General features: G+C 32.9%; 55 protein-coding genes and 1 riboswitch (2 of these 56 cut by a window edge). Of the genes, 49 read left to right on the plus strand and 6 right to left on the minus strand.

Annotation, left to right across the window (positions count from 1 at the left end; genetic code table 11):
• From Q0856_RS14070 to Q0856_RS14135, 14 genes are all read left to right on the plus strand, one after another.
• Positions 1–1,411: the 3' portion of a CocE/NonD family hydrolase gene (locus Q0856_RS14070; RefSeq protein ID WP_298506047.1), read on the plus strand. It extends 515 nt beyond the left edge of the window; 1,411 of the gene's 1,926 nt are visible here — the last part of the coding sequence; the start codon falls outside the window, past its left edge; its stop codon occupies positions 1,409–1,411.
• Between the two features lie 108 nt (positions 1,412–1,519).
• Positions 1,520–1,639, plus strand: a riboswitch (SAM riboswitch).
• A gap of 130 nt (positions 1,640–1,769) precedes the next feature.
• Entirely contained in the window at positions 1,770–3,047 is a 1,278-nt protein-coding gene (locus tag Q0856_RS14075; protein ID WP_298506049.1) for an O-acetylhomoserine aminocarboxypropyltransferase/cysteine synthase family protein, read from the plus strand.
• 27 nt (positions 3,048–3,074) lie between these two features.
• Complete coding sequence (gene thrA, locus Q0856_RS14080; RefSeq protein WP_298506051.1) at positions 3,075–6,461, plus strand: bifunctional aspartate kinase/homoserine dehydrogenase I; 3,387 nt, start codon at positions 3,075–3,077, stop codon at positions 6,459–6,461.
• Between the two features lie 4 nt (positions 6,462–6,465).
• Positions 6,466–7,626 carry an aminotransferase class I/II-fold pyridoxal phosphate-dependent enzyme gene (locus Q0856_RS14085; protein ID WP_298506054.1) on the plus strand — a complete coding sequence of 387 codons (1,161 nt, stop codon included), beginning with the start codon at positions 6,466–6,468 and terminating at the stop codon, positions 7,624–7,626.
• Between the two features lie 67 nt (positions 7,627–7,693).
• On the plus strand, positions 7,694–8,104 hold the full coding sequence (locus tag Q0856_RS14090) for an Rrf2 family transcriptional regulator (RefSeq protein WP_298479413.1): 411 nt from the start codon (positions 7,694–7,696) through the stop codon (positions 8,102–8,104).
• A gap of 220 nt (positions 8,105–8,324) precedes the next feature.
• The gene (locus Q0856_RS14095; RefSeq protein ID WP_298479411.1) at positions 8,325–8,588 is read left to right on the plus strand and encodes a DUF2061 domain-containing protein; all 264 of its coding nucleotides are present in this window, start codon (positions 8,325–8,327) and stop codon (positions 8,586–8,588) included.
• Positions 8,589–8,602: 14 nt separating this feature from the next.
• On the plus strand, positions 8,603–9,226 hold the full coding sequence (locus tag Q0856_RS14100) for a phosphoadenosine phosphosulfate reductase family protein (RefSeq protein WP_298479408.1): 624 nt from the start codon (positions 8,603–8,605) through the stop codon (positions 9,224–9,226).
• Between the two features lie 11 nt (positions 9,227–9,237).
• Complete coding sequence (gene cysD / locus Q0856_RS14105) at positions 9,238–10,137, plus strand: sulfate adenylyltransferase subunit CysD (protein WP_298479405.1); 900 nt, start codon at positions 9,238–9,240, stop codon at positions 10,135–10,137.
• A 115-nt stretch (positions 10,138–10,252) separates the two neighbouring features.
• Positions 10,253–11,500, plus strand: a complete 1,248-nt coding sequence (locus Q0856_RS14110; protein WP_298479402.1) for a GTP-binding protein — start codon at positions 10,253–10,255, stop codon at positions 11,498–11,500.
• 144 nt (positions 11,501–11,644) lie between these two features.
• A complete protein-coding gene (locus Q0856_RS14115; protein ID WP_298479399.1) occupies positions 11,645–13,735 on the plus strand; it encodes a nitrite reductase in 2,091 nt (696 codons plus the stop codon).
• Between the two features lie 8 nt (positions 13,736–13,743).
• A complete protein-coding gene (gene cobA, locus Q0856_RS14120) occupies positions 13,744–14,532 on the plus strand; it encodes a uroporphyrinogen-III C-methyltransferase (RefSeq protein WP_298506057.1) in 789 nt (262 codons plus the stop codon).
• A 6-nt stretch (positions 14,533–14,538) separates the two neighbouring features.
• Complete coding sequence (locus Q0856_RS14125; RefSeq protein WP_298479393.1) at positions 14,539–15,600, plus strand: NAD(P)/FAD-dependent oxidoreductase; 1,062 nt, start codon at positions 14,539–14,541, stop codon at positions 15,598–15,600.
• Positions 15,601–15,745: 145 nt separating this feature from the next.
• A complete protein-coding gene (locus tag Q0856_RS14130) occupies positions 15,746–16,114 on the plus strand; it encodes a DUF805 domain-containing protein (protein WP_298506061.1) in 369 nt (122 codons plus the stop codon).
• A gap of 88 nt (positions 16,115–16,202) precedes the next feature.
• On the plus strand, positions 16,203–16,598 hold the full coding sequence (locus Q0856_RS14135) for a DUF805 domain-containing protein (protein WP_298506064.1): 396 nt from the start codon (positions 16,203–16,205) through the stop codon (positions 16,596–16,598).
• A gap of 174 nt (positions 16,599–16,772) precedes the next feature.
• Here Q0856_RS14135 and Q0856_RS14140 read toward each other — a convergent pair whose 3' ends face one another.
• Entirely contained in the window at positions 16,773–17,531 is a 759-nt protein-coding gene (locus tag Q0856_RS14140) for an RDD family protein (RefSeq protein ID WP_298506068.1), read from the minus strand.
• Positions 17,532–17,553: 22 nt separating this feature from the next.
• Here Q0856_RS14140 and Q0856_RS14145 point away from each other — a divergent pair, with 22 nt between their 5' ends.
• The 19 genes from Q0856_RS14145 to Q0856_RS14235 all read left to right on the plus strand — a co-directional run bounded on the left by Q0856_RS14145 (position 17,554) and on the right by Q0856_RS14235 (position 37,149).
• Positions 17,554–18,531, plus strand: coding sequence for a stage II sporulation protein M (locus Q0856_RS14145; protein ID WP_298479379.1), 978 nt, complete (start codon positions 17,554–17,556; stop codon positions 18,529–18,531).
• Positions 18,532–18,556: 25 nt separating this feature from the next.
• A complete protein-coding gene (locus Q0856_RS14150; protein WP_298506071.1) occupies positions 18,557–19,243 on the plus strand; it encodes a hypothetical protein in 687 nt (228 codons plus the stop codon).
• The gene (locus Q0856_RS14155) at positions 19,236–20,420 is read left to right on the plus strand and encodes a hypothetical protein (protein ID WP_298479373.1); all 1,185 of its coding nucleotides are present in this window, start codon (positions 19,236–19,238) and stop codon (positions 20,418–20,420) included. Before Q0856_RS14150 ends, Q0856_RS14155 begins: the two co-directional genes overlap by 8 nt.
• Positions 20,421–20,450: 30 nt before the next feature.
• On the plus strand, positions 20,451–21,428 hold the full coding sequence (locus tag Q0856_RS14160; protein WP_298479370.1) for a MoxR family ATPase: 978 nt from the start codon (positions 20,451–20,453) through the stop codon (positions 21,426–21,428).
• Between the two features lie 9 nt (positions 21,429–21,437).
• Positions 21,438–22,811: a DUF58 domain-containing protein gene (locus tag Q0856_RS14165; RefSeq protein WP_298506074.1), complete on the plus strand. Its 1,374-nt coding sequence runs from the start codon at positions 21,438–21,440 to the stop codon at positions 22,809–22,811.
• Positions 22,812–22,943: 132 nt separating this feature from the next.
• A complete protein-coding gene (locus tag Q0856_RS14170; RefSeq protein ID WP_298479365.1) occupies positions 22,944–23,939 on the plus strand; it encodes a homocysteine S-methyltransferase family protein in 996 nt (331 codons plus the stop codon).
• A 10-nt stretch (positions 23,940–23,949) separates the two neighbouring features.
• The gene (locus Q0856_RS14175) at positions 23,950–24,231 is read left to right on the plus strand and encodes an antibiotic biosynthesis monooxygenase (RefSeq protein WP_298479362.1); all 282 of its coding nucleotides are present in this window, start codon (positions 23,950–23,952) and stop codon (positions 24,229–24,231) included.
• Positions 24,228–26,918 (plus strand): methionine synthase, encoded by a 2,691-nt coding sequence (gene metH / locus Q0856_RS14180; protein ID WP_298506077.1) that lies wholly within the window; start codon positions 24,228–24,230, stop codon positions 26,916–26,918. The genes Q0856_RS14175 and metH overlap by 4 nt, the downstream gene beginning before the upstream one ends.
• Positions 26,911–27,156 carry a hypothetical protein gene (locus Q0856_RS14185; protein ID WP_298479356.1) on the plus strand — a complete coding sequence of 82 codons (246 nt, stop codon included), beginning with the start codon at positions 26,911–26,913 and terminating at the stop codon, positions 27,154–27,156. Before metH ends, Q0856_RS14185 begins: the two co-directional genes overlap by 8 nt.
• Positions 27,157–27,181: 25 nt before the next feature.
• Positions 27,182–27,658 carry a DinB family protein gene (locus tag Q0856_RS14190; protein ID WP_298506080.1) on the plus strand — a complete coding sequence of 159 codons (477 nt, stop codon included), beginning with the start codon at positions 27,182–27,184 and terminating at the stop codon, positions 27,656–27,658.
• A 21-nt stretch (positions 27,659–27,679) separates the two neighbouring features.
• Positions 27,680–28,633 carry a methylenetetrahydrofolate reductase [NAD(P)H] gene (gene metF / locus Q0856_RS14195; RefSeq protein WP_298479349.1) on the plus strand — a complete coding sequence of 318 codons (954 nt, stop codon included), beginning with the start codon at positions 27,680–27,682 and terminating at the stop codon, positions 28,631–28,633.
• Between the two features lie 66 nt (positions 28,634–28,699).
• The gene (locus tag Q0856_RS14200) at positions 28,700–29,800 is read left to right on the plus strand and encodes an acyloxyacyl hydrolase (protein WP_298506083.1); all 1,101 of its coding nucleotides are present in this window, start codon (positions 28,700–28,702) and stop codon (positions 29,798–29,800) included.
• A gap of 9 nt (positions 29,801–29,809) precedes the next feature.
• The gene (locus Q0856_RS14205; protein WP_298506086.1) at positions 29,810–30,565 is read left to right on the plus strand and encodes a head GIN domain-containing protein; all 756 of its coding nucleotides are present in this window, start codon (positions 29,810–29,812) and stop codon (positions 30,563–30,565) included.
• A gap of 17 nt (positions 30,566–30,582) precedes the next feature.
• On the plus strand, positions 30,583–31,665 hold the full coding sequence (locus Q0856_RS14210) for a serine hydrolase domain-containing protein (RefSeq protein WP_298506087.1): 1,083 nt from the start codon (positions 30,583–30,585) through the stop codon (positions 31,663–31,665).
• A 73-nt stretch (positions 31,666–31,738) separates the two neighbouring features.
• Entirely contained in the window at positions 31,739–32,854 is a 1,116-nt protein-coding gene (locus Q0856_RS14215; protein ID WP_298506090.1) for a hypothetical protein, read from the plus strand.
• Between the two features lie 373 nt (positions 32,855–33,227).
• Positions 33,228–34,055: a prephenate dehydratase gene (locus Q0856_RS14220; protein WP_298506093.1), complete on the plus strand. Its 828-nt coding sequence runs from the start codon at positions 33,228–33,230 to the stop codon at positions 34,053–34,055.
• Positions 34,052–35,197 carry an aminotransferase class I/II-fold pyridoxal phosphate-dependent enzyme gene (locus tag Q0856_RS14225; protein ID WP_298506096.1) on the plus strand — a complete coding sequence of 382 codons (1,146 nt, stop codon included), beginning with the start codon at positions 34,052–34,054 and terminating at the stop codon, positions 35,195–35,197. Before Q0856_RS14220 ends, Q0856_RS14225 begins: the two co-directional genes overlap by 4 nt.
• A gap of 3 nt (positions 35,198–35,200) precedes the next feature.
• Positions 35,201–36,064, plus strand: coding sequence for a prephenate dehydrogenase (locus tag Q0856_RS14230; protein WP_298479328.1), 864 nt, complete (start codon positions 35,201–35,203; stop codon positions 36,062–36,064).
• Between the two features lie 2 nt (positions 36,065–36,066).
• Complete coding sequence (locus tag Q0856_RS14235) at positions 36,067–37,149, plus strand: bifunctional 3-deoxy-7-phosphoheptulonate synthase/chorismate mutase type II (protein ID WP_298506099.1); 1,083 nt, start codon at positions 36,067–36,069, stop codon at positions 37,147–37,149.
• Positions 37,150–37,202: 53 nt separating this feature from the next.
• Here Q0856_RS14235 and Q0856_RS14240 read toward each other — a convergent pair whose 3' ends face one another.
• The gene (locus Q0856_RS14240) at positions 37,203–37,622 is read right to left on the minus strand and encodes a hypothetical protein (protein ID WP_298479667.1); all 420 of its coding nucleotides are present in this window, start codon (positions 37,620–37,622) and stop codon (positions 37,203–37,205) included.
• A gap of 235 nt (positions 37,623–37,857) precedes the next feature.
• On the opposite strand from Q0856_RS14240, the gene Q0856_RS14245 reads away from it, so the two are divergent.
• From Q0856_RS14245 to Q0856_RS14305, 13 genes are all read left to right on the plus strand, one after another.
• A complete protein-coding gene (locus Q0856_RS14245; protein WP_298479322.1) occupies positions 37,858–38,187 on the plus strand; it encodes a hypothetical protein in 330 nt (109 codons plus the stop codon).
• A 221-nt stretch (positions 38,188–38,408) separates the two neighbouring features.
• Positions 38,409–39,362 (plus strand): ribosome small subunit-dependent GTPase A, encoded by a 954-nt coding sequence (gene rsgA / locus Q0856_RS14250; RefSeq protein WP_298506102.1) that lies wholly within the window; start codon positions 38,409–38,411, stop codon positions 39,360–39,362.
• The gene (gene dtd, locus Q0856_RS14255) at positions 39,359–39,811 is read left to right on the plus strand and encodes a D-aminoacyl-tRNA deacylase (protein ID WP_298506105.1); all 453 of its coding nucleotides are present in this window, start codon (positions 39,359–39,361) and stop codon (positions 39,809–39,811) included. Before rsgA ends, dtd begins: the two co-directional genes overlap by 4 nt.
• Positions 39,812–39,890: 79 nt before the next feature.
• Positions 39,891–41,795, plus strand: a complete 1,905-nt coding sequence (locus Q0856_RS14260; protein WP_298506108.1) for a DUF3857 domain-containing protein — start codon at positions 39,891–39,893, stop codon at positions 41,793–41,795.
• 33 nt (positions 41,796–41,828) lie between these two features.
• Positions 41,829–43,841: a DUF3857 domain-containing protein gene (locus Q0856_RS14265; RefSeq protein WP_298506111.1), complete on the plus strand. Its 2,013-nt coding sequence runs from the start codon at positions 41,829–41,831 to the stop codon at positions 43,839–43,841.
• A gap of 5 nt (positions 43,842–43,846) precedes the next feature.
• Positions 43,847–44,173 carry a nucleotide pyrophosphohydrolase gene (locus Q0856_RS14270; protein WP_298479307.1) on the plus strand — a complete coding sequence of 109 codons (327 nt, stop codon included), beginning with the start codon at positions 43,847–43,849 and terminating at the stop codon, positions 44,171–44,173.
• A 37-nt stretch (positions 44,174–44,210) separates the two neighbouring features.
• Positions 44,211–45,440, plus strand: a complete 1,230-nt coding sequence (locus tag Q0856_RS14275) for a 3-phosphoshikimate 1-carboxyvinyltransferase (RefSeq protein WP_298506114.1) — start codon at positions 44,211–44,213, stop codon at positions 45,438–45,440.
• 88 nt (positions 45,441–45,528) lie between these two features.
• Entirely contained in the window at positions 45,529–46,578 is a 1,050-nt protein-coding gene (gene queA, locus Q0856_RS14280; protein ID WP_298479301.1) for a tRNA preQ1(34) S-adenosylmethionine ribosyltransferase-isomerase QueA, read from the plus strand.
• Between the two features lie 78 nt (positions 46,579–46,656).
• Positions 46,657–47,694 (plus strand): 23S rRNA (adenine(2503)-C(2))-methyltransferase RlmN, encoded by a 1,038-nt coding sequence (rlmN, locus tag Q0856_RS14285; protein WP_298479298.1) that lies wholly within the window; start codon positions 46,657–46,659, stop codon positions 47,692–47,694.
• 144 nt (positions 47,695–47,838) lie between these two features.
• On the plus strand, positions 47,839–48,816 hold the full coding sequence (locus Q0856_RS14290; RefSeq protein ID WP_298479295.1) for a polyprenyl synthetase family protein: 978 nt from the start codon (positions 47,839–47,841) through the stop codon (positions 48,814–48,816).
• Positions 48,817–48,932: 116 nt separating this feature from the next.
• Positions 48,933–49,496 (plus strand): RNA polymerase sigma factor, encoded by a 564-nt coding sequence (locus Q0856_RS14295; protein ID WP_298506117.1) that lies wholly within the window; start codon positions 48,933–48,935, stop codon positions 49,494–49,496.
• Positions 49,483–50,226, plus strand: a complete 744-nt coding sequence (locus Q0856_RS14300) for a hypothetical protein (protein WP_298506120.1) — start codon at positions 49,483–49,485, stop codon at positions 50,224–50,226. The genes Q0856_RS14295 and Q0856_RS14300 overlap by 14 nt, the downstream gene beginning before the upstream one ends.
• Before the next feature lie 87 nt (positions 50,227–50,313).
• Positions 50,314–51,393 carry a hypothetical protein gene (locus Q0856_RS14305; protein ID WP_298506123.1) on the plus strand — a complete coding sequence of 360 codons (1,080 nt, stop codon included), beginning with the start codon at positions 50,314–50,316 and terminating at the stop codon, positions 51,391–51,393.
• Between the two features lie 130 nt (positions 51,394–51,523).
• Here Q0856_RS14305 and Q0856_RS14310 read toward each other — a convergent pair whose 3' ends face one another.
• Complete coding sequence (locus Q0856_RS14310; protein ID WP_298506126.1) at positions 51,524–52,096, minus strand: SIMPL domain-containing protein; 573 nt, start codon at positions 52,094–52,096, stop codon at positions 51,524–51,526.
• A gap of 60 nt (positions 52,097–52,156) precedes the next feature.
• Positions 52,157–52,582, minus strand: a complete 426-nt coding sequence (locus Q0856_RS14315) for a hypothetical protein (protein WP_298479280.1) — start codon at positions 52,580–52,582, stop codon at positions 52,157–52,159.
• Positions 52,583–52,788: 206 nt separating this feature from the next.
• Here Q0856_RS14315 and dnaG point away from each other — a divergent pair, with 206 nt between their 5' ends.
• Complete coding sequence (gene dnaG / locus Q0856_RS14320) at positions 52,789–54,768, plus strand: DNA primase (RefSeq protein ID WP_298506129.1); 1,980 nt, start codon at positions 52,789–52,791, stop codon at positions 54,766–54,768.
• Between the two features lie 52 nt (positions 54,769–54,820).
• Here dnaG and Q0856_RS14325 read toward each other — a convergent pair whose 3' ends face one another.
• Positions 54,821–55,450 carry a response regulator transcription factor gene (locus Q0856_RS14325; protein ID WP_298479274.1) on the minus strand — a complete coding sequence of 210 codons (630 nt, stop codon included), beginning with the start codon at positions 55,448–55,450 and terminating at the stop codon, positions 54,821–54,823.
• A 173-nt stretch (positions 55,451–55,623) separates the two neighbouring features.
• Positions 55,624–56,412 carry an NAD(+) synthase gene (gene nadE, locus Q0856_RS14330; RefSeq protein WP_298479271.1) on the minus strand — a complete coding sequence of 263 codons (789 nt, stop codon included), beginning with the start codon at positions 56,410–56,412 and terminating at the stop codon, positions 55,624–55,626.
• Positions 56,413–56,503: 91 nt separating this feature from the next.
• Between nadE and gldB the strand changes: the two genes are divergently transcribed.
• Together gldB and gldC are read left to right on the plus strand one after the other, a co-directional pair.
• The gene (gldB, locus tag Q0856_RS14335; protein WP_298506132.1) at positions 56,504–57,460 is read left to right on the plus strand and encodes a gliding motility lipoprotein GldB; all 957 of its coding nucleotides are present in this window, start codon (positions 56,504–56,506) and stop codon (positions 57,458–57,460) included.
• Positions 57,460–57,671 carry the 5' portion of a gliding motility protein GldC gene (gene gldC, locus Q0856_RS14340; protein WP_298479265.1) on the plus strand. Its footprint extends 130 nt past the window's final position, so only the first 212 of its 342 coding nucleotides appear in the window; its start codon is at positions 57,460–57,462; its stop codon lies off the right edge, out of view. The genes gldB and gldC overlap by 1 nt, the downstream gene beginning before the upstream one ends.

Below are 57,671 nucleotides of genomic sequence, written 5' to 3' on the forward strand. Positions count from 1 at the left end.
TGTTGATGCGCACCCGGCTTTAAAAGCAGCTTCTCCTCAGGCTTGCATAGGAGACTTCTTTTTTGACGATTTTCACCATAACGGAGCGTATATGTTAAGTTATTTTAGGGCTACATCTCTTTTTGGAACCAAAAGACCTAATGGAGATCAGCCTATTGATACGGCATGGTATTCTTTGCCAAAATTACCATCGGAAGATCAATATCAATTTTTTCTGGATGCAGGTCCTTTAAAGAATTTAAATTCTTTTTTTCAGTATGAAACGGAAGATACTCCTAGAATAGGAACAAAAAATATGGTCGATGATTTCTTTTGGAATGAATTAAAAGAACATCCTAATTATGATGAACTATGGCAAAGTAGAGGGTTAATTCAACACTTAAGGAACGTGAAATCTAGTGTGGCAACCATGATAGTTGGTGGTTGGTTTGATGCCGAAGATTTATACGGGCCTTTAGAGACTTATAAAAACATAGAGAAATATAATAAAGATAATTATAATACGATTGTTTTTGGTCCTTGGGATCATGGAGCATGGTCTAAAAGAAGAGGAAAAAATATAGTAGGAAATTATTATTTTGGGGATTCAATCTCAGAGTTTTTTCAAGAAAAAATAGAGACCAAATTTTTTAATCACTTTTTAAAAGGCAAAGGGGATCATAATAGTGGATTGCCCGAAGCATATGTGTTCGATTCTGGGAGAAAAAGCTGGAAAACATATGATAGTTGGCCACCAAAAGAAATTATTAAACAAGAATTTTTTCTTTTAGATAATGAGGTTTTAGGTATAGAAAAAGGGAAGGAAACAAGAATTAGGTTTATAAGTAATGTTAAAAAGCCTGTACCATATTCTGAAGATATAAAATCGGTATTTACTCCAAGAAAGTACATGACAGATGATCAGCGTTTTGCTGCTCGTCGTTCCGATGTTTTAGTTTTTGAAACAGGGGTTATGGATAAAGATTTAACCCTTGCAGGGGATATATTGGCAAAACTTAAGGTGGCAACTACAGGGACAGCGGCAGATTGGATTGTAAAGGTTATAGATGTGCATCCTTCAGATACAGAGACACATGAAGACATGCAAAAACATTTAAAAATGAGTAATTATCATATGATGGTTCGTAGTGAAGTATTACGAGGTAGGTTTAGGAATAGTTTTTCTAATCCAGAACCTTTTATTCCAAACAAAAAAACAGAAGTAAATATTAAACTTCAAGATGTTTTTCATACAATCAAAAAGGGACATAAATTACAAATACAGGTACAGAGTACTTGGTTTCCGCTTATAGATTTAAATCCGCAGACCTATGTAGATAATATTTTTAAAGCAGAAAAGGATGACTTTAAAACGCAGACACATACCGTATTTACAGGCTCTAGTATAGAATTTTCTATATTAAAGCCATAATTGAGGTTTTAAAATTAGGGAGGTAATTTGTTATTTTATTAAAAAAAGTAGTGGAATTAAATTTTCCCGATATATATTTGTAGCTCAAAAGTTCAAACACGTATTGAATTGTTATCAAGAAAGGTGGAGGGATTAGACCCTTTGAAACCTTAGCAACCCTTTATTTTAGTAAAGAAGGTGCTAAATTCTACCAGAAATCAGAATATGATTTTATAAGGCAGATAACGAAATAAGCTATTTTATAGCGATTTTCCATTTTCTTTTTAACTCTTTGATTTTTCTTAAATGCAAAAAGTCTGCATTTTGTGAAGTTTGGATTTTTTAATCTAATTAGCAACTATTAAAAAATCAAAAAATCATGAGTGATCAAAAAATTTCGACAAACGCTTTACATGCTGGTCATGATACAACGCAAACTGCAGGAACCAGAGCTGTGCCAATTTACCAAACTTCTTCGTATGTATTTAATGATACGGATCATGCCGCAAATTTATTTGCATTAAAAGAACTAGGGTTTATTTATACCCGTTTAAATAACCCAACAAATCAAATTTTACAAGATAGGTTAGCTGCTGTTGAAGGTGGTGTTGGTGCTGTCGTTTTTGCATCAGGTACTTCTGCTATTTCTACAGGCTTACTAACGTTGTTAAAAGCTGGTGATCATATTGTAGCTTCTAGCAGTTTGTACGGTGGTACTTTTAATCTATTGAATGTAACTTTACCTAGATTAGGTATTACAACCACTTTTGTAGATGCATCGGATTCAGAAAATTTCGGGAAAGCAGTACAAGATAATACAAGAGCATTTTTCGTAGAATCTTTAGGAAATCCGAAATTAGATGTGCTAGATTTAAAAGCAATTTCTAAACAAGCAAAAGCCGCTCAAGTTCCATTTATTGTCGATAATACAGTAGCTACTCCGGCATTGTTAAATCCGATAGAGCATGGAGCTAACCTGGTAATTCATTCTTTAACTAAATATATCGGTGGGCAAGGAACTTCTTTAGGAGGAGCAATAATAGACGCTGGTACTTTTGATTGGACTAATGGTAAGTTTCCGGAGTTTACAGAACCTTCTGCCGGTTACCACGGATTAGTGTATAGCGAAGCATTAGGGGCTGCAGCATTTACTTTTAAACTAATTTTAGAAGGATTAAGAGATTTTGGAGGGGCATTAAGTCCGTATAACGCATTTCAGATTATTCAAGGGTTAGAAACGTTAAATGTTAGAATAAAGCAACATAGTGCTAATGCTTTAGAATTGGCAACTTGGTTAGAGGGTAGAGATGAGGTTGCATGGGTAAATTACCCTGGTTTAAAAAGTAGTACGTACAATGAATTAGCTAAAGAATACTTGCCCAAAGGACAAAGTGGATTAGTGACTTTTGGAATAAAAGGAGGGTTTGAAGCAGCCAAAAAAGTAACAGATGCTACTAAGGTCTTTTCGTTACTGGCTAATATTGGAGACACAAAATCTTTAATTATTCATCCAGCAAGTACTACACATCAACAGTTAACAGTAGAACAACAAGCGGATGCAGGAGTAGGACAAGATTTAATTCGTTTGTCTGTAGGTTTGGAAGATATATCCGATTTAAAAGCCGATCTAGAGCAAGCTTTTGCCGCTATAAGCTAAAGTATTAATTATATTAAAAAATATCAGATGTTACATCATCTTACTATTACTAATTATAAAACATATAGCGGTGTGTCTCAAGACATATCACTATCCTATCAATTATTTGGTCAACCATTGCATAAAGCGCCAATAGTATTAGTAAATCATGCCTTAACAGGTAATTCTAATGTTACAGGAAAAGATGGCTGGTGGTCCGCTATTGTTGGGGAAGGGAAGTGTATAGATACTAATAAATACACTATTCTAGCATTTAATGTTCCTGGTAATGGTTATGATGGTTTTGTAATAGAAAATTATAAAGATTTTATAGCAAGGGATGTTGCTAGAATATTTTTGGAAGGTCTAGAAGCTCTTGATGTCCATAAGCTATATGCTGTAATTGGAGGCTCTATGGGCGGTGGTATTGCTTGGGAAATGGCTGCGCTTAATCCCAGTTTAACGGAGCATTTAATTCCTGTAGCTTCGGATTGGAAATCTACAGATTGGCTTATTGGCAATTGTCAAATACAAGAGCAATTTTTGGTTAATTCTAAGCAGCCTGTTCATGATGCTCGTATGCATGCTATGTTGTGTTATAGAACGCCAGAGTCTTTTAATGAGCGCTTTAATAGGAGTACTAATGAAGAATTAAAGGTTTTTAATGTAGAAAGTTGGTTAACACATCATGGAGAAAAATTGAAAGAAAGATTTCAATTATCGGCCTATAAATTAATGAACCAACTTCTTAAAACTATTGATATAACTAAAGGACAGGAGAAAGCCTTTGCGGTTTTACAAAATAGCGAAACTAATATTCATATTATAGGAGTAGATTCTGATTTGTTTTTTACTGCTAAAGAAAATAGGGAAACTTTTAAGCAGATAGCGCAAGCTAATAATAATGTAACCTATGGAGAAATACAATCTTTACATGGGCATGATGCTTTTTTATTAGAGTTTGATCAAGTTCAAAAATTGCTACACGGAATTTTTAATTTGGAAGAGGAGACATCAAAGGTTAAAGTATTAAAGTTTGGAGGTAAATCTTTGAGTAACGGAGAAGGTTTGGGTTATGTTTTAAATATTGTTTCTAATAAGGTAAAAGAAGGAGAAAATATTGCGGTTGTACTCTCTGCTAGAGAAAAGGCAACAGATCAACTAGAGCTTATATTGGATAAAGCAGCAGCAGGAAAAAATTATGCAAAAGATTTTGAAGCTTTTGAAAAATATCAGACACATACTTATAAAAATGTAAATCTTTCTAAAGAATTTGCCGGTTTATTTCAGTTGTATGAGGGGGTTGCCTTGTTAGGGGATTATAGTGTAAAAATTAAGGATCAGGTATTGGCATATGGGGAGTTAATTTCGGCCAAGCTTATTACAAAATTACTTATAGGGAAAGGAGTGAAAGCTCAATTGATGGATTCTAGAGATTTAATCAAGACAGATGATAATTTTGGGGATGCCAGTGTGTTAGAAGCTATTTCTAAAGAAAATGTGGTACGGGAATTTGCTTTATTGCCTAAAGGAACAGTGCCCGTGTTTACAGGTTTTATAGCGTCTACTTTAGATGGGCAAACTACAACACTAGGAAGAAATGGCAGTAATTATTCCGCTGCTTTATTGGCTAATTTTTTAGATGCAGGAGAGCTTCAAAATTATACGCATGTAGATGGTATTTTTACGGCGAATCCAGATTTTGTGGATGATGCTAAACGAATTTCAGAACTTTCTTATAGTGAGGCTAATGAATTGGCAAATTTTGGGGCAACTATTTTACATGCAAAAACTATTATTCCGTTAATAGAGAAGAATATTCCTTTACGTATTTTAAATACCTTTAATAGTGGCAATGAAGGGACTCTAATAAGTGCTAAAACTAGTAAAGAAGGAATAAAATCTATCTCGGTAATAGAAAAAGTAGCTTTAATAAACTTAGAAGGAAGAGGTTTGTTAGGCAAGGTAGGAGTAGATGCTCGTATTTTTAAAGCTTTAGGAGATAGTAATATTAGTGTAAGTATTATTTCGCAAGGTTCTTCAGAGAGGGGAATAGGGCTAGTGGTAGATGCAGATATAGCTCAAAAAGCAAAGCAGGCATTAGACAGAGAGTTTACACATGATTATACCTCTAAGGATGTAAATAGAATTACAGTAGTTCGGGATGTTTCGGTTATATCTATAGTTGGGCAAGATTTAAGTTCGTTTCATAAACCATACAATTCTTTAATAAAGAATCAGATTATTCCATTGTTGTTTAATAATACAGTTACTGGTAAAAATGTGAGTTTGGTTGTAAAGAAAACAGATTTGCATAAGGCATTGAACGTAATGCATAGTCAGGTTTTTGGAATAAGTAAGAAAGTGAATATTGCTGTTTTTGGACATGGAAATGTCGGAGGTACATTGGTAGATCAAATATTAAAATCTGCTAAAAATATTGACAAAAGGAAAGGGCTAGATCTTAGAGTGTTTGCTGTCGCAAATTCTAAAAAAGTGCTTTTAAATAAAAAAGGAGTTTCTAAAAATTGGAAATCCTTAATCAATGAAAAAGGGGAAGCGTATACCATAGATACCATTTTTGATTTTGCTAAGAGGCATCATTTAGAAAATTTAATAGTAGTAGATAATACCGCGAGTGAAGATTTTGTAGCGTATTATTTTGATTTTGTAGAAAATGGATTCGACATTGTTTCGTCAAACAAAATAGCAAATACTTTAGGTTTTGATTATTACCAGCTTTTAAGAGAAGAGTTAGTTAAAAATCAAAAACAATATTTATATGAGACTAATGTAGGTGCAGGTTTACCATTAATAGATACTATTAAACTATTGCATTTGTCTGGAGAAAATATAACCAGAATTAAAGGTGTTTTTTCGGGTTCATTAAGTTATATATTCAATACTTTTTCAGAGGTAAATGTTCCTTTTTCGGCAATTTTAATAGATGCTATGAAAAAAGGATTTACAGAGCCGGATCCTAGAGAAGATTTGTCAGGGAATGATGTAGGTAGAAAATTGTTGATTTTAGCAAGAGAATTAGAGTTGAGTAATGAATTTACCGATGTTAAAATTCAGAATCTTATACCAGAATTATTACAAAGTGGAGATACGAAACACTTTTTAGATAATCTGGATATGTTAGATGAGACGTTTAATCAGATAAAGAAAAATCAAAAACCGGATCACGTATTACGTTATGTGGGAGATTTGCATGGAAACCTTCAAGAAGAAAAAGGAGTTTTAGATGTAAAGTTAATCTCTGTTCCTAAAGAAAGTGCTTTAGGGCAAATAAAAGGGTCGGATTCTATTATAGAAATTTACACAGAATCCTATGGAGAAAATCCATTGGTTATCCAAGGAGCAGGAGCAGGAGCAGCAGTAACAGCAAGAGGCGTTTTTGGTGATATTTTAAGAATTGTAGAAAAGAATTAGTTAGATGAAAAAATTTGAAACAGAAGCGATAAGAACACAAACGGAACGTTCTCAGTTTTTAGAACATTCTACCCCAATGTATCTAACATCTAGTTTTGTGTTTGAGGATGCGGAGGATATGAGAGCTTCTTTCGCAGAAGAAAAAGAGCGCAATATTTATTCTAGATATTCTAACCCTACTTCGAATGAATTTATAGAAAAAATTTGCAAGATGGAAGGCGCGGAAAGCGGATTCGCATTTGCTTCTGGTATGGCAGCAGTATTTTCAACCCTAGCAGCGTTAGTGGATACGGGTGATCATATTCTTTCTGCTAGAAGTATATTTGGATCCACACATACATTGTTTACTAAGTTTTTGCCAAAGTGGGGGGTAACAAGTAGTTATTTTCCTATTGATGATTTGGATGCAGCAGAGAAAATGATTACGTCTAAAACTAAAATTATTTATGCAGAATCACCTACCAATCCAGGAGTAGATGTTTTAGACTTAGAGAAGTTAGGGGAAATAGCCAAAAAGCATAAGTTAATTTTTATTGTAGATAACTGTTTTGCAAGCCCATATTTACAGCAACCTATAAAATTTGGTGCAGATTTAGTGATACATTCTGGAACCAAATTAATGGATGGGCAAGGCAGAGTTTTAGCAGGAGTAACTGTAGGTAGTGCAGATTTAGTAGATAAGGTATACCGCTTTGCAAGAATCACAGGGCCGGCATTGTCTCCATTTAACGCCTGGGTATTAACTAAGAGTTTAGAAACTTTGGCAATACGTGTAGACCGTCATTGCGAAAATGCATTGAAATTGGCAGAATTTTTAGAGGGGCACCCCAAAGTAAGTTGGGTAAAATATCCTTTTTTAAAATCGCATCCAATGTATACGGTTGCCAAAAAGCAAATGAAAGCAGGAGGTAGTATTGTTGCTTTTGAGGTAAAAGGAGGACTAAAGGCAGGTAAAAAGTTTTTTGATAGTATTAAGATGCTTTCCCTATCAGCAAATCTTGGAGATTCTCGAAGTATTGTAACCCACCCGGCCTCTACAACACACAGTAAGCTTTCTGTTGAGGATCGTTTAGAATCTGGCATAACCGATGGTTCTGTACGTGTATCTGTGGGGTTAGAACATATTGATGATATTATAGCCGATATTGAGCAGGCGCTTGGATAATGTACTGGGGTATTTAGTCTATTAAAATAGTATAGTATATGACTCGCAATTTCCCTATCTTCGTACTATGCTATCTAAAAAAACAAAATACGGACTAAAAGCGCTTAGTTTTTTAGCTACTCAAAAGGATAAAGATCCTGTACAAATAGCAGAGATAGCCAAGCAAGAAAATATTTCTCAAAAATTTTTGGAAAGTATTTTACTTACGTTAAAGAGAAATGGGTTTTTAGGATCTAAGAAAGGAAAAGGCGGAGGATACTACTTACTAAAAGAGCCAAAAGAGATTTTAATGACTGATGTTATGAGGGTGCTAGAAGGTCCTATTGCTATGGTGCCTTGTGTGAGTCTTAATTTCTACGAAAAATGTGAGGACTGCCCAAATGAGCACACCTGCTCGGTTAATAAATTAATGCTGCAAATAAGAGATAGTACCCTGCAAGTTTATCGTAACAATACCTTGGCAGATATCCTTAATTAGGTCATCTAGAAATATTTATTGGAAATTTAAGAGTGTTTTATTTTTGGATTTTGAGCTTTTTTAGTTCATTATTCTTGATCGTTTAAGCTTTTTTTTATTAATCTACTAAATCGATAGGGTAAAAGTAATATTAGTAAATTATTAACGTCTTAGATTAAAATATAATATTACTTTTGATTATCCTATTAAATCTATAGGGTAATAGAAAAACAATAATTTAATGATTGCTGACCAGTTGATTTTAGATAAAAATGCCACTAAAAGTAAGTTTGATGAGGATAAGAAATCAGAAAAACCAATTCGTAGTGTTGCAAAGGCGTTAAGTTGGAGAGTTATAGGTACGTTAGATACTTTAATTGTTTCTTATATTTTAACAGGTAAAATATCTGTAGCAGCTTCTATTGCATCTATCGATTTTATAACAAAAATGATATTGTATTTTTTCCATGAACGTATTTGGAATGGAATAAAATGGGGCAAATAAATAAGAAAAGTATAATGAAATATACAGAAGATGTATTAGTAGAATGGAACAAAAAGTTCGCAGAAGCATCTCCGAGTGAGATTGTTTCTTGGGCTTTAGAGCATGCAGATAATGCTGTGGTTACTACTAATTTTAGACCTTATGAGGTTAATATTTTGCACGCCGTAACAGTCGTTGATAAAGATACCAAAGTTATTTGGTGTGATACCGGCTACAATACTCCAAACACGTATAAGCATGCGGAAGAGTTAATAGATACATTGGGTTTAAACATACATTTGTATGTTCCCAAGCAGACATCTTCTCATAGAGATGCGGTAATGGGAATACCTGGCATTGAGGATCCAAACCATGCAATTTTCACAGAACAAGTAAAATTAGAGCCATTTGGTAGGGCTATGCAAGAGCATAAGCCAGATGTTTGGTTTACGAATTTAAGAAAAGGGCAAACAGCATTGCGTAATACGTTAGATATTTTTAGTGTAAGCAAAGACGGAGTATTAAAAGTAAGTCCTTTTTATCATTGGGAAGATGCGCAATTAGATGCGTATTTAGAAGAACATAAATTACCCAATGAGCATAAATATTTTGATCCAACAAAAGTTTTAGAAAATAGAGAGTGTGGATTACACACCTAAAAATATAAAAGATGAAAGATACATCACATGTTAATGCATTAGAAAATGAAGCCATTTATATTTTTAGAGAAGTGGCCGCTCAATTTGAGAAACCAGTATTGTTATTCTCCGGAGGTAAGGACTCTATCACATTGGTGCGTTTAGCACAAAAGGCATTTTGGCCAGCTAAAATTCCTTTTCCTTTAATGCATATTGATACAGGACATAATTTCCCTGAGACAATAGAATTTAGAGATAGATTGGTAAAAGAACTTGGGTTAGAACTTATTGTTCGTAACGTACAAGATTCTATTGATCAAGGAAAAGTAAAAGAAGAATCAGGGAGATATTCTAGTAGAAATTCTTTGCAAACCACAACTTTGTTAGATGCTATTGAAGAATTTAAATTCGATGCTTGTATAGGTGGAGCTCGTAGAGATGAAGAAAAAGCAAGAGCAAAAGAGCGTATTTTTTCTGTACGAGATGATTTTGGACAATGGGATGAAAAAAATCAAAGACCAGAATTGTTCGATATGTTGAATGGACAAATTGAATTGGGGCAAAATGTCCGTGTTTTTCCAATTTCTAATTGGACAGAATTAGACGTTTGGTCTTATATAGAGAAGGAAGAAATAGAAATTCCATCGATATACTTTGCGCACAAAAGAAAAATATTCTTAAGAGACGGATTAATCTGGTCGCATTCAGAATTTGTATACCAAGAGGATGATGAAGAGGTAATAGAGCGTATGGTTCGTTTTAGAACAGTTGGTGATATGAGTTGTACAGCAGCAGTTTTTTCTGATGCAGCAGATATATCATCTGTAGTACAGGAAATTAGAGATTCTACTATTTCTGAAAGAGGAGCGCGTATTGATGATAAACGTTCTGAGGCAGCAATGGAAAAACGTAAGCAACAAGGATATTTCTAGAAATTTGCTAAAGCAAATTTTGTCGCTAGCTCATGGCAGTTAGCCATTAGTGAAAGTTAAACAAATTTAAAATTAGGTAAACAGCCAAAAGCTAAGAGCCAACAGCATAAAGAACATGGATGTACTAAAAATAGCAACAGCAGGTAGTGTAGATGATGGAAAAAGTACTTTAATCGGTAGAATTCTATACGATACAAAATCTTTAACAACAGATAAGTTAGAGGCTATTGAAAAAACCAGTAAACAGAAAGGGTATGATTATTTAGATTTCTCTTTAGCAACTGACGGTTTAGTAGCGGAAAGAGAGCAAGGAATTACAATAGATGTTGCTCATATTTATTTTTCTACAGCAAAGAGAAGTTATATTATCGCAGATACTCCAGGTCATGTGGAGTATACTCGTAACATGGTAACAGGCGCCTCTACATCACAAGCAGCTATTATTTTAATAGATGCTCGTAAAGGGGTTATAGAGCAAACAAATCGTCATTTTTTCATCAATAATTTACTTCGAGTAAAAGAGGTTGTTGTTGCGATTAATAAAATGGATTTGGTAGACTATTCTGAGGAAACTTATAATGCTATCAAAGCAGATTTTGAGCAATTAATGAGTAAAAGAGATTATGAAAATCAGAATATTACATTTATACCTGTAAGTGCACTTAAAGGAGATAATGTGGTAAATAAGACCGATGCTATGCCTTGGTATAACGGAGGGACTATATTAGAACATTTAGAGGGGTTAGATTTGGCTGCTGTTTCAAATGCGGGCACACCTAGATTTCCAGTGCAATACGTAATTCGCCCTAAAACCGATGAATTTCATGATTTTAGAGGGTTTGCAGGTAAGGTATATGGCGGGGAGTTAAGTGTAGGAGATAATGTAGTTGCATTACCATCGCAAACCAAATCAAAAATTAAGGAAATTTATTTTAATGATGAAAAATTCCAAACAGCATCTAGAAGGTCTTCGGTTACTATAACCTTAGAAGATGAAATAAATGTTAGTAGAGGAGATATGTTAGTAAAAGAAGGTGATTTACCTACTATAGATAAGCAATTTACAGCAACAATTTCTTGGATGGATTCGCAAAAATTAGCGGCTGGCAATAAATATGTAATTCAACATGGTGTAAATAAAGTACTAGCCAAGGTGGATCGTGTTCATCATAGAATTAATCCAGATTATTCTGGTATAGATGAGAGTATAGATGCACTTGGTATGAATGATATAGCCAAAGTAACTTTTAAACTAAATAAGCCAATTTTCTTTGATGCTTTTAAAAATCATAGAACGAACGGTTCTTTTATTTTAATAGATAGCCAATCTAACAATACGGTTGGGGCGGGTTTTATTCAATAGCCCCTTAACCCTAAATGGGAGAGTTAGCTAGATTATCCTACAAAAATTAAAATTTTGCAGGTTTTTAAAAATAATAACAACAATACTCTTGCTTTACCCGAGTAAGTGTTCCTTCCCTTTGGGGAGGTTAGGAGGGAATTTTATATGCAAAGTTTTAGATCAGAAATTGAAAATCCGGTTGTAGAAAAAGACATTATCGATTTAGCAAATAAAATCGAAATGTTTCACAATGGAAAATTAGACGAGGAAAAATTTCGAAGCCTACGTTTAGCACGTGGTGTATACGGTCAGCGTCAAGAAGGTGTGCAAATGATTCGTATTAAATTGCCATACGGTAAAGTTACTTCAGAGCAATTAAGGCGAATTTCAGATGTTTCCGAAGAGTATTCTACAGGACGTTTGCATATTACTACGCGTCAAGATATTCAAATTCACTATGTAGATTTAAATAGAACGCCGGAATTGTGGGCAGAACTAGAAAAGTCTGATATTACTTTGAGAGAAGCTTGTGGTAATGCAGTTCGTAATGTTACTGCTAGTGAAACAGCAGGAATTGATGTAGATGAGCCTTTTGATGTTTCTCCTTATGCGCAGGCAATTTTTGAATATTTTTTAAGAAATCCTATTAGTCAAGAATTGGGCCGTAAGTTTAAAGTTTCGTTCTCTTCTTCTGATGCAGATACAGGGCTTTCTTATATGCACGATATTGGTTTTATTGCTAAAATAGAAAACGGAGTAAGAGGGTTTAAGATTATGTTAGGAGGAGGTTTAGGATCCCAACCTCGTCATGCAGATGAATTATATTCTTTCTTGCCTACAGATAAAATTGTTCCCTTAATGGAGGGTGTTGTTCGTGTTTTTGACAGATACGGAGAACGTAAAAGTAGAGCTAAAGCACGTTTAAAATTCTTATTAAAAGATTTTGGTTTAGATGGCTTTAAAGAATTATTAGAACAAGAGCAAAAAGCGCTTCCTTTTCAGAGTTTTGCTATAGATGCTGAGGCATATCCGGCATATAAAATTGCAGAAGTAAAAACTCCGGTTGTGGAGATAGCGGACCAAAAAGCTTTCGATGCATGGAAGTCTACTAATATAATACCTCAAAAGCAAGAAGGTTATGTAGCCATTGGAGTAAAAGTTCTTTTAGGAGATTTTTATATAGATAAAGCTCGTCAATTGGCAGATTTAATAGAAAAATATGCGGCGAATGAAGTTCGTTTCTCATTACGTCAAAATTTTATAATTCCGTTTGTAAAAGAAGAATTAGTTCCTTTTTTCTATACAGAGTTAGAGAAATTAGGCTTTGTGGAAGCGGGTTATAATAAAGCAATAGATATTACGGCATGTCCTGGTACAGATACTTGTAACTTAGGTATAGCTAGTAGTACGGGTATTGCAGAGGAGTTAGAGAGAGTAATGAAAGCAGAATATCCGGACTATATTAATAATCCAGATGTGGTTATAAAAATTAGTGGATGTATGAATGCTTGTGGGCAGCATAATATGGCTAATATAGGTTTCCAAGGTATGTCTGTAAGAACAAAAGATAAATTAGTAGCTCCGGCATTACAAGTTTTATTAGGAGGTGGTAATATTGGTAATGGAGAAGGCAGATTTGCAGATAAAGTAGTAAAAATACCAAGTAAAAGAGGCCCAGAAGCATTACGCTTAATCTTAAATGATTTTAATGCAAATGGAAACGGTTTGTCTTTTGCAGATTATTATGCCGATAAAGGAGAGCACTATTTTTATGATTTTCTAAAGCATTTAACTGCTGTAGATAATTTAACACAAGAAGATTTTATCGACTGGGGAAACTCGGAAGAATATGTAAAGGCAATTGGAGTTGGAGAATGTGCTGGTGTGGTTATAGATTTAATAGCAACACTTTTGTTTGATAGTGAAGAGAAAATAAAAAGTGCAGAAGAAACTTTGGAAGTAGAGAAGTATGCAGCTAGTATTTATTACTCTTATTCTTCTATGGTTAATACAGCAAAAGCAATATTAACAGCAGAAAATGTAAAAACAAATACACATATTGGTATAATAAAAGATTTTGACAAAACTTTTGTTGCATCAGAAAGAATAGCTTTATCAACTTCTTTTGAAGAATTAGTCCTTCAATTAAATAAGCAAGAGCCAACAAAAGAATTTGCGGTAAATTATTTAGAAGACGCAAAAGCATTTTTAAAAGCTATTGAGGCTTTTAGAGAAAAAGAATTAGCGCAAGCGTAATATATAAAATGAAAAGGCAAAGCAAAACATATAATAACTACCCTAATGGACTTTTAACCGTTGTAGGAGCGGGTCCTGGAGATGTAGATTTACTAACGATTAAGGGAGCAAAAGCATTACAAGATGCCGATGTTGTTTTGTACGATGCTTTGGTAGATGTAAAGTTATTGAAATATGCAGACAATGCTGAGCATATTTTTGTTGGAAAAAGAAGAGGGTGTTATTCGTATCAACAAGATCAGATAAATGAACTAATTGTTAGTAGAGCAAAGAGTCATGGAAAAGTAGTTCGTTTAAAAGGCGGAGATCCTTTTGTTTTTGGTCGTGGTGCAGAAGAAATGGAATATGCTGCTAAACATGGAGTAGATGTAGCAGTGGTTCCAGGTATATCTTCATCTGTTTCTGTGCCTGCGTCGCAGAACATTCCTGTGACAAAAAGAGGTTCTTCGGAGAGTTTTTGGGTAATTACTGGGACAACAAAAAATCATGTGTTATCTACAGATGTTGCATTGGCCGCTAAGTCTAATGCTACCGTGATTATTTTAATGGGCATGAGTAAACTACCTGAAATAGTTTCTCTTTTTAAGAGTGAAGAAAAATCCGAGTTACCAATTGCTATTATCCAAAATGGTACTCGTAAAAATGAAAAAGTAGGGATAGGAACAATAAAAAATATTGAAGAAATCGTCGCAAGTAAGGAGTTGAAAAATCCTGCGATTATAATAATAGGAGAAGTAGTCAAGCATAGAGCGGCATTGAAAGAAGCTGTAAGTACATATATACAAGAATTAAGTTAGAGTAAAATGATAAAGACAGATATATTAATAATTGGTGCAGGGCCAACAGGTTTGTTTACCGTATTTGAGGCGGGATTATTAAAATTAAAATGTCATCTTATTGATGCATTACCACAACCTGGAGGACAGTGTTCAGAGATTTACCCTAAAAAACCTATTTACGATATTCCAGCATTTCCGGAAATTTTGGCTGGAGATTTAGTAGATAATTTAATGGAGCAAATAAAGCCCTTTGAAGCAGGGTTTACTTTAGGAGAAAGAGCAGAAACTTTAGATAAATTAGAGGATGGTACTTTTGTAGTAACAACTAATAAAGGTACACAGCATAACGCTCCGGTGGTTGTTATTGCAGGAGGTTTGGGGTCTTTTGAACCAAGAAAACCGCCTTTGACTAATATTCAAGATTTTGAAGATAAGGGAGTTGCGTATATGATTAAAGATCCAGAAGTATATCGCGATAAAAAAGTGGTAATCGCAGGAGGAGGCGATTCTGCTTTGGACTGGTCTATATTTTTAGCAGATGTCGCATCTGAAGTATCTTTAGTTCATAGAAGAAATGAGTTTCGTGGAGCTTTAGATTCTGTAGAAAAGGCATCAGAGTTAGCTAAACTAGGAAAGATAAAATTATACACCGAAGCAGAGATAAAGGAATTACATGGTGATGATGCTCTAAAAGCTGTAGTTATTAAGCATAAAGATGAAGGTAAAGAGGATACTTACTTAGAAGTAGATAATTTTATTCCTTTATTTGGTTTATCTCCAAAATTGGGACCAATAGGTAATTGGGGCTTAGAGATAGAGAAAAATGCTATTAAAGTAAATAATGCAAAAGATTATCAAACGAATATACCAGGAGTTTTTGCAATAGGTGATGTAAATACATACGAAGGAAAGTTGAAATTGATACTTTCTGGTTTTCATGAAGCGGCAGTAATGTGTCAGTATGCATATAAAATTATAAACCCTAATAAACGTTTTGTGATGAAGTACACAACCGTAGGTGGAGTTGAAGGTTTTGATGGAAGTAAAAAAGAAGCTAAAAAAGAAGTAATTCAGAGTATAGCTTAAAAATAGTTTATTTTTAATTAGTCAGGAAAACCTCCTTAATCTTTATGATTAGGAGGTTTTTTATTTAAATGGAGTATGTAATAGTAATTTTTTTATTTTTAGGACGTTTAGTTTTTATTAATAACGATAACCTAAAAACAGAATTATGAATTGGTACTTAAAAGTTTTAAAGCAATACGCAGATTTTAAAGGAAGGGCAAGAAGAAAAGAATATTGGATGTTCTTTTTATTTAATATAATTATTTCTTACGGAATAATGGGTCTTGCTTTAGGCTTGGAAATGCCTTCTTTGTCTATATTGTCTTCTATTTATTCGTTAGCGGTACTTGTTCCGGGTATTGCAGTAGGGGTAAGAAGAATGCACGATGTTGGTAAAAGCGGCTGGTTTTTATTAATACCTATCTATAATCTTATTTTGGCGTGTACTAATAGTGAAGAGGGAGATAATAAATGGGGCGCAAATCCTAAAAACCCTAATAACGAGTTAAACGAAATAGGAGTTTCAGAAGCATAATCCTTTTCGAGAAGATAAAATTTAAAAGAGATAAAACATACTAGTTTTATCTCTTTTTTCGTTTAAAATATTCATTAAAATTTATAGCATGGAGTGGTATTTAATGGCTTTTAAAAAGTATGCAGATTTTTCAGGAAGGTCAAGGCGCAAGGAGTATTGGATGTTTGTGTTGTTTAATATTATTATAATTTTTGGTGTAGTATTCATCTCAGAAGCAATAGGTCTAGAGGAGTATATGATGATTCCGTTAGGCTTGTATATATTAGGGATAATTGTACCTTCATTAGCTTTGGCGGTAAGAAGGTTGCATGATCAAGGTAAGAGTGGAGGATATTTTTTTGTGCGTTTTATTCCCTTAATCGGTAATATTTGGTACTTAGTTTTAATGTGTACAGATGGCGAATACGGTTCTAATTCGTATGGAATCGACCCTAAGCAACCAATGGATAATGAAATTGATGATATAGGCGTAGAGGAAGTGTAGGCTTTATATAGAAGTTTAAAGTCTAAAGTCAAATGTGATACGGCCAAGCTTTTAAGTCTTTAGTCTTTATTCTATCTTCTATTTTTTCCAATTCTTTTCCTCAGAAAAATCTCTTCATACTTAGTTTTTTAGGACAGGATTTTTTTCTTCCTAACCATCAACTATCATAGGAATCTACATGTTCTTTGTAAAGTGGTTGTAATCTTTAAGAATACACTTAATAAAATTTTCTGCGGTTACATCGGGAAGAGGATCTTCTTCTATTACCCCAATAATTTTTTCTTTTAAAAGTAGAATAGTTTTAAAATCATTAGCCTTTTTTGCTCTTAAAAAATTCTCTTTTATTATTCGCATATCGTTATCCGATAATTTTATAACAGAAAGATAGGTAGGTTTGTAGTTGTCTGCCACTTCTTGTAATATAGTATGGCTAATATTTACTTTGTTTTTTAAAGTTATAACAGCAGTTCCAGAAGCCATTCCTCCTAATCGTTGATGGTTTTTAGAACTTCCAATGGAAACTAAGGCTACTACACCAGAAAAGATATTAATATCAACAAAACGCATTACCCAACGAATAAAAAAGTCTAAGAAAGTGGCTCTATATCCATCAATTTTTACGACTTGTATTTTTACTAATTTTTTTCCAACGGTTTGTCCTAAAAGCAAAGATTCGGATATAATGGTATAGAAAAAAACAGGGGCTCCAAGAATAATAATGATAGCCATAACACTCCAAGGGTCTACATTAAAGTTCTCTTCTAATTCTATACCACCCGAGCTAGAAAAGCTTCCTATAAGAAATAGTATAACTCCTACATAAGCTATTTTTATAACTAGGTCAATAAAGTACGCTAAAATACGTTCTCCTACTTCAGCAGCAGTAAATGCAATAGTTACATTTTGAGTAGTCGTAATTTGTATTTCTGCCATTATATAGTTTTATTTGTTACGCATGAGAGAAGTCGCCTTCATTAGACAAAATAAGGAAAAATGGTTGCAATTTGAAAAGGCCATTGCACAAAAAAAAGTAGATAATCCGGATGATTTGGCTAATTTATACATGCATTTAATTAATGATTTAGCGTACGCTCAAACTTACTACAAAAAAAGCAAACTTGTAACATATCTTAATAATCTTGCTGTACGAGTTTATCAAAAAATATATCAAACAAAAAGGGAAGAAGCAAATGTACTTGTTTACTTTTTTAAAGTAGAAGTGCCTTTGTTGTTATATCAATATAAAAGATATATTCTATATTCTTTTGCATTCTTTTTAGTTGCGGTCCTTGTAGGAATTGTCTCTGCGGCCAATGATGATACTTTTGTGCGTTTAATATTAGGAGACGACTACGTAAATAAAACATTGCAAAATATTGAAAATGGCGATCCTGTAGCAGTTTATAAGAGTGGTAGTAATTGGGGTAGTTTTATAGGGATAACTTTTAATAACCTAAAAGTAGGTTTAATGAGTTTTGCTTATGGTGTTACCGGTGGTATTGGTACAGCCTACGTTTTATTGCAAAATGGGATTATGCTTGGGGCATTTCAATATTTTTTTGAACAACAAGATGTTCTTTGGAAGAGTGCTAAAGGAATATGGATACACGGAGCAATGGAGATATTTGCCATAGTTATAGAAGGGGCAGCCGGTTTCCTTTTAGGAGCAAGTATTTTATTTCCTAAAACATTTTCTAGAATGGTATCCTTTAAAAGAGGAATGCGAGACAGTATTAAAATTGTAATAAGTACATTTCCGTTTACTATAGCGGCAGGTTTTTTAGAAGGGTTTGTTACGCGTTACTCAGATAGTATGCCTATTTTTTTGGCACTTTTAATAATTTTTGGAACGCTGGGTCTTATTTCTTATTACTATTTAATATATCCGTATAAAGTGCATAAAAAAATAATCACTAGTGGTCTTGAAAAATAAAAAATACATTATTTATTTTTTGTGCATGCTTGGTTTTTCAATCAGGTTAACTTCTGCTGTCGCACAAGAGGGGACTGTAAAAGATGTTCCAGAAGAAATTAGGAAACTTCCTAATTCTTTTAAAGAAGAGTACAGAGGAAGTGCATATGATTATGTGGAGTCCGTTTCTTGGCTAGATAAAATTAAGGCGTGGCTGTTAGATAAATTGGATAGTTGGTTTAGTGTAAATAGTGAAAGAGGTTCTAATATCTTAAGTAATTTAGAAACCTTGTTTTACATACTTGTAATACTAGGAGTGGTCTATATTATTGTGAGGATGATTCTCAATAAAGAAGGTCGTTGGCTTTTTAGTAGAAAAAGAGAGGAAACTGAGGAACTTAACTATGAGATAGGAGAAGATATACATGAAGTGAATTTTGAGGTCCTAATTAAAGAAGCTCTTCAAAATAAGGATTATAGATTAGCAGTTAGGTATAACTATTTACTACTTCTTAAAAAGTTAGATGAATTCAGTGTAATTAGTTACGATTCTCAAAAAACAACGTATGATTATTCTTTGGATTTAGAAGGTACTTCTTATTCTACAGGGTTTAACAAGGCTACATATTACTATACCTATATTTGGTATGGAGAGTTTACTATAGACGAAGAAGAATATAAAACCGCATCTTTGGTATATGCGCAAATTTTAAAATCGTTTAAAAATGCGTAAAAAAACAATGCTTATACTTGGGGCAGTTCTAGTGGTATTTATACTAATAGTTACCAATCAGAGCAATGACGTAGATTGGACGCCAACATTTGATGAAACGCATACAAAGCCTATGGATACTAAGGTTTTTTATGAGCAGCTTCCATTTTATTTTAAAGGAAAGTCTTCTAAAAAAGTCTATACTACTTTTTATGAGTACGACCAGCATTTACGAATGCAAGAAAAGGATACTTTAAAAAATTATGTGAGTATTTCTGGTAGGTATACTATAGATGATACTTCCTTTAATTCTTTATTGCAATATGTAGAATATGGTAATGAGGCTTTTATATCGGCGTACCATTTTCCGCAATATGTACAAGATACTTTAGGCTTTGAAATAGCATATAATCCTGTAGAATTAAAACAAAAAGAAGCAACGGTATCTTTAAATTATACAAAAGATACGTTGAAGTACACACCAAAAATTCCTTATGGAACTAGTTATATTGTAGATTCTACAATGACTTTTAAGAAATTAGGATTTATACAACCTAAAAAAGCACAAAAACACACGAACTTTATTGGAATACCGTATGGAGATGGGGTATTTTATATTCATACTACCCCAGAAGTTTTTACAAATTACCAAATACTCGAAGCGGAAAGCGCAAGTTATGTCAGTACAGTGATTTCCTATTTGCCTACGTTACCTGTATTAATAGATAAAGCTATAAAGTTAGATCCAGAAATAAGTAATAGTCCATTACGCTATATCTTATCTAAAGAGCCTTTAAAATGGGGGTGGTATTTATTGTTAATTGCAATAGGGTTATTTATACTTTTTAATGCAAAACGTAGACAAAGAATAATCCCAATAAAAGAGCCTTTAAAGAATACAACAACCGAGTTTGTGCAAACCGTTAGTAATTTACATTATGAAGCGCAAGATTATAATGGTATTATACAAAAAACAATCATTCATTTTTTAGAACATGTCCGTAGTACATATCACTTGTCTACAGAGCGTTTAAATGAAGATTTTATAACTAAGTTGGCCTTGCGCTCAGGTAAGTCGGTCGAAGAAATACAGCAATTAGTGAGTTTAATTATTAAAATGAAATCGCATTCATTTAGAACTAAAGAACCATTAATTACATTAAATAAAGAAATAGAAAAATTCTATAAAAGAAAATAATACATCCCTTCGAGGGTAAAACAATATAGTATGGAAAACGATATTGAATTTAATAGTAGATTAAACTTAGAAGAACTAAAGACTAGTGTAGCGCAAATAAAAGCGGAATTGTCTAAAGTAATTGTAGGGCAAAAACACATAGCAAACCTTTTAATTACGGCGCTTCTTGCAGAAGGCCATGTTTTGTTAGAAGGGGTTCCAGGTGTTGCAAAAACTATTACCGCTAAATTGTTAGCAAAATCTTTAGAAGTTGATTTTAGTAGAATTCAATTTACCCCAGATTTAATGCCGTCTGATGTATTAGGAACGTCTATTTTTAATTTGAAAACGTCCAATTTCGAGTTTAAAAAAGGTCCTATTTTTTCTAATATTATTTTAGTAGATGAAATAAATAGAGCGCCGGCAAAAACTCAAGCAGCTTTGTTTGAGGTTATGGAGGAAAGGCAAGTTACTATGGATGGGGTTAAATATCCTTTAGAGGCCCCTTACATGATATTGGCAACGCAAAATCCTATAGAGCAAGAAGGAACCTATCGCTTGCCGGAGGCGCAACTAGATCGTTTTTTATTTAAAATAACCATCGATTATCCCAATTTACAGGATGAGATTGAAATAATAACTAGAGAGCATCAACTAAAAACGACAAAGTTGGCCCAAATAACCAATAGTTTAAGCAAAGAGAAAATTATTGCTTATCAGGGGTTAATCTCTCAAGTAATTGTAGAGCCACATTTAATAAAATATATAGCAGAAATAATATTAAATACTCGTAATAACCCTTTCTTGTATTTAGGGGCTTCACCAAGAGCATCTATTGCAGTATTAAAGGCTAGTAAGGCCTTTGCAGCGATAAATGGAAGAGATTTTGTTACTCCAGAAGATATTAAGCAAATTGCTATTCCTGTATTGCAGCACCGTGTAATAATTACGCCAGAAAGAGAAATGGAAGGAATAACGTCGGTTCAGATAATCAACGATATTTTACAAAGTGTAGAAATTCCTAAATAAGGAAGATTCATGGCCAAAAAGCAAACATCAGAATTTTCAAGAATGCCAGTCGTACAATTTTTTAAGAACTTGTTTTTAAACAATCGGTTTTTTTATGCGATGTTTGGAATTATAGTACTTTTTGTACTGAGTTTTATTTTTCCAAGTTTGTTGGCACTTTCTAAATTCCTTCTTTTTGTTTTTGCGGTTTTAGTTTTGGTAGATGTTTTCGTTCTTTTTGGTACCAAAAGAGGAATCGAAGCCAGTAGAGAATTACCTGAGAAATTTTCTAATGGAGATGAGAATACAATTGCTGTAAACTTAGTTAATGGTTATTCTTTAAAAATGTACTGCTCGGTAATCGATGAATTGCCAATGCAATTTCAGCAACGCAATTTTAATAAGCGGGTAATAATTTCGGGAGGTAAAAAAGAGCAGCTAAATTATAAAGTAAGACCAGTAGAGAGGGGGGAGTATATTTTTGGTTTATTACATGTATATACTTCGAGTAAAATTGGTTTTGCAATGCGTCGATTTTCTTTTGGAGAATCGCAAATGGTGAAAACATACCCGAGTTTTTTACAATTAAAAAAGTACGATTTAATTTCTTTAAATCAGAGTAGTTTACAATTCGGAATAAAAAAAATTAGACGAATTGGAAATTCTTTTGAGTTTGAGCAGATTAAAGATTACGTACAAGGAGACAATATAAAAGATATTAACTGGAAAGCCACGGCTAAAAGAAACCAGTTAATGGTTAATCAGTTCCAAGATGAGAAATCGCAACAAGTATATTCGATAATAGATAAAGGAAGGGTAATGAAAATGCCTTTTGAGAACCTTAGTTTGTTAGATTATGCCATAAATGCAGCATTGGTAATAAGTAGTGTTGTAGTTCGTAAACAGGATAAAGCTGGTATTTTTTCCTTTTCTAAAAAACCAGAAAATTTTGTAGTAGCAGAGCGTAGAAATGCGCAAATGAATTTGATTCAAGAATCTCTTTATAATGTAACTACCGATTACAGTGAGTCTGATTTTGGGAATTTGTATGGACATATAAAGCGAAAAATAACAACTAGAAGTTTGTTATTACTGTATACAAATTTTGGTAGTTTAGATGCTGTTCATCGCCAAATGAATTATTTAAGGGCTATTAATAAAAGCCATATGTTGGTTGTGGTTTTCTTTAAAAATACAGAGTTAGAGTCTCTAAAAACACAAGAAGCTAAAAATACACAAGAAATTTTTGACAAAACTATCGCAGAAAAATTTAGCTATGATAAAAAATTAATAGTGGCTGAACTTAATAAATTTGGAATTCAAACTATTCTTACCGAACCACAAAATCTAACTATAGATACTATAAATAAGTATTTGGAAATAAAGGCTAAAGGGGTATTGTAGTTCATTTTTTAACATCTATTTTTATTCCTGTTGTATACTGTTTTTAGGCTTGGTAAAAACTACGCTATAGTCTACCTTAGCAAATCCTAAAATTTAAAGTAATTTTTGTACTAACTAGGAGACTCAATTGCTATGAAAAAGAATATTCAAGATTTATTAAAAGAACGAATTTTAGTGTTAGATGGGGCAATGGGAACTATGTTACAGCGCTATAAGTTTACAGAAGAAGATTTTCGCGGAGAACGTTTTAAAGATTGGAAATCACCTGTCCAAGGAAATAACGACTTGTTGTCTTTAACACAGCCTGAAGCTATTGCAGAAGTTCACAGAAAATATTTTGCTGCAGGAGCAGATATCGTAGAAACAAATACTTTTTCTAGTACTACCATTGCTATGGCAGATTATGACATGGAAGAATTGGTGTATGATTTAAATTATGAATCTGCACGGATAGCAAAAATGGTTGCAGATGAGTTTACAGAAAAAGAACCTAATAAACCTCGTTATGTGGTTGGGAGTATAGGTCCTACTAACAAAACAGCAAGTATGTCTCCAGATGTAAATGATCCGGGGTATAGAGCTGTTTCTTTTGAGGAGTTACGAGTGGCATACAAACAGCAAGTAGAAGCTTTGTTAGATGGAGGAGCAGACCTTCTTATGGTAGAAACTATTTTTGATACTCTTAATGCAAAAGCAGCATTATTTGCAATTGAGGAAGTAAAAGAAGAACGTAGTATAGATGTGCCAATTATGGTAAGTGGAACCATAACGGATGCCTCAGGTAGAACGTTATCAGGGCAAACAGCAGAAGCATTTTTAATATCTGTATCTCATATTCCAATTTTATCTGTAGGTTTTAATTGCGCCTTAGGAGCGGATCAATTAGTACCGCACTTAGAAGTTGTTTCTGCAAAAACAAATCATGCAATATCGGCGCACCCTAATGCAGGTTTGCCAAATGCTTTTGGCGAGTATGATGAAACTCCAGAGCAAATGGCTTCTCAAATAAAGGAGTATGCAGAAAAAAATTTGGTAAACATTGTGGGAGGATGTTGTGGAACAACTCCAGAGCATATTTCAGCAATAGCAGAAGTAGTAAAAGCATATAAACCTAGGCAAGTATCATAATTTTGTTGAAATGATTATTGAAATAGCAGAATTGAAGATTAAAGATGGAATGTCTGGAGATTTTGAAGAGAATTTTAAAAAAGCTGAATTGATAATTTCATCAATGAAAGGGTATATTTCTCATCAAATGAAAAAATGTATTGAAGAAGAAAATCAATATTTATTATTAGTTAAATGGGAGACCTTAGAAGATCACGAAATAGGGTTTAGGAAAAGTGAAAAATATCAAGAATGGAAAAAGTTGTTACATCATTTTTATGAGCCTTTTCCAAAAGTATTACATTATAAATGAGCAACCAAAAGCCAAAATATTTAAAATTAAGTGGACTAGAACCTTTGGTTCTATCTGCAGAAACTAACTTTATAAATGTTGGTGAACGTACCAATGTTGCAGGGTCTAAGAAATTTTTACGCTTAATAAAAGAAGAAAAATTTGAAGAGGCTTTAGATGTAGCTCGTAATCAGGTAGAAGGTGGAGCCCAGATTATAGATATTAATATGGATGACGGACTTATCGATGGCAAGGAGGCTATGGTTAAGTTTTTAAACCTAGTTATCGCAGAACCAGACATTGCGAGGGTACCTATTATGATAGATAGCTCTAAATGGGATATTATTGAAGCAGGTCTGCAAGTTGTTCAAGGAAAATGTGTTGTAAATTCTATTAGTTTAAAAGAAGGGAAGGAACAATTTATTCATCAAGCAAAGCTTATAAAAAGATATGGAGCAGCCGTAATTGTAATGGCTTTTGATGAGGTTGGGCAAGCCGATAATTATGAACGTAGGTTAGAAATATCCAAACGATCTTACGATATCTTAGTAAATGAAGTGAATTTTGCTCCAGAAGATATCATATTCGATTTAAATATATTTCCTGTGGCAACAGGAATGGATGAGCATAAGCTAAATGCAATAGATTTTATAGAGGCAACAAGGTGGGTAAAAGAAAATTTACCACATTGTAGTGTTAGTGGAGGGGTAAGTAATGTCTCTTTTAGTTTTAGAGGAAACAATCCTGTTAGGGAAGCTATGCATTCTGTATTCTTGTATCATGCTATCCAAGCAGGAATGAATATGGGTATTGTTAACCCAGCTATGCTAGAGGTTTATGATGATATTCCTAAAGATTTATTAGAGCATGTAGAAGATGTTATTCTTAATAGAAGAGAAGATGCTACAGAGCGTTTGTTAGATTTTGCAGAATCTGTAGTAGGTAAAGCAAAAGAAAGTAAGGTAGATTTATCTTGGAGAGAAGAGCCTTTACAGAATAGAGTTACCAGAGCTTTAGTAAAAGGGATAGATCAATATGTTGTAGAAGATATAGAAGAAGCTCGTTTAAGCGTAGGTAAACCTATTGAAGTAATAGAAGGCCATTTAATGACTGGGATGAATGTTGTTGGTGATCTCTTTGGGAGTGGTAAAATGTTTCTGCCGCAGGTAGTAAAATCTGCCCGAGTGATGAAAAAAGCAGTAGCCTATTTGTTACCTTATATTGAAGAGGAAAAACTTAAAAATCCACAAGTTGGGGATTCAAAAGGGAATGGTAAAATATTAATGGCGACTGTAAAAGGGGATGTTCATGATATTGGTAAAAATATTGTAAGCGTAGTGCTGGCTTGTAATAATTACGAGATAGTAGATATGGGGGTAATGGTGCCTCCAGAGCAAATCATTAATAAAGCTAAAGAAGAAAATGTTGATATTATTGGTCTAAGTGGGCTAATAACACCGTCTTTAGATGAGATGGTTTTCCTCGCCAAAGAAATGGAGAGGCAAAATTTCTCAGTTCCATTACTTATTGGAGGGGCAACTACAAGCAAGGCACATACCGCTGTAAAAATTGATCCTCAATATAGTAACGCCGTGGTGCACGTTAATGATGCTTCTAGAGCGGTTACAGTAGTTGGTGATTTGTTGCATGAAGAGAATTCAAAAAAATATAAGGACGGTATTAAACTCGATTACGAAGAGTTTAGGGATAAGTTTTTAAAGAGAACAAAGAAAAAGGAATATAAAACTATTGTAGAAGCTAGAGAGAATAGTTTTAAAATAGATTGGAATGCATCTAAAATAATAAAGCCAAATCAATTAGGAATTCAGGTTATAGAAGATATTTCTTTAAAGAAACTAGAACCTTATATAGATTGGTCTCCATTTTTTAGAGGATGGGAATTACATGGAAAGTATCCAGCCATTTTATCGGATGACGTTGTAGGAGAACAGGCGACTGAGTTGTTTGCTGATGCCCAACAAATGCTACAGAAGATATTCAAGGAAAAACTATTTAAAGCTAGAGCCATATTTGGTCTGTTTCCTGCAAATACGGTTGGGGTAGATGATATAGAAGTTACCCATGCTGATAGAACATTTGTATTTAGAACACTACGTCAGCAGCTAAAACGTAGGGAAGGAGTGCCCGACTATGCCTTAGCAGATTTTATAGCTCCAAAGAGTACAGGGAAGCAAGATTATATAGGAACTTTTTGTGTTAGCACCGGTTTTGGTGTAGATGAAATTGCAGATGCGTATAAAAAGGATTTAGACGATTATAATTCCATTTTAATTAAAGCACTAGCAGATCGTTTGGCAGAAGCTTATGCGGAGTATTTACATAAAGAAGTACGTGTAAATTATTGGGGATACGCAGCAGATGAGTCTTTAGAAAATGAAGATTTAATAAACGAATCTTATAAAGGTATTAGGCCAGCTCCTGGGTACCCAGCATGTCCAGACCATTTAGAAAAATTAACTATTTGGGAAATGTTAAATGTAGAGAAAGAGATTGGTGTTAAGTTAACAGAAAGTTTAGCAATGTGGCCGGCGGCTAGTGTTAGTGGTTATTATTTTGCTAATGAAGAAGCTCGTTATTTTGGTTTAGGAAAAATAAAGGAAGATCAAGTAGGAGACTTTGCAAAACGAAAAGGAATGTCATTAGAAGAAGCAACGAAATGGTTAGCAACAAATATTTCGGATGAGTAATATGAAAAAATATATTGAAGTTTCTTTAGGTAGTTATAGTGTTAGCCATGGATATGATGCTAATAATAAGGAAATAATGGAGGACTTTGTTGTAGATGGTTTTTCAAAAAAAATAGTAGCTGTAAATCGAATAAAATCGGTTAGTGATAAGTATATTTTGACAGACTATTTAGATGGTAGGTGGATATATTGGGAGTATAAAGAGAGCTATAGCGCTGTTAAATCTATGCTGCTATAACTAAAATATATTGTTTTACAGTGATATGGATATAAAGAGTTTGGTAGAGGAAAGTAAAGGGTTATATAATGGGGAGCCGTGGTTTGGAACTTCTATTATGGGTTCTTTGAAAAATATTTCTCCTGAATTCTGGAATTTAAGACCAGAAAATACTTCAAACTCTATAGCATCTATTGTTTATCATATGATAAATTGGAGAGGTTTTGTAATTGAAAAATTAAAAGAAAACGCTTCTTTTGATATTGAATTGGAAACGAAAGAAGATTGGAGGGAAAACGTTTCAGTATCCAATGAGGAAGAGAAAAAGGAAATATTAGCAGAACTAAGAGCTTCTCAAGAAGAATTAGAAAAATTAATTCTCGAAAAGAAGGTATCTTGGTTAAAAGAAAATACAGTAGGTAAAAAGTACACCAATAGCTATATGTTGCATGGAATATTACAACACGATGCTTATCATTTGGGGCAAATTAACTTAATCAGAAGTCAATTAAGAAAAGTATAATACGGAAATAAGTTTAGAGTAATGAAAGTAACAGATCACATTAGTAACGCACAGGGAAAAACATTATTTTCTTTTGAAATAGTACCTCCGGTAAAAGGGAAAAACATTCAGGAATTATATAATAATATAGACCCTTTAATGGAGTTTAATCCTCCTTTTATAGATGTTACTACCTCTCGCGAGGAATATGTATATGTTAATAAAGAAGGTTTGTTAGATAAGAAAATAACACGTATGCGTCCGGGGACTGTTGGTATTTGTGCATCTATTAAGCATAAGTATAATGTAGATACTGTACCTCATGTTCTTTGTGGAGGGTTTACAAAGGAAGAAACAGAATATGTTCTTGTAGATTGTCAATATTTAGGGATAGATAATGTTATGGCATTGCGAGGAGATGCTATGAGAGAAGAGCAGTATTTTACTCCAGCCAAGGGTGGGCATACCTATGCTACTCAGCTTGTTTCACAAATTCAAAATTTAAATTCTGGCCAATATTTACATGATGATACTCCGATGGAGAATAATGCTGATTTTTGTATTGGTGTGGCGGGTTATCCGGAAAAACATTTGGAGGCTCCTTCTTTGCAATCTGATTTAAAAAGATTAAAAGAAAAGGTAGATGCTGGTGCAGATTATGTAGTTACGCAAATGTTTTTTGATAATCAAAAGTACTTTGAGTTTGTGGAGGCAGCAAAAAAAATGGGAATTAATGTGCCTATTATACCAGGTATAAAGCCTATGGCGGTGAAAAGGCATTTACAATTATTACCACAGGTATTTAAAATAGATTTACCGCAAGATTTAATTGATGCCGTAGATAATTGCGAAAACAATAAGGCAGTTAGGCAAGTCGGAATAGAATGGGCAATACAACAATCTAAAGAATTAAAGAAGGCTGGTGTTCCTGTATTACATTATTATTCTATGGGGAAATCAGATAACGTATACTCAATTGCAAAAGAGTTGTTTTAAATAAAAAAAATATCTATTCAAAAGAATAGAAAAAAGACTAGTCTCAAATTCCTATTTTTGCGGTTTATGAGACTAGTTTTCTTTTTAGTTACAGTACTATCTTTTTTTTCTTGTTTGTCACAAGAAGAGAAACTTGCAAAAAAATACACCATTGATGCTAGTCCATTTTATGGTTCTGTACTGCGGCATAATCCAAGTATATCGCACTTAATTACGAATCATCCAGATGGTGTTATTTTAAGTTTTAATAAAAAAACCTTTGGGCAAGAAGAATGGGAGCGGGCTTATAATTATCCAGATGTTGGGTATTCGTTCATATATCAGAATATGAATAATAGTACTTTAGGAGAACATTATGGGGTTTTTCTACATTATAGTTTGTATTATTTAAAAAGAAACTTGCAATTAAGAATAGGGCCAGGAATATCGTATAATACGAATCCTTATGACAAGGAAACTAACTTTAGAAACAATGCGTACGGAACCTCCATTATGGCCTCAGTTTATTTTATGCTAAACTATCACAAAGAAAATATTTATAAAGGCTTAGGTTTTAAAGCAGGACTTTCTTTAATTCATTATTCTAATGGAAGTTTTAAATCCCCTAACACCTCTACAAATACTTTGGCTTTTAATGCAGGGTTTGTTTATGATTTGAGTGGAGGTAAAGAAATACCCTATAAAGAAAAAGTTACAAAGTTAAAGTTTAAAGAATCAGTAAAATATAATGTAGCGTTAAGAGCAGGAATTAATAGCAGTGATGTGGAAGGAATGGGGCAATACCCTTTTTACGTTGTGTCTGCTTATGCAGACAAGCGCATTGGTAGAAAAAGTGCTTTTCATTTTGGAACGGACATTTTCTTTTCTAGATTTTTAAAAGAGTATATACGTTTTCAAAGTATTTCCTTTCCCGAAAATAATGTTTCGGCAGATACAGATTATAAGCGAGTTGGTGTATTTGTGGGTCATGAGCTGTTTATTAATAAATTGTCAGTTACTACGCAACTGGGCTATTATGTATATTATCCTTTCGATTTTGAAGGTAGAATGTATAATAGGTTAGGTTTAAAAAGATATTTAGGAGATAAAGTATTTGCTGAATTTACCCTAAAGTCTCATGCTGCTAATGCCGAAGCTTTTGAGTTTGGAGTAGGGCTTCGGTTTTAAAAAATAGAAATGAAAAAGGGTAATTGTATATTCGTTTTGGTATTGATTTTGAACTTTGCATGTACTTCTTCAAGTGCTCCAGATTGTTTTCAGGCAGCAGGAATTATTGGTAAAGAAGAGATAATCGTATCTGAGTTTAATAAGATTACTGTTTTCGAAAATATAGAGCTTATACTTAAGCAAGGAGAACAGAAGGTGGAAATAGAAACGGGAGAGTTTTTAAAAGAAGAAGTCTTTGCCGTAGTTGAAGATGGGAGATTAGTGCTGAGAGATGAGAATAACTGCAATTTTGTTAGAGATTATGGAGTTACTAAAATTTATGTAACCGCTCCAAATATTACAGAAATACGAAGTAGTACAAGTTGGCCAATTAGAAATGAAGGCGAATTGTCCTTTAGTAATTTAGTATTACTTTCAGAAAGTTACGGAGAACCGAAGGCAGATACAACCGATGGAGAATTTATTTTAAAAGTAAATACCAATAATCTTTCGGTGGTAGTAAACGGGAATTCTTTCTTTAAATTAAGCGGTGCTACGGAAAATTTAAATGTAACAATTGCTTCTGGAGATTCTAGAATGGAAATGGAAAATCTTATAGCAAAGAATGTTATGTTTAATCATAGAGGTTCTAATGATTTTTTGGTTTACCCAGTAGAAGCATTAAGTGGTATACTACGAGGCACAGGAGATGTAAGGAGTTTTAATGAGCCTACAAATGTTTCGGTGGAAACCTTATATACCGGTAGTTTAATTTTTGAAGACTAAAAAAGGAAAGGGCTCCTATGAATAATCCTATTACAAGGTATTTAAAAAGAATATTTTTAACCAAAAAAATTATTGGTAAAGATACTTCGTTGCAAGGATTGGCGCAAGCAGATGAGTTACTTCAAAGATTAGTTTCGCAAAAGAAAATACCAGGTTTGGCAATAACCGTTTTAGAAGACGGAAAAACAATATTTCAAAAAGGGTATGGTTATACTAGTTTAGAAACAAAAAAAATAATAGACCCCGCGAATACTCAATTTAGAATAGCGAGTGTATCTAAACCTATAGCTGCAATAGCTTTGGCGCATATGGTAGCAGATGGGGTGATAGATTTAGATGCTTCTTTTTTTAACTACGTTCCTTATTATCCTCAAAAAGAGTGGGATTTTACCATACGCCAATTAGCAAGCCATACTGCAGGAATCAGAGGTTATAAAGGAATAGAATATGGGCTAAATAAAGACTACTCTATAAAAGAAAGTATTTCAATATTTAAGGATGACCCCTTGCTTTTTAAACCAGGTACTGATTATTTGTATAATAGTTTCGATTGGGTTTTAGTTTCTCTAGCAATGCAAGAAGCTGGCGGACTTCCTTTTGAAGAGTACGTGGTTGAAAAGGTTTTGCAACCTTTACATTTAAAAAATACGGTTGCAGAAGTTAAAGGTGCTAATTACCCTAATGTTACTTCTTTTTATTCAAAAAATAGATTAGGGTTTAGAGAAGCTGTCCCTGTAAACAATTATTACAAATTAGCCGGGGGAGGTTTCCTTTCTACAGCAGTAGATATAGCAAATTTTGGACAAGCTTTTTTAGATAAAAGAGTATTACAAGAAAGTATTTTAAAACAATTTATAACTACGGAAGTCATCAACAATAAACCAACTTATTATGGTTTGGGTTGGCAAGTAAGTCAAGATAAAGCAGGGCGCGATTATTTTGGACATGTAGGGAACGGAATAGGAGGTTACTCTAATTTTTACGTATATCCAAATGAGCAACTAGTGTTTTCGATCTTAGTAAATTGTACCAATCCTAAGATTCAAGAAGAGTTAGATGAGGTGATTTCTATTCTAATGAACAGAAAGAGGAATGCATAATATTTTTTGGTTGGCAGTAAAGTAAGAAGGTTCTTCGTTTTTGCTAAGGATTTAACCATAAAAACCAAAAAATATGAAAAAAGCAAATGTATTCTTAATGGGTTGTTTAGCAATTGCAGCAATGTCATGTTCTAAAGATGATGAAAATAAATTGGACAGCAACCCAGATCCGGACGGAGTAAATAAGCAGGAAGAAGTTCTGTTAGATATTGCAGCAGTAACTAATGGAGTAAGTATTGATGGTGCTACTAAAGTTCAAGGAAGCCCTGTTCCCAATGGAGATTTAGAATTCAGTTTAGATTACGACAAACAAACTGCTTTTCAAACCAACGGTTTTAATATAGAGTTTAAGGCGCCAGATGGTTTTGCAGGGGCTTATGTACAATTGAAAGATGAAAACGGAATGGCAGATTCTTATTTTGATATTCCTTCCGGCGCTACAAACAATGTTTATAATAAGGCACCGAAAACTATAGAAAGAGGTCTTTTTACTAGTAAAAAATCGGATAAAGGAAACGTAACAGCAAAAGGAGAGGATACTTCTATTGATGTAAATTTTGAATCAGAAGTTACTGCAGGTACCTTTTGTTATGTAATTTGTGTTTATGATGGTCAAGGTAATGTTAGTCAGCCATCAGAAGTTTGCGTAACAGTAGAATCTTGGGGTGGTAATATTAACTTGGTTGCGGATTGGAGCTATACAAAAGAAATATATAAGGGAGAAACAATCAATGTTGGCGAGGCCGATTGCGATGATTTTGATACCCGTACCGTGAACTGTGCTGGTGGAGAAACTAAAGAATTTAATACGGAATATTGTTATACTGTTGATGGTTTAGAACTAACAATAAAAAGTGACGGTACCTATTCCTATGTTTCAGAGGAAACCAGTAGCGATTATGACTGGGATGCTACAATAGACTCGTGTAAGTTAGTAATTGAGAATCATAAAGTAAGGTATGCTTCTCAAGGTAATTGGGCTTATGATGTTGAGGAGAGTAGACTAACATTAGTAGAATTTGAATATACAGAAACTTACAATAATCAAACAGTGCCTGGAGTTGAAGAGGATGGGTATTTAATTTTTGACGGACAAGCAACAATCACCGAGAATAAGTTAGTAATTTCTGAAACTGAGATTTTTAACGATGTAGAAGAAATTGATGAGTATCATTTCAGTAAAAAATAATAGAAATAATATCTATTAAGATAAAGACTCTCATGTTTGGGAGTCTTTTTTTATTTTTAGTTATTCGCAACAATAATGGTTAAATGCAAAAAAATTATTGCTTATTGGCCTAAATATTTGTAAATAAATAAAAAATTAATGTAAAGCTTTCATTATTAAATTTAATTATTACTTTAGCCATCGTATTACAATAAAAAATGACAAAGCAATATTTCTGGAACGGTTTTACCTTTTACTTCTTTTTTAAGAGAAGTGCGGAGCTGTTCTAGTATATTTTAAAATATAAATAGAGTAAAGTTCCGATAAAATCGGAACTTTTTTTTTGTAAAAAAGTGAATAACAAACTGTTTTGAAATGCAGTAATTAAGAGGGCATGAAATTAAATATAGCTATACAAGGAATAAAAGGATCTAACCATCACCAAGTGGCAAGAGATTACTTTGGGGATGATGTTAACTTGTTAGAGTGTATGTCTTTTGATTTTCTTGTAGAGCAATTATTGAAAGGTAAAGCAGATAAGGGAATAATGGCTATTGAAAATTCTATAGCAGGTTCTATAATCCCTAATTATGCTTTAGTTTATCATAATAATTTGCATATAATTGGGGAGTATTATTTAAATATTCATCATAACCTTATGGTGTCTAAAGGACAATCTATAGACCAAATTACCGAGGTAAGATCACATCCAATGGCATTGCTGCAGTGTAAGGATTATTTTAAAAGCTATCCACATATTAAATTGGTAGAAGATGTGGATACTGCGGAAACAGCAAAGCAGATTCAAGAACAATCGTTAAAGCATGTTGCGGCAATTGCACCAATGGTAGCAGCCGAGTTATATGATTTGGAAATTATTGCTCCAGAAATACAAACTATAAAAGACAACTCTACCAGGTTTATTATTGTAAAAAAAACAAATAAGGAATTACCTAAAGAAGAAATTAATAAGGCGTCTATTCGTTTCGTTACAGATCATAAAAGAGGGAGTTTAGCAGCAGTTTTAAATGTAATGAGCGATTGTAATTTGAATCTCACAAAAATTCAATCCTTACCTATTATTGAAACACCTTGGAAATACGCTTTTTTTGTAGATATAAAATTTGAAGAGTATTCTAGTTTTAGTAAAGCAAAATCACTTTTAGAAATAATGTCCGAAGATTTTAAAGTATTAGGAGAATATAAAAATGGAAGAGTATGATTAGCACTGCGGATAGATTAAAAACAGTTGAGGAATACTATTTCTCTAAAAAATTACGAGAAGTTCGTGGGCTAATTTCAGATGGAAAGCCAATTATAAATATGGGTATTGGTAGTCCCGATTTGGCACCGTCAGAAGGAGTTATACAGGCAGTTACTAATTCTTTAAGAGATAATGGAGCTCACCAATATCAAAGCTACCAAGGTTTGCCAGAATTAAGAGAGGCTATTGCAGATTTTTATAAGAATAAATTTGGTGTTTCTGTAAACCCGCAAGATGAAGTATTGCCTCTTATGGGTTCTAAAGAAGGAATAATGCATATTAGTATGGCCTTTTTAAATACAGGTGATGAGGTATTAATTCCGAACCCTGGATATCCAACATATACTTCGGTGACTAAATTAGTAGGAGCAGTTCCAAAACAATATAATTTAACAGCAGAAAAAGATTGGTTTCCAGATTTAGAAGATTTGTCAAAACAAGATTTATCTAAAGTTAAATTAATGTGGGTGAGCTATCCGCATATGCCTACTGGAGCAACAGCAACTAAAGAAAAATTGCAAGAACTTATTGCTTTTGCAAAAGCAAACGATATATTATTGGTTAATGATAACCCATACAGTTTTGTGTTAAGTAAAAACCCAACAAGTATACTGGCATTAGAGAATGCTAAGGATGTTGTTTTAGAGTTAAATTCTTTAAGTAAAACCTTTAATATGGCCGGTTGGCGTGTAGGGATGGTTTTAGGAAACAAGACACATATAAATGCTATTTTAAAGGTAAAAAGCAATATGGATTCTGGGATGTTTTACGGTATTCAAAAAGGGGCAATTGCAGCATTAAATAGTGGAGAAGATTGGTTTAATTCTTTAGATCAAGTATATACTTCTAGAAGAGATTTAATGTTTCAATTAGCAGATAAATTAAATTGTGTTTACGATAAGAATGCAGTAGGCATGTTTGTTTGGGCAAAATTGCCAGCTGGAGCAAAATCGTCAGAAGATTTTGTAGATGATGTTTTGTACGATAAAAATATATTTATAGCTCCAGGGACTATTTTTGGTAGTAACGGAGAAGGGTATATACGCTTTTCACTTTGTGTAAAAGAAGAAAAAATAAAAGAAGCAATAGCAAGATTTTAAAAAATGAATGTATTTGTAATAGGTATTGGTTTAATAGGGGGGTCTATAGTAAAAGATGTAAAACGTCTTGTACCAAATACGACTATCTACGGTATAGATTCTAGCGCGGAACATGTAGAGCAGGCTTTATCTTTAGGCATTATTGATGAAAAAGCAGATTATAGCCAATTATCTCTTGCAGACATTGTTGTGGTAAGTATCCCGGTAGACGCTATGATTGCCGAGTTGCCTAAAATACTAGATGCTGTTAATGACGATTGTGTGGTTTTTGATGCTGGTTCCACCAAATTACAAATATGTAAAGTGTTGGAAAATCACCCTAAAAGGAGAAATTTTTTAGCATGCCATCCAATTTCGGGAACGGAATTTTCAGGACCTTCAGCAGCTATTAATGGACTATATGAAGGAAAAACCAATATAATTTGCGAGGTAGAAAAAACAGCATTTAAATTACAAGAAAAAGCGTTAGAACTTTTTCAAACCTTAGGTATGCGTATTCGGTATATGAATCCAGAGGCACATGATAAGCATATAGCATACGTATCACATTTGTCACACATCAGTTCCTTTATGTTAGGAAAGACGGTTATTGAGAAAGAAAAGAATGAACGTGATATTTTTGACATGGCGGGCAGTGGTTTTGAAAGCACCGTACGTTTGGCAAAAAGTTCCCCAGCAATGTGGACACCTATTTTTAAACAGAATAAAGAAAATGTCATAGAGACTTTAGAAGGCTATATTAATAACCTTACAGATTTTAAAAAAATGCTCCTTGCAGACGATTATGAGGGCATTTATAATGAAATGAATAATACCAATAAAATTAAAGAAATATTAAACGGAATACCACAAACAAAGAATAAATAAAAATGGAGAATTCAAAAGAAATGAGAACATGGTTGGATGACATGCAGCTAGATCATCCACTAGTAATAGCAGGGCCATGTAGTGCTGAAACAGAAGAGCAAGTGTTAAAGATTGCTCATGAATTAAAAGATACAGATGTAAGCTATTACAGAGCTGGTATCTGGAAGCCAAGAACTCGTCCGGGGAATTTTGAAGGCGTTGGTATTTTAGGCCTTAAGTGGTTGCAGAAAGTAAAAGAGGAAACGGGAATGAAAACCTGTACGGAAGTTGCTAATAGAGCACACGTAGAACTTGCATTAGAGCATGATATTGATTTATTATGGATTGGAGCTCGTACTTCTGTAAGTCCGTTTATTATGCAAGAAATTGCAGATGCTTTGGCAGGTACGGATAAAATAGTGTTAGTAAAAAACCCTATTAACCCAGACCTATCTTTATGGTTAGGTGGTATAGAGCGTTTATATACTGCAGGGATAAAAAACTTAGGGGCAATACACAGAGGTTTTTCTACTTACGAAAAAACAAAGTACAGAAACATTCCTGAGTGGCAATTGGCAATTGAGTTTAAAAACAAATTTCCTGATTTACCATTAATAAACGATCCATCTCATATTACAGGTAATAGAGATATGATTTTTGATGTTTCACAAACCGCATTAGATTTAAATTTTGATGGGTTAATGATTGAAACTCATTTTGATCCAGATAATGCGTGGAGTGATGCTGCGCAACAAGTTACGCCAGCTACATTAGTACAGATAATGAAAGATTTAAAAATCAGAAAAGAAAATGATTCTGAAGAAGCGTATACTAAAGATTTAGCCAATTTACGTGCGCAGATTGATGTGATTGATAATCAGTTAATAGAATCTTTAGGGAAGCGTATGAAAATTTCTGATAGTATTGGAAAGCTAAAGAAAGAAAAAAACGTTGCAGTATTACAGAGCAATCGTTGGAATCAGATTCTTGGAGCTATGATCTTAGAAGGAGAATCTAAAGGATTGAGTGAGGAGTTTGTTTTAAGAATGTTTAAGGCAATACACCAAGAATCTATAAATCATCAAGAAAAGATTTTAAATAAATAATATCAAAAAGCCGGCTTTTAAGCCGGCTTTTTATTTTTTTAAAAGGAAAGTGTTTATTTTTTAAAAATATAACGAGTTATAAAAATACCTTGCCCGTCTTTGTCTCCAGCATCGCTCTCCACCGCACTTAGTACGTGTATAAGCTCCCAGCCTTCTTTAGCCATTTTATTTAACTTTGAGGATATTACAGCGTCATTGGCGGCAATATTTTGAAATCGTATTCCGGCAATGTTGTAAAAATTTAAAAGTTTAGTTTCTTCAAAATTCTTTACCCTGATATCTCCTCTTTTAGATTTGTTTCTGGAGTTGTTCTCCTCTGTTTGAGTAGAAGTGTAAGTTTCATAGTCTTTTTCTTCTTTAGCATCTATTATCCGTGAGCGTCCCATACCGCTTGGAACAATAGATTCTACACTTGTAATTACTTTAAATTCTTGGGCATTAATTCCAGAATAGGATAGTAGCCCAAATGCCATTAATAAAATTATATTTTTCATTGTTTTGTTTATTTTAAAGACAATAAAAAGATGGTAAGGTTGCATAGGACTATAAAATTATTTCTAACAAAACTATTTAAAACCAAAATAGGAGCATATTTAGTCAAATACGCAGCGAAACAAACAAATTATACAATAACACGTTTGTAAATGATACGTATTAATTATTTTCGCCAATAATAAATAACATGGGATATACCATAAAAAACCAAAAATGACACAAAATTTTTTAAGAGTAAGTAAATCAATTTTAGCCCTATTTTTTTTAACGTTATTTCTTAATTGTTCCAAGAATCCAATTAAATGTTTAAATGGGAGCTGGGCACAAGATGTTGCTTCTGATTTAGAAGCGTTTACAACAGCATCGAGTAATTATAATGAGAATCCTACAGTAGAGAATTGTAATAGTTACAAAGCTGCACTTAACGGTTATATAAATGCTTTAGAGGGTGTTGATGATTGTTATAGAGGACTGGCAGATTTTGATGGGGATTTTGATGATGCTAAAGAGGAGCTTTCTGAAATTGACTGTACAGAAAATTAGACCTCTAGTTTACAAAGTTAACTTTAGAATATTGTAAAGAAAGAAGTAATAGTTTTCTTTATTGCAACTAAAAATATAAAAAGGCAGCCAAATAAAAGTGAAAATTATTGTTGGGTTGCCTTTTTTAGTTATAAACTATAATAGCTTAATAAACAGAAAGATTAAGAATGTAAATCAATTTAAAAACTAAAATTGTTTCTTTGCATTGTTAATTAATGTAAATGATAGGAACTGTATATAAATCTACTGGGAGTTGGTACACTGTAAAGACAGAGGAAGGTAGTTTTTATAACTGTAGAATTAAAGGAAAGTTTAGAATTAAAGGAATTAAAAGTACGAACCCCGTTGCGGTTGGTGATATAGTGCATTTTGATGTAGAGAAAATTGGAGATGAAACTTTAGGAGTAATATCCTCTATTGAAGAAAGAAAGAACTATATCATTAGAAAATCGGTTAATTTGTCAAAGCAAACGCACATTATTGCAACAAATTTGGATCAGGTTTTTTTAATGGTAACTTTAAATAATCCGCCTACCCATACTGCTTTTATAGATCGTTTTTTAGTTACTGCAGATGCCTATCATATTCCAGCGATAATCTTATTTAATAAAATAGATACTTATACCGAAGAAGAATTATTAGAAGTAAAGTACTTAGCTGCTCTATACCGAAAAGTTGGGTATACTTGTATTGGTATTTCGGCAAAAACGTCTAAAAATGTAGAGCAAGTAAAAACGTTGATGGAAGGAAAAACTTCTATGTTTTCAGGACACTCAGGAGTCGGTAAATCTACTTTGGTGAATAGTATTGAACCGGGATTAAGTATAAAAACCAAAGAAATTTCTAAGCAGCATCTTCAAGGACAACATACTACTACTTTTGCAGAGATGTTCGACTTAAGTTTTAATTCCAGAATAATAGATACTCCGGGAATAAAAGGCTTTGGTATTGTAGATATGGAAAAGGAGGAAATAGGGAGCTATTTTCCAGAAATTTTTGCGTTAAAAGGAGAGTGTAAGTTTAATAATTGCTTGCATATAGATGAACCTCATTGCGCAATAAAAAAGGCCCTAGAGACAGATGATATTGCATGGAGTAGGTATAAAAGCTATGTGCAAATGGTTTCTGGAGAAGATGAAAATTATAGAGTAGATATTCATTCTGAAAAAAAATGAGGGCAGTAATACAAAGGGTTTCTAGAGCAAGTGTTACAGTAGAAGGTAAAGAGATTTCAAAAATTAATACTGGACTTTTAGTTTTATTAGGAATAGAAGATTTAGATACCCAAGAAGATATAAATTGGTTGGCAAAGAAAATTATAAACCTTAGAATATTTAATGATGTAGATGGTGTTATGAATAATTCTTTGCTTCAAGAAAAAGGAGATGCTATTGTAGTAAGTCAGTTTACCTTACACGCGGGAACAAAAAAAGGAAATAGACCATCTTATATAAAAGCTTCTAAACCAGAAGTAGCTATTCCGTTGTATGAAAGCTTTATAAGTGAAATAGAATCGCAATTAGGAAAAAAAGTAGGAACGGGTATTTTTGGGGCAGATATGAAGGTGGACTTGCTTAATGATGGGCCTGTTACAATATGTATCGACACAAAAAACAAAGAGTGATTTTATTTTTTCTTATAAAAAGGTAAGAAAAATAGTATTTATTCGTTAGTTAGTTAACCGAACTAATTATAACCGTCAAATGCGCATTTTTTTCTATTTGGCACTGTTTTTTTGCAGTGTATATTCATTTTCTCAAGATTTTCAATATTCTTCCCTTTTAATAAAAGAAGAGCTAAAAGACAACGCAGACGCTGTTGTACGTTTTGATGAAATGGTGGTTGATATCTTGGCTCAGGATAACATGCTTTTAAAATCTAAAAGAGTAGTTACTGTTTTAAATAAAAATGGGAATAAACATGTTAATGCGTATGCTGGCTATAGTAATTCTAGTAAGGTTAAGTATATAAAAGCAATTGTTTATGATGCCTTTGGGAATGAAATCAAAAAAATAAAAGAGAAAGATTTTAAAGATGTAAGTGCCGTTTCCGGAGGTACGTTATACTCTGATTACAGAGTAAAATATTTGGATTATACACCTACAGGATATCCATATACAATAGTGTTAGAAAAAGAAATACAAACTAAAAATACTGCTTTTTTACCAACATGGAATTTCTTAGATGGTTATGGGGTGAGTGCAGAATTAAGCCATTTTAAATTAAATTTTGTACATGCCGATTTAAAACCAAGGGTTTTAGAAAAAAATACTGAAAATTATAATATTGAAATTAACGAAACTCCTTTGTCTATTGATTGTAAGGGTGTAGAGATTTCCGCTTTAAAAAAAGAACAGTTAAGTCCTATGTTTAACCAAATTTCACCTAAAATAATGACCAGACTTATAGATTTTCATTACGAAGGACATGATGCGCATGTGGAAAACTGGGAGCAATTAGGAGAGTGGATGTATGTTAATTTGTTACAAGGAAGAAGTGAATTACCCGAGTCTGTAAAAAGTCATATTACCAATTTGGTTAAAAATGTAGATTCGGATATAGAAAAAGCACGTTTAGTATATGAATATATGCAAAGTGTTACAAGATATATAAGTGTACAAGTAGGTATTGGAGGTATACAACCTATTATAGCCTCTGAGGTAGATAGGGTAAAGTATGGAGATTGTAAAGGATTATCTAATTATACTCATGCTTTATTGGAAGTCGCAGGAGTTAAAAGCTATTATGTTCATGTTGAAGCCGGTAATAATAAGATAGATTTTGAAGAAGATTTTCCAACTTTGGCGCAAGGAAATCATGCTATTTTAGCCATTCCGAATGGAGAAAGTTATACTTGGATAGATTGTACTTCTCAAACACATCCTTTTGGTTTTGTAGGGGACTTTACGGATGATAGAAAAGCATTTGTAATTAGACCTAATGGAGGGGAAGTAATTAAAACACCAGTGTATCTTAATGAAAATAATTCACAAAAAATGGAGGGCGAAATTCAGTTGTTAGAGGATGGAGCAATTAAGGTTTCCGCTGTTATAGAAACAAAAGGAATTAGGTATGATAATCGTTTTTATATAGAAGATTTAGATAAAGACAAAATTTTGGAATATTACCAAGATACATGGGCTAGTATAAATAATTTGATTTTAGAAAAAAATGAATTTAAAAATGATAAAGAGAAGGTTAAATTCACAGAAGAAGTTCAAATTAGTGCAAAAAATTATGCCAAACCTTCTGGGGAAAGAATACTATTTAGCCCCAATGTTTTAAATAAGAATAGTTTTGTTCCCAAAAGGTATCGTACTAGGAAATTACCATTTCAAATTCAGAGAGGGTATAAGGATGTAGATAGTTATGTAATATCAATTCCAGAAGGGTATGGTGTTGAAGCTCTCCCCGAGCCAGTAGAAATTATATCAGAATTTGGAGAATATAAAATGTCAGTGTTAAAACAAGGGGAGTCATTAAAATATGAGCGTCGTTTTTTGTTAAAGGCTGGCAAGCATCCAAAAGAAAAGTACAGCAACTATAGGAGTTTTAGGAAAAAGATTTCTAAAAATGACGGAGCCCAAGTTGTTCTAATTAAAAAATAATAAGGTGTTAATTAATAGTATAAAATCGATAGAATGAAGAATTTCATAAAAATACTAGTCCTATTTTGTGTGTTTACACATGCGTCTTTTGCTCAAGAAGTAAAATTAGGAAAAGTTTCTAAAGAAGAATTAAAAGAGAAAATTTACGCCAAGGATTCCACCGCAGACGCAGCAATTTTATACAGGAATATAAAGGTTTCTTTTGTATATGTAGAATCAAAAGGTTTTATAATAGAACGAGAAGTACATGAACGGATAAAAATATATAATAAATCGGGTTTTAAACATGGTACAATAGTAGAAAGTTTGTATCAATCTAATGGTACAAGAGAAAGTTTAACGGGCCTTAAGGCTTATACATTTAATTTAGTTGGTGACGAAATTGAAAAGATTAAATTAAAAAAATCGGATATTTTTAAGGAAGAGACATCTAAATATTATAAAAAAGAAAAATTTACTATGCCTAACTTAAAGGAAGGTAGTGTAATAGAATATAATTATACTGTTAGCTCTCCATTTTATTCTTCATTTAATGAAATCATTTTGCAATATGATATTCCTATTGTTCAGCAAGAAATAAAGGTTGAAATTCCAGAGTATTTTTCATTTAAAAATATGACAAAAGGTTATTTGGCTTATGACATAAATAGGAGTAGTAAAGCGGGAAGTATAACTTTTACAAATAAAAACAGGAGTAGTTCAGGATATGTTACAAAGACGGATTTTTCTTCTTCTAAGATAGATTATAAAATAAATGTTTCTAAAGTACAGATGAAGGATGTTCCTGCTTTAAAGGAAGAGGTATATGTAAATAGTATGAATAATTATAGAGCGGCAGTTAAATATGAGCTGCAATATGTAAAATTCCCTAACTCTTCAATTGAAAATTATTCGACCACTTGGGAGAGCGTTGTTAAGAAAATTTATGAAAATGATGAGTTTGGAAAGCAATTAGATATTAAAAAATATTATAAAGAAAATTTGTCAAAGGTTTTAGCGGGAAAAACTTCCGAAACGGAAAAATTAGAAGCTGTATTTACACATGTTCAAGCTAGAATGAATTGGAATAATATTTACGGCTACTCTACAGATGAAGGAGTAAAAAAAGCTTATGATTTAAAAACAGGAAATGTTGCAGATATTAATCTAATGTTAGTGAGTATGTTACGCGCAGCTGGTTTAAATGCAAAACCAGTATTAGTAAGTACAAGAAGTAATGGGGTACCATTGTTCCCTACAAGATACGGTTTTAATTATGTAGTTGCGGTTGTTAATACGAATGGTAAGAATATTTTCTTAGATGCTACCAGTAAATATAATAAGCCTAATATGCTTCCTATAAGGGCTTTGAATTGGGCAGGCAGAATTGTTAATGAAGGAGGGCTATCCTCTTCGGTGTCATTATTACCAGATCATAAATCAACGGAAAGTGTTATGATGATGGCTTCCATTTCTAATGAAGGTAATCTAGAAGGAAAGATTAGAAGAAATTGTAGAGATTATGTTGCTTATAAATTTAGGATTAATAACTCGGAGTTAGCAGAGGATTCTTATCTTGAGAAATTAGAAGAGGCTTATAATGGCATAGAAATTTCGGAATATAGTATAGATAATAAAAAAATACCGAATAAGCCAGTTGTTGAAAACTTTAGTTTTAATTTGGAAGATGCTGCAGAAATATTAGGAGATAAAATGTACGTGTCTCCATTGTTGTGGTTTACGCAAAAAGAAAATCCCTTTAAGACAGAAAAGAGAGACTACCCAATAGATTACGGATATCCTTGGGAAGATAAACATATGATAACAATTAAAATTCCAGAAGGGTATCAAGTAGAATTTATACCACAATCCATTAATGTCTCCGTAGGAGATGGATTAGGAAATTTTAAATACAGCTTATCAAAAACCCCAATAGGACTTCAGATAAGCTCCAGTTTAAGCCTAAATAAAGCAATAATTAGCCCTCAGGATTATCAAGGATTAAAAGATTTTTACACCGCTGTAATAGAAAAACAAACAGAAAAAGTAGTTTTGTCTAAAATTTAAGACAAATGAGTATAACAGCAGAACAACAAAAGGTAGATACTTGGATTAAAGAACACGGTGTTCGTTATTTTAATGAACTTACCAATATGGCGCAACTTACAGAAGAAGTTGGTGAGGTGGCTCGTATTATTGCTCGTAGATATGGAGAACAAAGCGAAAAAGAATCGGATAAAAATAAAGATTTAGGAGAGGAATTGGCAGATGTACTATTTGTTGTTTTGTGTTTAGCGAACCAAACAGGAGTAGATTTACAACAAGCTTTTGATAAAAAGTTAGAATTAAAGACAAAGCGCGATCATGACCGTCATCAGAATAATAAAAAGTTGAAATAGTGTTATATTTGACGTTCGTTTTTAATCCACTATAGTTTTGAAATTACACATCTCTAGTCCATCCAACAATTTAATTAATGCTACAGTAAAAATAACAGGTTCTAAAAGTGAATCTAATCGTTCTTTATTATTAAAAGCATTGTATTCTAATATTTCTATAAGCAATGTATCTAATTCGGATGATGCCGTTGTAATGGAAAAGGGATTGCAAATATCTTCAGGTATTGTTGATATTCATCATGCGGGTACGGCTATGCGTTTTTTAACTAGTTATTTCGCTAGTCAAGAAGGGAAAGAGGTTACTTTAACCGGTTCACAACGAATGACAGAGCGTCCGATAAAGGTTCTAGTAGAAGCCTTGCAAGATTTGGGAGCGGATATTACATATGTAGAAAATGAAGGATATCCCCCCTTACTTATTAAAGGTAAAAAACTGACTAAAAGTAAAGTAAGTTTGCCTGCTAATATTAGTAGTCAATATATATCTTCCTTACTATTAACTGCACCGAGTTTGGAAAATGGAATAGAGGTGGAGTTAGTAGGGAAAATAACATCTGTTCCTTATATAAAAATGACTTTGGCTCTTTTAAAAGAGATTGGAGTAGAAAGCGCATTTAAAGGGAATACCATTACTGTAGCTCCTAAAAAAGAGGTAAAGCCAACGGAGTTAGTTGTGGAGTCTGATTGGAGTTCCGCATCGTATTTCTATAGTTTAGTTGCTTTAAGCGATGTAGGTTCCGAAATTACATTATCGGCCTATAAGAAAGATAGTTTACAGGGAGATAGTGTTTTAGCAGAAATATATAAAGATTTTGGTGTAGAAACGGTATTTCAAGACCACCAAATTATATTAAAAAAGAAAACCGCTAATACCTTACCTAAAGTTACTATAGATTTATCTAATGCTCCAGATATAGCGCAGACAATAGCTGTTACTTGTTTTGGATTGGGTGTGAGTTGTTATTTAACAGGTTTGCATACACTAAAAATTAAGGAAACGGATCGTTTAGAAGCATTATATGCTGAACTGTCTAAGTTGGGAGCAGATATTAAAGTAACAGATAAAACCTTAACATTAGAGTCAACGCCAGAAATAAAAACCAACGTTGCTATTGACACGTATAATGATCATAGAATGGCAATGGCTTTTGGTCCTTTAGCTTTAAAAACTGCATTATTTGTAAACGATGCAGAAGTGGTTTCTAAGTCGTATCCGGATTATTGGACTGATTTTAAAAACCTTGGGATAGTAGTTAAACAAGCTTAATTTCTATTTAATTGCCGATTTACTTGACAACCCCTCCTTCGGAGTTGTATATTTGCCACCGCAAAAAACGCTAATAAAAATTGTATAAATGAAATTATCAAACTTCAATTTTGAATTACCAGAAGATTTACTAGCAGAATATCCTGCGGAGCATAGAGATGAATCTAAACTAATGGTAGTTCATAGAGAAACAGGTAAAATTGAACACAAAATGTTCAAAGACCTTATTAATTATTTTGATGAGGGTGATGTAATGGTTCTTAATAATACCAAAGTTTTTCCTGCTAGATTATATGGCAACAAAGAAAAAACAGGAGCAAGAATTGAAGTGTTTTTATTACGAGAACTTAATGAAGAGCAACGCCTTTGGGATGTTTTAGTGGATCCAGCACGTAAAATACGTATTGGTAATAAATTATATTTCGGTGATGATGATACCTTAGTAGCAGAAGTTATCGACAATACTACATCAAGAGGAAGAACATTACGTTTTTTATATGATGGTTCTTATATAGATTTCAGAAGAAAATTAAGAGAATTAGGAGAAACCCCTTTGCCTAAGTATATAAAAAGAGAAGTGCAAGAAGATGATGAGGAAAGATACCAAACCATTTATGCAAAGCACGAAGGTGCTGTAGCTGCACCAACTGCAGGTCTACATTTTTCTAAACACTTATTAAAACGTTTAGAAATAAAAGGAGTAGATTTTGCTGAACTTACTTTACATGTTGGTTTAGGTACATTTAACCCTGTTGAGGTAGAAGATTTATCTAAACATAAAATGGATAGCGAAGAGTTAATTATTGATGAAAAAGCTACGGAGATTGTAAATTCAGCACAGTCTAAGAAAAAAAGAATTTGTGCTGTAGGGACAACTGCAATGCGTGGTTTAGAAAGCGCAGTATCTTCTAATAGAACTTTAAATACCTATGAAGGTTGGACTAATAAATTTATTTTTCCTCCATACGATTTTAGTATAGCTAATTGTATGGTAACCAATTTTCATTTACCAAAATCAACTTTAATGATGATGGTTTCTGCTTTTGCAGGACATGATTTAATGAAAAAAGCATATAAAGAAGCAATCTTAGAAAGCTATAAGTTTTATTCTTATGGTGATGCAATGTTAATATTATAAGAACTTCTAAATAATACTAAAATCCTGTTATCCGTTGCAATATAGCTTAGGTTAACAGGATTTTTTATCTTATTAAACTTGGAGAAAAAAAAAGATATACGAGCATTAACAAAGGAGCAGTTAAGAGAATTCTTCGTAAAAAACGGGGATAAAGCATTTAGAGGCAATCAAGTCTATGAGTGGCTTTGGCAAAAAGCTGCACATTCTTTTGATGTTATGACTAATATTTCCAAGGAAACCAGAGATAAGTTAGAGGCAAGTTTTGTCATTAACCATATTAAGGTAGACCAAATGCAGCGCAGTAGCGATGGTACTATAAAAAATGCAGTGCGTTTACATGATGATTTAATAGTAGAGTCGGTATTAATTCCTACAAAAACTAGAACTACCGCTTGTGTTTCTAGTCAGGTAGGATGTAGTTTGGATTGTAAATTTTGTGCAACAGCCAGATTAAAGCGCATGCGTAATTTAAATCCAGATGAGATTTATGATCAAGTAGTAGCTATTGACAATGAAAGTCGATTGTATTTTGATAAACCCTTGAGTAATATTGTGTTCATGGGTATGGGGGAGCCTTTAATGAATTATAATAATGTTTTAAAGGCGATTGATAAAATTACAGCTCCCGAAGGTTTAGGTATGTCTCCTAAAAGAATTACCGTTTCTACATCTGGGGTTCCAAAGATGATACGCAAAATGGCAGATGAAGAAGTTAAATTTAAACTAGCCGTATCTCTACATTCTGCTATTGATGATATTAGAACTTCCATAATGCCTTTTAACGCTACTTTTACCCTAGCAGATTTAAGAGAATCTTTGCAGTATTGGTATGCCAAAACAAAAAGTAGAATCACATACGAATATGTGGTGTGGGATGGTATTAATGATACTAAAAAAGATGTAGACGCCTTGGTAGCCTTTTGTAAATTTGCTCCTTCTAAAGTTAATCTAATAGAATACAATCCTATTGACGATGGTATTTTTCAACAGGCAACGAGTAAAGCAGTAGAAATGTATGTGTCAGTTTTAGAGAAAAATGGTATTGTGGTAACCGTACGTAGGTCTAGGGGAAAAGATATTGATGCGGCTTGTGGTCAGTTAGCTAATAAATCTTAACTTATTCGTGTAAAACTGTGTATTCTGGGAACGTTGTAGTAAAAAAGTAAAATAGAACATGTTCCTTAGTTATAATGCATATTATAACGTTAATAGCCTAGTTATTTTTCATAATTTTGATGTATAAGTAATAAAGATGTTTTTTTGAAAATAGTAGCACAAATTAAAGAGCCTATAAATAAAGAAATGGAACTTTTTGAAAAAAAGTTTCGGGACTCTATGACCTCTAAGGTTGCTTTGCTAAACAGAATAACATATTATATAGTAAACCGTAAGGGTAAGCAAATGCGCCCAATGTTTGTTTTTTTAACTGCCAAATTGTTAAATGGAGGAGAAGTTAATGAACGTACCTATCGCGGAGCTTCAGTAATAGAACTTATACATACAGCAACTTTAGTTCATGATGATGTTGTAGATGAAAGTGATAAACGAAGAGGTTTCTTTTCTATAAATGCACTGTGGAAAAATAAGATAGCGGTTTTAGTTGGGGACTATTTACTATCTAAAGGGTTGTTGTTGTCAATAGATAATGATGATTTTGATTTACTTAAAATTATATCTGTTGCTGTTCGTGAAATGAGCGAAGGGGAACTATTGCAAATAGAAAAAGCCAGACGTTTAGATATTACAGAGGAAGTTTACTATGACATTATTCGTAAAAAAACGGCAACTCTAATAGCAGCTTGTTGTAGTCTTGGAGCATGTTCCGTACAACCGGAGACAGAACACGTGGAAATATATAGAAAATTTGGAGAGTTGTGTGGTATGGCATTTCAAATAAAAGACGACCTTTTTGATTATGGTAGTACAGCAATAGGGAAACCCACAGGAATTGATATTAAAGAACAAAAAATGACATTACCATTAATTTATGCATTAAATAATTGTTCTAAAACGGAAAAGAAATGGGTGATTAACTCTGTAAAAAATCACAATAAAGATAAGAAGAGAGTAAAAGAGGTAATAGCCTTTGTTAAAGAAAAAGGGGGGCTAGAGTATGCGGTCTCTAAAATGTTAGCCTTTAAGGAAGAAGCTTTACAAATGTTAGAAAATTACCCAGATTCTGACTATAAAAGTGCACTACAGCTAATGGTTAATTATGTTGTAGATAGAAAAAAATAAAGATATCTCTCTGGTTTATAGTCTATTATTTCAAAATATAAAAATAATTTTAATCTTCAGGCAACTATTTCAAAGTATAACTCGTCTATCTTTATAGAAGACAATTCTAAAAGACTTTGAAAATTATTTCATTTTATAAAAACGAAACCCAACTCATAAAAAAAGCAGTCTCTGGAAATAGAGAAGCACAACGCTTTATTTATGATACTTATGCTCCTAAAATGTTAGGAGTGTGTAGACAGTATATTAAAGATATGCAGTTTGCGGAAGATGTTATGGTAGCTGGGTTTTTAAAAGTTTTTTCTAAACTAGATAGTTTTAAACACCAAGGAAATTTTGAGGGGTGGATTCGGAAGATTATGATTCGAGAAAGTATAAGCTATCTTCGAAAAAAACAGTTTGTAGTTTATGATGATGAGATTATAGAAAAAAATACTATTGTGGATTATGGAAATGACACCGTTTTAGAGGTCGAGTATATTCAAAACATAATAGATGATTTACCACAAGGATATAAAATGGTATTTGTTTTATTTGCTATAGAGGGGTATAAACATAAAGAAATAGCGGAAATGTTAGAAATATCGGAGAGTACCTCAAAATCGCAACTATTTAAAGCAAGACTATTATTGCAAAAAAAATTAAGAGAACAAAATATTATAGGGTATGGAGCCAAATAAGATAGAAAAACATATGCAGAAGGTTCTTAAAGAAAGAGAGATATCTCCATCAAATTCGACATGGGATACTATTTCTAAAGAACTAGATGCAAATAAAAAACCTAAGAATAAAAAGTTTTATTGGTATGCTATTGCGGCAAGTGTTTTAGTATTAATTTCTTTTTCCTTGTTTTTTACTATCAGTAAAGAAAATTTAGGCGCGCCGAATGGTGTTTTAGTAGAGCAAGAAGACAAGCAAATCGACGAGAAAAATTTAGACTCTTATAAGCTTTTAAATGAAGAAAAACCTATAGAAGTGGTTAATGTGCCTAAAGAAATCATTGAAAAAAAATCAAAGCAAAAAACAAGCTCTTCTATTATGGCTAGTCCTGCAAACGAGCCAAAAGAACAAATTGTGCATAATGATCCTTTGTTAGAGAAAATTAAAGATTCTTTTATTGTACCAGACTCTGTGCTAGAAACTAAAGTTGCTGCAATTATAGAAAAAACACAACTTTTAAAGGCAATAGATTATGAGGTTACCGATGCCGAAATAGACTCTTTGTTAAGAGATGCGCAGTTAGAAATTTTGACGAATAAATTATTTGTGGATAACAGTAAAGTAGATGCCTTAGCTTTACTTAATGAGGTAGAAGGGGAGTTAGATATTTCTTTTAGGGATCAAATTTTAAAATCTTTAAAAAGTAGATTTTTAAAAGCAAAGACTGCGATTGCCGACCGTAATAATTAAAATATTCATCAATCAATAATCATAATTCTTTGTTTTTTTCCTGCCAAGGTACGGCAGGAAAGGCAAGGGATACTAAATCAAAATTTTATGACAACTATTACTTTTCGCATTTTAGGTTTGGCCTTGTTTTTTAGTGGAACACTACTATCACAAGAACATTATGAAGATAAAGTTAAGGACTTGCAGCAAAAAAAAGCTCTTATTGTAGAACAAGAAAAGGAAGCTCTTAAAGAACAAGTAGAATTTATAAATCAACGTTTAAGTACAAATGAAATATCCTATGAAGAAGCTAAAGAGTTAAAAGAAAAAGCGGCAAAAAGAAGGGCTTTAAATATAGAAGAAAGAGTGGCTATTATTACGAATAAAATTTCTTTGATAGAACGTAATTATGGTGAGGTTTTGGTTTTAAAAGCTGCGGATAGCTCTGCAAATAAAGCAGTCGGGATAAGTATTGATTTAACTCGGGGAGATGGGTCTACATTGCAATGGGAGAAAAGACAAAGAAAAAAACAAGAGTTAAAATACGACCGTAGAACCTATTCCGATTTTGTAATTGCTGTAGGGTTAAATAATGTTATTGAAGAAGGTAAATCTATTCAGGATACTCCATATAAAGTAGGAAGAAGTCGTTTTTTTGAACTTGGATGGCAATGGAGAACACGAGTATTTAAGAATTCTAATTTTATGCGTTTAAATTATGGGGTTTCTTTTCAGTTTAATGGATTAAAACCTAAAAACAATCAATATTTTGTTTTAGACTCTAATAACCAAACTGTTTTAGAAGAATTTGATGTGAATTTAGATAAATCAAAACTTAGGATGGATAACTTAGTTTTTCCCGTGCATTTAGAATTTGGACCGTCAAAATTTGATAAGTCAGAAAAGAAAATTCGTTATTCTATTCATAATAAGTTTAGGTTAGGGTTAGGGGCTTATGGTGGTTTTAACTTGTCAACTCGTCAAAAATTAAAATATACGCGCAATGGTGAGAGTATAAAAGAGAAACTTAAAAGAAGTTATAATACAAATAGTTTTGTATACGGGGTAAGTGCTTATGCAGGTTTCGATGGAGCTTTGTTATATGTGAAGTATGATTTGAACCCCATTTTTAAAGATGCAGGAATAAAGCAAAATAATATATCCTTAGGTCTACGATTCGATTTATAGAAATAAATCCCGGCATATTTGCTGGGATTTATTTTTAAAAAAGAAACGTCTTGTTTTTTCCTTATAAACATGGACATATTAATAAGGGCTTACAAGACGTTCTTACAATTAACCAACCAAAGTTAAAGTGTTATAAAAGTTCAAAAGAAACACTTATGTTGTAATCCATGGAGTCCGTTGGGTTACCGTAATACCAGGATTGACTTATTTTATTAACATTATTGTCCGTGAAAGAAATTATAGGTCCAACTTGCTTCCCTAGTTTTTTTGCAATTGCTTCTGCCTTTTTCTTGGCATTATCAAAAGCACCTTTTGCATAATCTGCGATTTGTTTTTCTGTGAATTTTATTTCGTACTTGTATTCTAATTTGCTAACTCCCATAGAGCGTACTTTTAAGAATTTTTGCATTTCTGCTACAGAATTACTTTTAAACTCTAGAAAGACACCATTTTTTTCATAGCCCATTAAATCATACTGTAATTGGTTTTCTTTTAAAGAAGAGTTAGGTATCCCTTCTTTAGCAAGTTTATTTATGTAGTTAGATTTTATCTCATCTAAAGACATGGTTTGTGAGTCGTAATAAACATTATTTAAACTAACTATCATACTCGCGGTATACGTTGGGTTAGTTTTAATAGTATGCACCCCAGTTACGTTTATACTGTTTTTATTCTGTTGTGAGAATCCCTTTAGCGTTGTCATAAGAAGGAGTATAAAAAAGACTAATTTTTTCATGATATATCTTTAGAATGTTATTATGCTTTATATTACAGAAAAAAGAAAGGAAGCTGCAATCATCCATGCGCCAACGATAAGTCCTAAAATTCCTAATTTACCTTGTTTAGGAGCAATTTTTGCTCTTAGTTCTTCTGCTTTTACTTTGGCGGCTTCATTTTTTCCTAAGAATAATTTGTTAATTAATCCAGACCCTAGCATAAACCCTAATGCAGCAGAAACTATATTTCCGGCTAGTAAGGTAATCCACCATATAGGGGCACTTGTAAGCCATCCTAGATTTAGTAAAGCGGTGATAATTCCCCATACTCCCCAAAAGCAAAAGACAAGTCCTATCCATCCTTGGTACGGTTCTACTTTTTCTAATAATTCTTTAGCATTTGGTTTTTTTGCAAGAATTAAAGATGGTACTGCAATAATGCTTAATAAAATAAGTGTAATTCCCCAGATCATAATTTTTTAATTTTTAAGGTTATTTAAATATTTGTATACTGCAAAGGTGCATCGGTTTGTATTTCTTTTTTACCCTTGGAACAATGAAAAAATACTCCCTGAAAAAGGGGATAGCTTCTGTAGTTTACTGTTTCTATTGTATCATATACATTGTATGTATTCCATACATTGTATATATTGCATTATTATAAATACCCTTTAAAAGATTGATTTCTAAAACTACCATAGACAAAGTCTACGAAACTTCCCGCTTAGAGGAAGTTATTGGCGATTTTGTACAATTAAAGAAAGCAGGTAGTAACTTTAAAGGACTAAGTCCTTTTAGTGATGAAAAATCTCCGAGTTTTATGGTGTCCCCTGTAAAGCAAATATGGAAAGATTTTAGTAGTGGAAAGGGAGGTAATGTGGTTGCTTTTTTAATGGAGCATGAGCATTTTACTTATCCAGAAGCCATAAAATATTTGGCTAAAAAGTATAATATAGAGATAGAGGAGACCGAGCGTACGGACGAGCAAAAGGAAGAAGCTAATGAACGCGAGAGTATGTATTTAGTGTCCGAATTTGCGCAAAAACATTTTGTTGAAATGGTTTGGGAAAGCGAACTTGGCAAGGCAATAGGTCTATCTTATTTTAAAGAAAGAGGTTTTACTGATGAAACTATAAAAAAATTTAAGCTTGGCTATTGTTTAGATAAATGGGATGGTTTTACACTTGCGGCTTTGGATAAAGGATACAAGCTTAATTATTTAGAAAAAACAGGATTAACGATAGTAAAGGAAGATACGTCTAACCCACAAAATTCTAAAAAATTCGATAGATTTAAAGGGAGAGTAATGTTTCCTATTCACTCTATGAGTGGTCGTGTTTTGGGTTTTGGAGGTAGAATACTTACTAATGATAAAAAAGCTGCCAAATATTTAAATTCTCCAGAGAGCGATATTTACCATAAAAGTAAAGTGCTTTACGGTATTTACCATGCTAAGCAAGCTATTGCAAAAGAGGATAATTGTTATTTGGTAGAGGGCTATACCGATGTTATACAGTTTCATCAGCGTGGAATTCATAACGTAGTTGCTTCCAGTGGAACGGCACTTACTCCAGAACAGATTAGGTTAATTAATAGATTAACTAAAAATATTACTGTTTTATTTGATGGTGATGCAGCAGGGTTACGAGCCTCTCTAAGAGGTATAGATTTAATTTTGGAGCAGGGAATGAATGTAAAGGTGTGTACATTTCCGGAAGATGAAGACCCAGATAGTTTTGCGAAAAATAATGAATATGATGCTGTAGTAGCGTACCTACAAGAAAACGGAAAGGATTTTATCCAGTTTAAAGCCTCTTTGCTGATGAAAGAGGCTGCGAATGATCCGATTAAGAGAGCAGATACAGTTAGGGATATTGTGCAGAGTATTTCTAAGATACCGGACCGAATTCAGAAGGAAATATATATACAAGAATGTGCTCAGATTATGAATATATCTGAAGCTGTTCTCTTTAATACCCTTGCTCAAATAGGGAATAAAGGACAAAAAGAGGCTGCAAAACAGCAAAAACAAGAGCAAAAAGCGTTTAAAGTTGTTAAAAACGAAGAAGTTCAGGTTAAGGTAGATGTTCAATATGAGCTAGAGCGAAAAATAATTGAGCAGCTATTATTATATGGGAAAGATGTACATACTTTTGAAGATTTAGTACTTAAAGAAAATGAAGATGGTGATTTGGTTTTAGAGCCAGAGTCTTCAGAGGTTAAAGTATATGAAAAAATTTATTTAGATCTCCAGGATGATGAAATTGAGCTAGCAAATGAAAAGTTTAGAGCTATTTATTATAAGTTGATAGAAGAGCTTAATGAAAAAGAAGATTTTGCAATAAATTCTTTCTTGGCGAATTTAGAGCAAGAGACTATTTCAGAAATATCATCAATTTTAATGGAAGAAGAGAAATATGTTTTACATAATTGGGAAAGTAAAGATATTTTTCCAAAAGATAAAAACAGTGTTATAGCGCAATTAGTAAGCGAAACCATTTTAACTCTTCGGTGTTATTTAATAAAGAAAAGAATGGAGGCTTTACAAAATAAAACTATGGATAGTTCCGAGGATAATAAGGAGACTTTAGAAGAAATTATGAATTATATTCATTTAAATAAACTATTAAACACTAAACTCAACAGAGTTTTAGCATAAAAAAAAAGCCTAACGTAACACGTTAGGCTTTTTTTATTTTTGGTTTTGTTGTTTAGTACAATTCAAGTGCTTTTGCTTGTTGTAATAAGTCTACCATATTATCTACATTTAATTTTTTCATTAAACGAGCTTTATAGGTACTAACCGTTTTTTCATTAAGATTTAAACCAATAGCAACATCTTTATTTCTTTTTCCACTAGCTAAAAGTTTAAGAACTTCTATCTCTCTAGTAGATAATTTTCTAAAGAATCTTCTTGGTTTTTGAGTTCCTTCGTCAAAAGCTAAACGTTGTGCAAGTTCATTAGTAATAAACATACTACCTTCACTTACTTTACGCACTGCAGTTACGATATAATCTACATCAGATGATTTAGATAAATAGCCAAACGCTCCAGCTCTTATTGAACTTAATGCATAAACATCTTCTGATTGTCCACTATACATTAAGACCTTAATTTCAGGATATTCCTTCTTTATTTTTCTTAGAGTTGCTATACCATTTATTTCTGGTATATCCATTTCTAACATAATTACATCTGGCTTTACTTCTTCTAATCTTTGAAAAAGTTCAGCTGTAGTAGATGCATCGGCAATAACTTCAAAATCTGAAGTAGAATCCAATACACTTTTAACGCCCATGCGGATAATGGGGTGGTTGTCCGCGATAAGTACTTTAATCATTTCTTTTTTTTTCTAAATTTATATCCCTTGTAATCACAAATAGACTATAAAGACTGACATGCAATGTAAGGTATAAAAATTTAATTATGAAGACAATATGCGATTATTTTTATTTACTAACGTAATTTTTGTAAGAATATTCGTTTTATCAACATTATTTTCAGTTGAGTGGTCTATTTTAACATTTCAGGGATTACGCAAACAGGTATTGGAACCATTTTATGCTGATTAACAGTATTTAACCTTTTGTAAATAGAAAACACCTCTTTTTTTCTTCCAGAAAAATCATTTGCTTCTTTGCCTTCATCACTCATTTGCATAGCCCATTCTAATTCTGGATACGAAGCTCCTATTTGATCTTCATCTGTGCGGTCATCTCCCCAAAGTCCATCGGTTGGCGCCGCTATTAGTATATCATTATTTATCTCTAAAACTTTGCCAATAGCATATACTTCAGTTTTTAGCAAATCGGCGATAGGGCTTAAATCTACACCGCCATCTCCATATTTTGTGTAAAAGCCTACACCAAAATCTTCTACTTTATTTCCTGTGCCAGCAACCAAATACCCGTGAAGAGCAGCAAAATAATACAAAGTAGTCATACGTAACCTGGCTCTGGTATTGGCTAAAGCCATAAAGCGTCCTTCTTCATCATCTACAGCAGGTAATGAGTTTAAGAGACTGTCAAAAACAGGGGTTAGGTTAACAGGTTGACGGTTTACGTTTTTAAAATTATCTTGTAACCATTGAATGTGCTTAGAAGCTCTATCTTCCTGATTTTGTTCTTGATGAATTGGCATTTCTAAGCATAAAAGGTCCAAACCAGTTTTAGCGCATAATGTAGAAGTTACAGCAGAATCTATTCCTCCAGATATTCCTATTACGAAACCTTTTATGTTGGCTTTAGTGGCATAGTCTTTAAGCCAGTTTACTATGTGGTCTATTACTTTTTCTGTTTGCATAGAAATATTATTATTGATTTAAAACTAGTAACTTTGCCTCTAAAATAAGACCAAGTTTTTTAATAATAAAATGTATCGTAAATAACTTTATATGCGTAAACCTATTTTTATCATTTTATCTATAATCTCTCTATTTTTTGGCTGTAAAGAAGAGAATATGACAGAAAAAGAAATTGAAAAAATAAATGTAGAAGTAACTATTTCTAGATTTGATAGAGAGTTTGCATCAGCAAGCCCTGATGATTTGCCTAAATTAAGAAAGGAATATCCTTATTTGTTCCCTGCGCCTGATAGTGTCTGGGTAAAAAAAATGCAAGATACTTTGCAAATTGAATTAATGCATGAGGTAGGGGAGCAATTTCAAAATTTTGAAAAAGAAAAAATACAATTAGAAGAATTTTACAAACATGTAAAATATTATTTTCCTAAGTATAAAATTCCTCATGTCGTAACAGTTACTAATGATGTGGATTATAACAACCGAATTATTTTAGCAGATAGTTTATTGTTAATTGGTTTGGATAATTACTTAGGAGCCGAACACAAATTTTACGGAGGTATTCAAAAATACATTTCTCAGGGGATGGATAGAAATTATTTAGTTAGTGATGTTGCTAGTACATTTGCTAATAAAGCAGTGCCAGGGCCACGAGACCGAACTTTTTTGGCACAAGTAATTTATTATGGAAAAGAACTGTATTTAAAAGATAAATTATTGCCGAATGCTGCAGATGCTATTAAAATAGGCTATACTGAAGATGAATTTAATTGGGCAATAGCTAATGAAGAACCAATTTGGAGAAATTTTATTGAGCAAGAGTATTTGTATAGTACAGATAATACTTTAGCAAAAAGATTCTTGGAGCCGGCACCCTTTTCTAAGTTTGGATTAGAATTAGATGCAGAATCTCCAGGAAGATTAGGAAGATATATAGGTTGGCAAATAGTTAATTCTTTTATGCAAAATACTAAGTTATCCTTAGTGCAATTAATGACTGTTTCGGCTGAAGAAATTTTTAAGAAGTCTAACTATAAACCAAAAAAATAATGTCAAAATTACATACATCAGAAATAACTCTTAAAGTTGGGTTAGATGAGAATCGTGTACCAGAAAAGTTACAATGGTCAGCTGAAGATGGAGGGGTGGAGAACGAAGAAATTAAGGCAATGTTACTCTCTGTTTGGGATAATAAAAATCAAGAGTCTTTAAAAATTGATTTATGGACAAAAGATATGCCTGTGGATGAGATGAAGGTATT

The organism is uncultured Maribacter sp. (assembly GCF_947496775.1).
Classification (GTDB): domain Bacteria; phylum Bacteroidota; class Bacteroidia; order Flavobacteriales; family Flavobacteriaceae; genus Maribacter_B.

Coding starts and splice junctions, on each gene's coding strand:
- Q0856_RS14075 (WP_298506049.1), top strand. CDS start 1,770: ATGAGTGATCAAAAAATTTCGACAAACGCTTTACATGCTGGTCATGAT.
- thrA (WP_298506051.1), top strand. CDS start 3,075: ATGTTACATCATCTTACTATTACTAATTATAAAACATATAGCGGTGTG.
- Q0856_RS14085 (WP_298506054.1), top strand. CDS start 6,466: ATGAAAAAATTTGAAACAGAAGCGATAAGAACACAAACGGAACGTTCT.
- Q0856_RS14090 (WP_298479413.1), top strand. CDS start 7,694: ATGCTATCTAAAAAAACAAAATACGGACTAAAAGCGCTTAGTTTTTTA.
- Q0856_RS14095 (WP_298479411.1), top strand. CDS start 8,325: ATGATTGCTGACCAGTTGATTTTAGATAAAAATGCCACTAAAAGTAAG.
- Q0856_RS14100 (WP_298479408.1), top strand. CDS start 8,603: ATGAAATATACAGAAGATGTATTAGTAGAATGGAACAAAAAGTTCGCA.
- cysD (WP_298479405.1), top strand. CDS start 9,238: ATGAAAGATACATCACATGTTAATGCATTAGAAAATGAAGCCATTTAT.
- Q0856_RS14110 (WP_298479402.1), top strand. CDS start 10,253: ATGGATGTACTAAAAATAGCAACAGCAGGTAGTGTAGATGATGGAAAA.
- Q0856_RS14115 (WP_298479399.1), top strand. CDS start 11,645: ATGCAAAGTTTTAGATCAGAAATTGAAAATCCGGTTGTAGAAAAAGAC.
- cobA (WP_298506057.1), top strand. CDS start 13,744: ATGAAAAGGCAAAGCAAAACATATAATAACTACCCTAATGGACTTTTA.
- Q0856_RS14125 (WP_298479393.1), top strand. CDS start 14,539: ATGATAAAGACAGATATATTAATAATTGGTGCAGGGCCAACAGGTTTG.
- Q0856_RS14130 (WP_298506061.1), top strand. CDS start 15,746: ATGAATTGGTACTTAAAAGTTTTAAAGCAATACGCAGATTTTAAAGGA.
- Q0856_RS14135 (WP_298506064.1), top strand. CDS start 16,203: ATGGAGTGGTATTTAATGGCTTTTAAAAAGTATGCAGATTTTTCAGGA.
- Q0856_RS14140 (WP_298506068.1), bottom strand. CDS start 17,531: ATGGCAGAAATACAAATTACGACTACTCAAAATGTAACTATTGCATTT.
- Q0856_RS14145 (WP_298479379.1), top strand. CDS start 17,554: ATGAGAGAAGTCGCCTTCATTAGACAAAATAAGGAAAAATGGTTGCAA.
- Q0856_RS14150 (WP_298506071.1), top strand. CDS start 18,557: ATGCTTGGTTTTTCAATCAGGTTAACTTCTGCTGTCGCACAAGAGGGG.
- Q0856_RS14155 (WP_298479373.1), top strand. CDS start 19,236: ATGCGTAAAAAAACAATGCTTATACTTGGGGCAGTTCTAGTGGTATTT.
- Q0856_RS14160 (WP_298479370.1), top strand. CDS start 20,451: ATGGAAAACGATATTGAATTTAATAGTAGATTAAACTTAGAAGAACTA.
- Q0856_RS14165 (WP_298506074.1), top strand. CDS start 21,438: ATGGCCAAAAAGCAAACATCAGAATTTTCAAGAATGCCAGTCGTACAA.
- Q0856_RS14170 (WP_298479365.1), top strand. CDS start 22,944: ATGAAAAAGAATATTCAAGATTTATTAAAAGAACGAATTTTAGTGTTA.
- Q0856_RS14175 (WP_298479362.1), top strand. CDS start 23,950: ATGATTATTGAAATAGCAGAATTGAAGATTAAAGATGGAATGTCTGGA.
- metH (WP_298506077.1), top strand. CDS start 24,228: ATGAGCAACCAAAAGCCAAAATATTTAAAATTAAGTGGACTAGAACCT.
- Q0856_RS14185 (WP_298479356.1), top strand. CDS start 26,911: ATGAGTAATATGAAAAAATATATTGAAGTTTCTTTAGGTAGTTATAGT.
- Q0856_RS14190 (WP_298506080.1), top strand. CDS start 27,182: ATGGATATAAAGAGTTTGGTAGAGGAAAGTAAAGGGTTATATAATGGG.
- metF (WP_298479349.1), top strand. CDS start 27,680: ATGAAAGTAACAGATCACATTAGTAACGCACAGGGAAAAACATTATTT.
- Q0856_RS14200 (WP_298506083.1), top strand. CDS start 28,700: ATGAGACTAGTTTTCTTTTTAGTTACAGTACTATCTTTTTTTTCTTGT.
- Q0856_RS14205 (WP_298506086.1), top strand. CDS start 29,810: ATGAAAAAGGGTAATTGTATATTCGTTTTGGTATTGATTTTGAACTTT.
- Q0856_RS14210 (WP_298506087.1), top strand. CDS start 30,583: ATGAATAATCCTATTACAAGGTATTTAAAAAGAATATTTTTAACCAAA.
- Q0856_RS14215 (WP_298506090.1), top strand. CDS start 31,739: ATGAAAAAAGCAAATGTATTCTTAATGGGTTGTTTAGCAATTGCAGCA.
- Q0856_RS14220 (WP_298506093.1), top strand. CDS start 33,228: ATGAAATTAAATATAGCTATACAAGGAATAAAAGGATCTAACCATCAC.
- Q0856_RS14225 (WP_298506096.1), top strand. CDS start 34,052: ATGATTAGCACTGCGGATAGATTAAAAACAGTTGAGGAATACTATTTC.
- Q0856_RS14230 (WP_298479328.1), top strand. CDS start 35,201: ATGAATGTATTTGTAATAGGTATTGGTTTAATAGGGGGGTCTATAGTA.
- Q0856_RS14235 (WP_298506099.1), top strand. CDS start 36,067: ATGGAGAATTCAAAAGAAATGAGAACATGGTTGGATGACATGCAGCTA.
- Q0856_RS14240 (WP_298479667.1), bottom strand. CDS start 37,622: ATGGCATTTGGGCTACTATCCTATTCTGGAATTAATGCCCAAGAATTT.
- Q0856_RS14245 (WP_298479322.1), top strand. CDS start 37,858: ATGACACAAAATTTTTTAAGAGTAAGTAAATCAATTTTAGCCCTATTT.
- rsgA (WP_298506102.1), top strand. CDS start 38,409: ATGATAGGAACTGTATATAAATCTACTGGGAGTTGGTACACTGTAAAG.
- dtd (WP_298506105.1), top strand. CDS start 39,359: ATGAGGGCAGTAATACAAAGGGTTTCTAGAGCAAGTGTTACAGTAGAA.
- Q0856_RS14260 (WP_298506108.1), top strand. CDS start 39,891: ATGCGCATTTTTTTCTATTTGGCACTGTTTTTTTGCAGTGTATATTCA.
- Q0856_RS14265 (WP_298506111.1), top strand. CDS start 41,829: ATGAAGAATTTCATAAAAATACTAGTCCTATTTTGTGTGTTTACACAT.
- Q0856_RS14270 (WP_298479307.1), top strand. CDS start 43,847: ATGAGTATAACAGCAGAACAACAAAAGGTAGATACTTGGATTAAAGAA.
- queA (WP_298479301.1), top strand. CDS start 45,529: ATGAAATTATCAAACTTCAATTTTGAATTACCAGAAGATTTACTAGCA.
- Q0856_RS14300 (WP_298506120.1), top strand. CDS start 49,483: ATGGAGCCAAATAAGATAGAAAAACATATGCAGAAGGTTCTTAAAGAA.
- Q0856_RS14305 (WP_298506123.1), top strand. CDS start 50,314: ATGACAACTATTACTTTTCGCATTTTAGGTTTGGCCTTGTTTTTTAGT.
- Q0856_RS14310 (WP_298506126.1), bottom strand. CDS start 52,096: ATGACAACGCTAAAGGGATTCTCACAACAGAATAAAAACAGTATAAAC.
- Q0856_RS14315 (WP_298479280.1), bottom strand. CDS start 52,582: ATGATCTGGGGAATTACACTTATTTTATTAAGCATTATTGCAGTACCA.
- Q0856_RS14325 (WP_298479274.1), bottom strand. CDS start 55,450: ATGATTAAAGTACTTATCGCGGACAACCACCCCATTATCCGCATGGGC.
- nadE (WP_298479271.1), bottom strand. CDS start 56,412: ATGCAAACAGAAAAAGTAATAGACCACATAGTAAACTGGCTTAAAGAC.
- gldB (WP_298506132.1), top strand. CDS start 56,504: ATGCGTAAACCTATTTTTATCATTTTATCTATAATCTCTCTATTTTTT.